Source organism: Lysinibacillus sp. VIII_CA, assembly GCF_049943995.1.
In the GTDB taxonomy this organism is placed as follows: domain Bacteria; phylum Bacillota; class Bacilli; order Bacillales_A; family Planococcaceae; genus Lysinibacillus; species Lysinibacillus pinottii.
Genome location: NZ_JBNFXM010000001.1, coordinates 576,712 through 634,382 on the forward strand (window position 1 = coordinate 576,712; position 57,671 = coordinate 634,382).

56 protein-coding genes, 1 pseudogene and 1 other annotated feature (2 of these 58 only partly in view) are annotated in these 57,671 nt (G+C 37.7%); of the genes and pseudogenes, 19 read left to right on the forward strand and 38 right to left on the reverse strand.

Going from position 1 to position 57,671, the window contains the following annotated elements:
* Window positions 1–958, reverse strand: the 5' portion of a protein-coding gene (locus tag ACP3VS_RS02785) for an ABC transporter ATP-binding protein (RefSeq protein ID WP_031418773.1). It extends 782 nt beyond the left edge of the window; only the first 958 of its 1,740 coding nucleotides appear in the window; the start codon lies at window positions 956–958; its stop codon lies beyond the left edge, outside the window.
* Window positions 959–1,079: 121 nt separating this feature from the next.
* Between ACP3VS_RS02785 and ACP3VS_RS02790 the strand changes: the two genes are divergently transcribed.
* From ACP3VS_RS02790 to ACP3VS_RS02800, 3 genes are read left to right on the forward strand one after another with little or no spacing between them, the layout of a single operon-like run.
* Window positions 1,080–2,510, forward strand: a complete 1,431-nt coding sequence (locus ACP3VS_RS02790; protein WP_012292979.1) for an ABC transporter permease — start codon at window positions 1,080–1,082, stop codon at window positions 2,508–2,510.
* A 13-nt stretch (window positions 2,511–2,523) separates the two neighbouring features.
* A complete protein-coding gene (locus ACP3VS_RS02795; RefSeq protein ID WP_036167264.1) occupies window positions 2,524–4,020 on the forward strand; it encodes an ABC transporter permease in 1,497 nt (498 codons plus the stop codon).
* 12 nt (window positions 4,021–4,032) lie between these two features.
* Window positions 4,033–5,844 carry an ABC transporter substrate-binding protein gene (locus tag ACP3VS_RS02800; RefSeq protein WP_012292977.1) on the forward strand — a complete coding sequence of 604 codons (1,812 nt, stop codon included), beginning with the start codon at window positions 4,033–4,035 and terminating at the stop codon, window positions 5,842–5,844.
* A gap of 135 nt (window positions 5,845–5,979) precedes the next feature.
* Here the strand turns inward: ACP3VS_RS02800 and ACP3VS_RS02805 are convergent, their stop codons facing one another.
* Window positions 5,980–6,561 (reverse strand): phosphatidylglycerophosphatase A family protein, encoded by a 582-nt coding sequence (locus ACP3VS_RS02805; protein ID WP_008174245.1) that lies wholly within the window; start codon window positions 6,559–6,561, stop codon window positions 5,980–5,982.
* Between the two features lie 112 nt (window positions 6,562–6,673).
* Here ACP3VS_RS02805 and ACP3VS_RS02810 point away from each other — a divergent pair, with 112 nt between their 5' ends.
* From ACP3VS_RS02810 to ACP3VS_RS02820, 3 genes are all read left to right on the forward strand, one after another.
* The gene (locus ACP3VS_RS02810) at window positions 6,674–7,393 is read left to right on the forward strand and encodes an alpha/beta hydrolase (protein WP_036160853.1); all 720 of its coding nucleotides are present in this window, start codon (window positions 6,674–6,676) and stop codon (window positions 7,391–7,393) included.
* 81 nt (window positions 7,394–7,474) lie between these two features.
* Window positions 7,475–7,990, forward strand: a complete 516-nt coding sequence (locus ACP3VS_RS02815; RefSeq protein WP_008174247.1) for a YjcG family protein — start codon at window positions 7,475–7,477, stop codon at window positions 7,988–7,990.
* Between the two features lie 3 nt (window positions 7,991–7,993).
* Window positions 7,994–8,422, forward strand: a complete 429-nt coding sequence (locus ACP3VS_RS02820) for a GNAT family N-acetyltransferase (protein WP_012292974.1) — start codon at window positions 7,994–7,996, stop codon at window positions 8,420–8,422.
* A gap of 119 nt (window positions 8,423–8,541) precedes the next feature.
* On the opposite strand, the gene ACP3VS_RS02825 is transcribed toward ACP3VS_RS02820, so the two are convergent.
* The 6 genes from ACP3VS_RS02825 to ACP3VS_RS02850 all read right to left on the reverse strand — a co-directional run bounded on the left by ACP3VS_RS02825 (window position 8,542) and on the right by ACP3VS_RS02850 (window position 11,400).
* On the reverse strand, window positions 8,542–8,790 hold the full coding sequence (locus tag ACP3VS_RS02825; RefSeq protein ID WP_008174251.1) for a stage VI sporulation protein F: 249 nt from the start codon (window positions 8,788–8,790) through the stop codon (window positions 8,542–8,544).
* A gap of 136 nt (window positions 8,791–8,926) precedes the next feature.
* Window positions 8,927–9,109, reverse strand: coding sequence for a YjcZ family sporulation protein (locus tag ACP3VS_RS02830; protein WP_012292972.1), 183 nt, complete (start codon window positions 9,107–9,109; stop codon window positions 8,927–8,929).
* A 65-nt stretch (window positions 9,110–9,174) separates the two neighbouring features.
* A complete protein-coding gene (gene spoVAE / locus ACP3VS_RS02835; protein ID WP_008174255.1) occupies window positions 9,175–9,534 on the reverse strand; it encodes a stage V sporulation protein AE in 360 nt (119 codons plus the stop codon).
* Between the two features lie 16 nt (window positions 9,535–9,550).
* Window positions 9,551–10,546, reverse strand: a complete 996-nt coding sequence (locus ACP3VS_RS02840; RefSeq protein ID WP_012292971.1) for a stage V sporulation protein AD — start codon at window positions 10,544–10,546, stop codon at window positions 9,551–9,553.
* Window positions 10,540–10,995 (reverse strand): stage V sporulation protein AC, encoded by a 456-nt coding sequence (spoVAC, locus tag ACP3VS_RS02845; protein WP_012292970.1) that lies wholly within the window; start codon window positions 10,993–10,995, stop codon window positions 10,540–10,542. The genes ACP3VS_RS02840 and spoVAC overlap by 7 nt, the downstream gene beginning before the upstream one ends.
* Entirely contained in the window at window positions 10,996–11,400 is a 405-nt protein-coding gene (locus ACP3VS_RS02850; protein WP_227256903.1) for a YhcN/YlaJ family sporulation lipoprotein, read from the reverse strand.
* Between the two features lie 125 nt (window positions 11,401–11,525).
* On the opposite strand from ACP3VS_RS02850, the gene ACP3VS_RS02855 reads away from it, so the two are divergent.
* Entirely contained in the window at window positions 11,526–12,050 is a 525-nt protein-coding gene (locus tag ACP3VS_RS02855) for a CotY/CotZ family spore coat protein (RefSeq protein ID WP_008174263.1), read from the forward strand.
* 65 nt (window positions 12,051–12,115) lie between these two features.
* Here the strand turns inward: ACP3VS_RS02855 and ACP3VS_RS02860 are convergent, their stop codons facing one another.
* The 6 genes from ACP3VS_RS02860 to ACP3VS_RS02885 all read right to left on the reverse strand — a co-directional run bounded on the left by ACP3VS_RS02860 (window position 12,116) and on the right by ACP3VS_RS02885 (window position 17,044).
* Window positions 12,116–12,514 carry a hypothetical protein gene (locus tag ACP3VS_RS02860; RefSeq protein WP_230584342.1) on the reverse strand — a complete coding sequence of 133 codons (399 nt, stop codon included), beginning with the start codon at window positions 12,512–12,514 and terminating at the stop codon, window positions 12,116–12,118.
* 53 nt (window positions 12,515–12,567) lie between these two features.
* On the reverse strand, window positions 12,568–13,944 hold the full coding sequence (gene mgtE, locus ACP3VS_RS02865) for a magnesium transporter (protein ID WP_012292967.1): 1,377 nt from the start codon (window positions 13,942–13,944) through the stop codon (window positions 12,568–12,570).
* A 290-nt stretch (window positions 13,945–14,234) separates the two neighbouring features.
* Window positions 14,235–15,170, reverse strand: a complete 936-nt coding sequence (locus ACP3VS_RS02870) for an RluA family pseudouridine synthase (protein ID WP_031418765.1) — start codon at window positions 15,168–15,170, stop codon at window positions 14,235–14,237.
* Window positions 15,145–15,939: an NAD kinase gene (locus ACP3VS_RS02875; RefSeq protein ID WP_031418763.1), complete on the reverse strand. Its 795-nt coding sequence runs from the start codon at window positions 15,937–15,939 to the stop codon at window positions 15,145–15,147. The genes ACP3VS_RS02870 and ACP3VS_RS02875 overlap by 26 nt, the downstream gene beginning before the upstream one ends.
* A 2-nt stretch (window positions 15,940–15,941) precedes the next feature.
* Window positions 15,942–16,607, reverse strand: a complete 666-nt coding sequence (locus ACP3VS_RS02880) for a GTP pyrophosphokinase (RefSeq protein WP_012292963.1) — start codon at window positions 16,605–16,607, stop codon at window positions 15,942–15,944.
* A 53-nt stretch (window positions 16,608–16,660) separates the two neighbouring features.
* Window positions 16,661–17,044 carry a hypothetical protein gene (locus tag ACP3VS_RS02885; RefSeq protein ID WP_012292962.1) on the reverse strand — a complete coding sequence of 128 codons (384 nt, stop codon included), beginning with the start codon at window positions 17,042–17,044 and terminating at the stop codon, window positions 16,661–16,663.
* A 127-nt stretch (window positions 17,045–17,171) separates the two neighbouring features.
* On the opposite strand from ACP3VS_RS02885, the gene ACP3VS_RS02890 reads away from it, so the two are divergent.
* The 4 genes from ACP3VS_RS02890 to ACP3VS_RS02905 all read left to right on the forward strand — a co-directional run bounded on the left by ACP3VS_RS02890 (window position 17,172) and on the right by ACP3VS_RS02905 (window position 19,984).
* On the forward strand, window positions 17,172–17,759 hold the full coding sequence (locus tag ACP3VS_RS02890) for a CYTH domain-containing protein (RefSeq protein ID WP_012292961.1): 588 nt from the start codon (window positions 17,172–17,174) through the stop codon (window positions 17,757–17,759).
* Between the two features lie 28 nt (window positions 17,760–17,787).
* Entirely contained in the window at window positions 17,788–18,555 is a 768-nt protein-coding gene (locus ACP3VS_RS02895; protein WP_031418761.1) for a lytic transglycosylase domain-containing protein, read from the forward strand.
* A 219-nt stretch (window positions 18,556–18,774) separates the two neighbouring features.
* The gene (locus ACP3VS_RS02900; RefSeq protein ID WP_031418760.1) at window positions 18,775–19,182 is read left to right on the forward strand and encodes a globin; all 408 of its coding nucleotides are present in this window, start codon (window positions 18,775–18,777) and stop codon (window positions 19,180–19,182) included.
* Entirely contained in the window at window positions 19,175–19,984 is an 810-nt protein-coding gene (locus tag ACP3VS_RS02905) for a DsbA family protein (protein ID WP_012292958.1), read from the forward strand. Before ACP3VS_RS02900 ends, ACP3VS_RS02905 begins: the two co-directional genes overlap by 8 nt.
* 385 nt (window positions 19,985–20,369) lie before the next feature.
* On the opposite strand, the gene pepF is transcribed toward ACP3VS_RS02905, so the two are convergent.
* The 4 genes from pepF to spxA form a co-directional block, all read right to left on the reverse strand.
* Complete coding sequence (pepF, locus tag ACP3VS_RS02910) at window positions 20,370–22,187, reverse strand: oligoendopeptidase F (RefSeq protein WP_012292957.1); 1,818 nt, start codon at window positions 22,185–22,187, stop codon at window positions 20,370–20,372.
* Window positions 22,188–22,240: 53 nt separating this feature from the next.
* Complete coding sequence (locus ACP3VS_RS02915) at window positions 22,241–23,362, reverse strand: competence protein CoiA (RefSeq protein WP_099805003.1); 1,122 nt, start codon at window positions 23,360–23,362, stop codon at window positions 22,241–22,243.
* A 179-nt stretch (window positions 23,363–23,541) separates the two neighbouring features.
* Complete coding sequence (mecA, locus tag ACP3VS_RS02920; protein WP_008181512.1) at window positions 23,542–24,210, reverse strand: adaptor protein MecA; 669 nt, start codon at window positions 24,208–24,210, stop codon at window positions 23,542–23,544.
* 435 nt (window positions 24,211–24,645) lie between these two features.
* Window positions 24,646–25,041 carry a transcriptional regulator SpxA gene (spxA, locus tag ACP3VS_RS02925; protein ID WP_025116803.1) on the reverse strand — a complete coding sequence of 132 codons (396 nt, stop codon included), beginning with the start codon at window positions 25,039–25,041 and terminating at the stop codon, window positions 24,646–24,648.
* Between the two features lie 487 nt (window positions 25,042–25,528).
* Window positions 25,529–25,754: a binding site (T-box leader), on the forward strand.
* Between the two features lie 61 nt (window positions 25,755–25,815).
* Between spxA and trpS the strand changes: the two genes are divergently transcribed.
* The gene (gene trpS, locus ACP3VS_RS02930; protein WP_012292953.1) at window positions 25,816–26,805 is read left to right on the forward strand and encodes a tryptophan--tRNA ligase; all 990 of its coding nucleotides are present in this window, start codon (window positions 25,816–25,818) and stop codon (window positions 26,803–26,805) included.
* Window positions 26,806–27,142: 337 nt separating this feature from the next.
* Here trpS and fabF read toward each other — a convergent pair whose 3' ends face one another.
* Both fabF and ACP3VS_RS02940 read right to left on the reverse strand, forming a co-directional pair.
* Window positions 27,143–28,384 carry a beta-ketoacyl-ACP synthase II gene (gene fabF, locus ACP3VS_RS02935; protein WP_031418753.1) on the reverse strand — a complete coding sequence of 414 codons (1,242 nt, stop codon included), beginning with the start codon at window positions 28,382–28,384 and terminating at the stop codon, window positions 27,143–27,145.
* A 30-nt stretch (window positions 28,385–28,414) separates the two neighbouring features.
* Window positions 28,415–29,353, reverse strand: coding sequence for a beta-ketoacyl-ACP synthase III (locus ACP3VS_RS02940; RefSeq protein ID WP_012292951.1), 939 nt, complete (start codon window positions 29,351–29,353; stop codon window positions 28,415–28,417).
* A gap of 397 nt (window positions 29,354–29,750) precedes the next feature.
* Here ACP3VS_RS02940 and ACP3VS_RS02945 point away from each other — a divergent pair, with 397 nt between their 5' ends.
* A complete protein-coding gene (locus ACP3VS_RS02945; RefSeq protein ID WP_025116798.1) occupies window positions 29,751–29,945 on the forward strand; it encodes a YjzD family protein in 195 nt (64 codons plus the stop codon).
* 49 nt (window positions 29,946–29,994) lie between these two features.
* Here the strand turns inward: ACP3VS_RS02945 and ACP3VS_RS02950 are convergent, their stop codons facing one another.
* Window positions 29,995–32,121 carry an ATP-dependent Clp protease ATP-binding subunit gene (locus tag ACP3VS_RS02950; RefSeq protein ID WP_426388352.1) on the reverse strand — a complete coding sequence of 709 codons (2,127 nt, stop codon included), beginning with the start codon at window positions 32,119–32,121 and terminating at the stop codon, window positions 29,995–29,997.
* A gap of 261 nt (window positions 32,122–32,382) precedes the next feature.
* Between ACP3VS_RS02950 and ACP3VS_RS02955 the strand changes: the two genes are divergently transcribed.
* A complete protein-coding gene (locus tag ACP3VS_RS02955; protein WP_012292949.1) occupies window positions 32,383–33,078 on the forward strand; it encodes a Crp/Fnr family transcriptional regulator in 696 nt (231 codons plus the stop codon).
* 59 nt (window positions 33,079–33,137) lie between these two features.
* On the opposite strand, the gene ACP3VS_RS02960 is transcribed toward ACP3VS_RS02955, so the two are convergent.
* Together ACP3VS_RS02960 and ACP3VS_RS02965 are read right to left on the reverse strand one after the other, a co-directional pair.
* A complete protein-coding gene (locus tag ACP3VS_RS02960; RefSeq protein WP_025116795.1) occupies window positions 33,138–33,446 on the reverse strand; it encodes a metal-sulfur cluster assembly factor in 309 nt (102 codons plus the stop codon).
* A gap of 53 nt (window positions 33,447–33,499) precedes the next feature.
* Complete coding sequence (locus tag ACP3VS_RS02965) at window positions 33,500–34,264, reverse strand: prolyl oligopeptidase family serine peptidase (RefSeq protein ID WP_031418750.1); 765 nt, start codon at window positions 34,262–34,264, stop codon at window positions 33,500–33,502.
* A gap of 121 nt (window positions 34,265–34,385) precedes the next feature.
* On the opposite strand from ACP3VS_RS02965, the gene ACP3VS_RS02970 reads away from it, so the two are divergent.
* A complete protein-coding gene (locus ACP3VS_RS02970; RefSeq protein WP_031418748.1) occupies window positions 34,386–35,195 on the forward strand; it encodes a Cof-type HAD-IIB family hydrolase in 810 nt (269 codons plus the stop codon).
* 144 nt (window positions 35,196–35,339) lie between these two features.
* Window positions 35,340–36,197, forward strand: a complete 858-nt coding sequence (locus ACP3VS_RS02975) for a DegV family protein (protein ID WP_012292944.1) — start codon at window positions 35,340–35,342, stop codon at window positions 36,195–36,197.
* Between the two features lie 103 nt (window positions 36,198–36,300).
* Here ACP3VS_RS02975 and ACP3VS_RS02980 read toward each other — a convergent pair whose 3' ends face one another.
* The 8 genes from ACP3VS_RS02980 to ACP3VS_RS03015 all read right to left on the reverse strand — a co-directional run bounded on the left by ACP3VS_RS02980 (window position 36,301) and on the right by ACP3VS_RS03015 (window position 49,505).
* Window positions 36,301–37,767 (reverse strand): alpha-amylase family glycosyl hydrolase, encoded by a 1,467-nt coding sequence (locus tag ACP3VS_RS02980; RefSeq protein WP_036214815.1) that lies wholly within the window; start codon window positions 37,765–37,767, stop codon window positions 36,301–36,303.
* A 198-nt stretch (window positions 37,768–37,965) separates the two neighbouring features.
* Window positions 37,966–38,334 (reverse strand): YisL family protein, encoded by a 369-nt coding sequence (locus ACP3VS_RS02985; RefSeq protein WP_012292941.1) that lies wholly within the window; start codon window positions 38,332–38,334, stop codon window positions 37,966–37,968.
* A 186-nt stretch (window positions 38,335–38,520) separates the two neighbouring features.
* The gene (locus ACP3VS_RS02990; RefSeq protein ID WP_012292940.1) at window positions 38,521–39,423 is read right to left on the reverse strand and encodes a fumarylacetoacetate hydrolase family protein; all 903 of its coding nucleotides are present in this window, start codon (window positions 39,421–39,423) and stop codon (window positions 38,521–38,523) included.
* A 127-nt stretch (window positions 39,424–39,550) separates the two neighbouring features.
* Window positions 39,551–40,714, reverse strand: a complete 1,164-nt coding sequence (locus tag ACP3VS_RS02995) for a DUF418 domain-containing protein (protein WP_426388353.1) — start codon at window positions 40,712–40,714, stop codon at window positions 39,551–39,553.
* A gap of 82 nt (window positions 40,715–40,796) precedes the next feature.
* The gene (addA, locus tag ACP3VS_RS03000; RefSeq protein WP_426388354.1) at window positions 40,797–44,513 is read right to left on the reverse strand and encodes a helicase-exonuclease AddAB subunit AddA; all 3,717 of its coding nucleotides are present in this window, start codon (window positions 44,511–44,513) and stop codon (window positions 40,797–40,799) included.
* 1 nt (window position 44,514) lies between these two features.
* Window positions 44,515–48,024, reverse strand: a complete 3,510-nt coding sequence (addB, locus tag ACP3VS_RS03005; RefSeq protein ID WP_426388355.1) for a helicase-exonuclease AddAB subunit AddB — start codon at window positions 48,022–48,024, stop codon at window positions 44,515–44,517.
* Between the two features lie 279 nt (window positions 48,025–48,303).
* A complete protein-coding gene (locus ACP3VS_RS03010; RefSeq protein WP_012292936.1) occupies window positions 48,304–48,942 on the reverse strand; it encodes a TVP38/TMEM64 family protein in 639 nt (212 codons plus the stop codon).
* Window positions 48,943–48,953: 11 nt separating this feature from the next.
* Window positions 48,954–49,505 carry a helix-turn-helix domain-containing protein gene (locus tag ACP3VS_RS03015; protein WP_012292935.1) on the reverse strand — a complete coding sequence of 184 codons (552 nt, stop codon included), beginning with the start codon at window positions 49,503–49,505 and terminating at the stop codon, window positions 48,954–48,956.
* Between the two features lie 125 nt (window positions 49,506–49,630).
* Here ACP3VS_RS03015 and ACP3VS_RS03020 point away from each other — a divergent pair, with 125 nt between their 5' ends.
* The 3 genes and pseudogenes from ACP3VS_RS03020 to ACP3VS_RS03030 all read left to right on the forward strand — a co-directional run.
* A complete protein-coding gene (locus ACP3VS_RS03020; RefSeq protein WP_012292934.1) occupies window positions 49,631–50,365 on the forward strand; it encodes an AzlC family ABC transporter permease in 735 nt (244 codons plus the stop codon).
* On the forward strand, window positions 50,362–50,688 hold the full coding sequence (locus tag ACP3VS_RS03025; RefSeq protein ID WP_012292933.1) for an AzlD domain-containing protein: 327 nt from the start codon (window positions 50,362–50,364) through the stop codon (window positions 50,686–50,688). The genes ACP3VS_RS03020 and ACP3VS_RS03025 overlap by 4 nt, the downstream gene beginning before the upstream one ends.
* A 239-nt stretch (window positions 50,689–50,927) precedes the next feature.
* Window positions 50,928–51,258: pseudogene (locus ACP3VS_RS03030) on the forward strand (transposase); the annotation flags it as partial.
* Between the two features lie 140 nt (window positions 51,259–51,398).
* Here the strand turns inward: ACP3VS_RS03030 and ACP3VS_RS03035 are convergent.
* The 7 genes from ACP3VS_RS03035 to ftsX form a co-directional block, all read right to left on the reverse strand.
* Window positions 51,399–51,620 carry a DUF2198 family protein gene (locus ACP3VS_RS03035; RefSeq protein ID WP_012292931.1) on the reverse strand — a complete coding sequence of 74 codons (222 nt, stop codon included), beginning with the start codon at window positions 51,618–51,620 and terminating at the stop codon, window positions 51,399–51,401.
* Window positions 51,620–52,801, reverse strand: a complete 1,182-nt coding sequence (locus ACP3VS_RS03040; RefSeq protein WP_031418731.1) for a PDZ domain-containing protein — start codon at window positions 52,799–52,801, stop codon at window positions 51,620–51,622. The genes ACP3VS_RS03035 and ACP3VS_RS03040 overlap by 1 nt, the downstream gene beginning before the upstream one ends.
* Window positions 52,802–52,922: 121 nt before the next feature.
* Window positions 52,923–54,365 carry a S41 family peptidase gene (locus ACP3VS_RS03045; RefSeq protein ID WP_012292929.1) on the reverse strand — a complete coding sequence of 481 codons (1,443 nt, stop codon included), beginning with the start codon at window positions 54,363–54,365 and terminating at the stop codon, window positions 52,923–52,925.
* A gap of 245 nt (window positions 54,366–54,610) precedes the next feature.
* Window positions 54,611–55,198, reverse strand: coding sequence for a redoxin domain-containing protein (locus tag ACP3VS_RS03050; protein ID WP_012292928.1), 588 nt, complete (start codon window positions 55,196–55,198; stop codon window positions 54,611–54,613).
* Entirely contained in the window at window positions 55,195–55,827 is a 633-nt protein-coding gene (locus tag ACP3VS_RS03055) for a hypothetical protein (protein WP_031418729.1), read from the reverse strand. Before ACP3VS_RS03055 ends, ACP3VS_RS03050 begins: the two co-directional genes overlap by 4 nt.
* A 326-nt stretch (window positions 55,828–56,153) precedes the next feature.
* On the reverse strand, window positions 56,154–57,464 hold the full coding sequence (locus tag ACP3VS_RS03060) for a murein hydrolase activator EnvC family protein (protein ID WP_031418728.1): 1,311 nt from the start codon (window positions 57,462–57,464) through the stop codon (window positions 56,154–56,156).
* 62 nt (window positions 57,465–57,526) lie between these two features.
* Window positions 57,527–57,671: the end of a permease-like cell division protein FtsX gene (ftsX, locus tag ACP3VS_RS03065; protein ID WP_031418727.1), read on the reverse strand. 740 nt of this gene lie beyond the right edge of the window; the window shows 145 of its 885 coding nt (coding positions 741–885); its start codon lies off the right edge, out of view; it ends in the stop codon at window positions 57,527–57,529.

Below are 57,671 nucleotides of genomic sequence, written 5' to 3' on the forward strand. Positions count from 1 at the left end.
CTAAAGTTTCCCCTGGAAGTATATGAAACGATAAATCATTGACAGCTCTTAATGTTTGGCCTTTGCCTAATGAAAATTCCTTTGACAGATGTGTGACTTCTATCAAAGGTTTATTTGGGTCAATACCTGGTTGGATATTGGAAATTTCTTTTGGCTGCTTTTTTTCATGTAGTTTTGGTAGCGCATTCAATAATTTTTGGGTATATGGATGTTGCGCATTCGCAAAAATCTCTTCCGTCGTCCCTTGTTCAACAATTTCTCCTTCTTTCATGACAATGAGACGATCACACATACCAGCAACGACGCCTAAATCATGTGTAATTAAAATAATAGATGTGCCCATTTTCTTTTGCATATCTCGCATCAATTTCAAAATTTGGGCTTGAATGGTTACATCCAATGCAGTCGTTGGCTCATCCGCAATCAGCAGTGATGGATTACATGCAAGTGCCATAGCTATCATTACACGTTGTCGCATACCACCTGAAAATTCATGTGGATATTGTCGATAACGCTCTTCTGCATCACGAATGCCAACAAGTTTTAATAATTCAATGGTTTTTGTGTAGGCTTCGGTCTTTGACATAGATTGATGCTTGATTAAACTTTCAGCCACTTGATCTCCTATTCTTATAGTAGGGTTTGTAGATGTCATAGGATCCTGAAAAATCATGCTAATATCTTTTCCACGAATTGTTTCCATTTGTTTTTCCGCTAATTCCGTTAACTCCTGACCTTTAAATATAATATTACCCGATTTTAAAAATGAAGGTGGAGATGGTAATAAGCGCATAATGGAACGTGCTGTTACACTTTTTCCGCTCCCAGATTCACCTACAATTCCGAGTGTTTCACCTTTATTTAGATGGAAGTTTACATCTTTTACAGCTTCAAACTCTGTCTCCCCAGTGATAAAGGAAACGCGAAGATTATTGATTTCTAAAAGCTTTTCGCTCATTCGACCCATCCTTTTTGAAATTTGTGATTGACTTACTTTCAACTATAATCCATACTTTACAATACTGATAGGAATTATACAATATAGTGTTGAATATTTTATTAACGCTTGGAGGAAATGCATGGTTACTTCAAAAAATCATTTAAAACCTAAGGAATTTATGTTCTTTTCTATGGTTTATCAAAAACTAATGCACCAAAAGCCTTACAATATACTACTTTTCCTTTTAAGTATTTTGGTTCATCCATTTACATACTTTATCTATCGGAATAAGAAACATTCAAATACTTATGATCAGGCTTTTGAATTGCGTAGTCAATATTACTTAGAAAATGGTTTATTTGCACATTGGCAGCAATCATTTGAACAGCAAGAAATAGCAAAAGCTTCATTTTTTCAAGAGGCTGCGTCATCATCGCAAATACAGCAAACTGCTAATGAATTAGCCAAACAAAGGCTTCAACAGCTAGTGGACCAAGATTTACAAAATGAAGGTATACAACCATTAACTTATGATCAATTTTTTAATCAGCAACTGAAAAACAAATATTTTGTAGCTCTTACCTTTCTACCAGCTGTTTTATTTTATGTCGTGCTAATCTTATGTGCGAACCCGTTTTTGCAATTTATCATTGAAAGAATTTTACAAAGCTTCATTGTCATTGTTGGAGTGGCAACGTTAGTGTTTACAATTTTGTATCTATCACCTTTCGATCCAGCCAGAAACTTGCTCGGTGTTGAAGCGACAGCAGAGCAAATCGCCAACTTTAATCGCATTCATGGTTTGGATCAACCTTATTTATCTCAATTATGGCATTCACTATCTGGCCTATTTACTTTTGACTTAGGCACATCCTTTGCAGGTAAAGAAGATATTACGCACAGCATTACAAATAAATTTCCTGTCACACTTGAAATAGCCGTATTATCACTGTTAATGGCGATTGCTATCGCCATTCCAGTAGGTATTATTTCAGCGGTTCGTCCAAATTCGTATTTGGATTATACCTTTATGTTTATTGCTTTAATTGGTTTATCCATTCCAAGCTTTTGGCAAGGTTTAATCTTTATTTTAACGTTCGCGTTAAAGCTACAATGGTTTCCAGCGACCTATAACCCCCAAAATTGGTTATCCCTTATTATGCCAGTTATTGTCTTGGGGACATCCATTACGGCATCCATAGCCAGGATGACAAGGTCTAGTATGCTTGAGGTGATTCACGAGGATTACATTATTACAGCTAAAGCAAAAGGCTTGAATGAATTTAAAGTAATTTCAAAACATGCCATTCGTAATGCCATGATTCCTATTATTACGGTGATTGGACTTCTTTTTGGAGGTATGTTGGGAGGCGCATCTGTTACAGAAAAGGTGTTCAATATTAGTGGGATTGGTAGCTATATTGTTGATAAACAATTTATTCCTGATATTCCCGCAATCCTTGGAGGCGTTGTTTATATCGCTATAACGATTTCCATTGTCAATTTATTGATTGATATCATGTATGCCTTTTTTGATCCACGCATTCGCTCGAAAATGAAGAAGTCTTAAAGGAGGATCACCTGTGAAAAACATCTTACATGTCAAACTACTCTTGAAGATTACACAGGAATATGTCAATTCTCATTTTACCTTTGTCTTTTCCTTACTGTTTTCTTTATTGTTTCTAGCCTATAGCTATAATTTTTCTACCCATAGCTGGCGACCCATTGTACTACTATTCTTTGTTATTTATGCCATTACTACGATCTATGTGGCTTTTGTAAATTTACGAATAAAAAGGGATTTAGCAAAGTTTGGTGAGATCCAAAGAAGCACTCGTATTTTCGGCTATCCGCTATTATTAACAGTTCTTTCTGGCAATATTTTTTCTACATCATTTGCGTTTATGCTTGTGTCCACAAGAAAGACTGCCGAATATACGTTTGCTGCTTATGCCTTTATTACACAATTATTCATCATTGGTATTGCAGCATTGAACTTATTTAAACCATATGTAACTGATACCTTTTTACTGGCGATGGGTGTTTTCTTCATACTTGCGCTTATTTATATCGTGATGACCATTTTATGCGTTAAGTTTGTCACACCTACAGCGGCCCCAAGATGGATGCTTATTCCAGGTGTTTTATTACTATTGGCTACTTTCACTGGTAATCTATTTGCTACATTACTAGGTTATAGTCTTATTCAAAAGGCTAGAAGGGCAAACCCTTCTTCTATTGAAAAGTGGCAAAAAATATGGGAAAAGATTTTACGTAATACGATGGCTGTATTCGGGTTATTTTTCATTATCTTTATGTTTTCATTGTCTGTCACAAGCACTTGGACCTTTGACTATGACTTTGCTACAGAAAATAACTACGGTGCTCTGCTGCAAACACCTTCATTAGAATATCCTCTAGGCACAGATAATTATGGGCGAGATTTATTCTCCCGTATTGTATTTGGGGCACGTATTTCATTAATCGTCGGATTTTTCTCAACGATTATTCCTGCGTTAGTCGGAGGTGCGTTAGGGGCATTTTCCGGCTATTACGGAAAAACAACTGACAATGTCATCATGCGAAGCCTAGATATTTTATATGCTATTCCGGGCATTTTGTTGGCCATTGCTATTATTGCTGCATTTGGTGCTAACACGATCAATCTCATTATTGCACTTAGTGTGGGGGCAATCCCAACCTATGCACGTACCATGCGAGCAAATGTCATGCAATTAGCAAATTATGAATTTGTTGAATCTGCCAGAGCTTTGGGAGCATCTGATGCGGCTATTATTTTCAAGCACATTGTTCCTAATTCATTAGCACCTATGATTGTCAAAGCAACACTAACAATTGGTGGAGCAGTTATTTCAACAAGTAGTTTAAGTTTTTTAGGGCTTGGTATTGAACCTCACATCCCGGAATGGGGCAATATTTTAAAAGTTGGTAGTACGTACCTGGAAACTCATTCTTATGTTGCGATTTTCCCAGGTCTTTGTATTATGCTTCTTGTCCTCTCCTTTAACTTCTTAGGAGATGGCTTACGAGATGCTTTAGATCCAAAAACAAATTAACTGGAGGTACCTATGAAGAAATTACTTGTATTTTTATTCGTCGCAGTATTAGCTTTAGCTGGCTGTGTACAGACGAAAACTGACGTAGAAGGAAATAAAGATTCAAAAGATAGTGACAAGAGCAAGGGCAAAGTAGCCATTGAAGTATTAGGCATGGCAGCTTCTGAAGAAGATATGAATATTGTTCGAGACCAATTAGTAAAAAACGGTTTTGATGTAAAGCTTAATATTCAACCAGATTACGGTTCATTCTCTGCCCAAAAAGAAGCAGGCAACTATGATCTTGCTCTTTCAAGCTGGACGACAGTAACCGGTAACCCGGACTATGCTGTTCGTGGATTATTTAAAACTGGTGGAGATTACAGTGTTGTTGCAGATTCAAAATTAGATGCCCTAATCGATGAGGCTAGTACATTAACTGGAGAAGAAGCAGCGGCTAAATATAAAGATTTAGAGCAATTATTAGTATTTGATCAAGCTTATATTGCACCTTTATATATTTCCAATAAGTATCAGGGAATCTACTCAGAGCTAGTAAACCCTAAAACAGTTCATTTACCAAAATCTCGTGCGCAAGTATGGGAACAAATCGAATTTAATGATTCAGCTAAAAATGCTACTGAACCATTAATTTTACACCAAACAATTAACTCTCTAACTTCTCTAGATCCGATTAAAGGGAATGATGGTTCCATCAATACATTAAATACAAATATGTATGTTCGTCTTGTTAATTTAACAGACACTGATGACGTTGTTTCAGATGGTTCATTATCTTATAACCATGTTATGGCAGAAGGCAATCAAGACTATTACTTTATTTTACGCGACGATATTCATTTCGCAGCAGTGAAAGATGGCGCAGCTGTTGATACAGGTGATTTAGTGTCTGCTGAAGATGTGGTATTCTCATTAAACCGTGCTAAAGACGCTAATTCAGTACCAGATCACCGTACTTATAGTATCCATGAAAATATTGAAACTGTAGAGATTGTTTCAGATTTAGCTGAATTACAAAATAAAAAAGTATCTGGCTCTGATCAAACAGTTCTCGAAGCATTATCACAAAATCTCCCTGCCTCTGTAGCGCAATTAGCAAAGGACAAAGGGGCTGTTAACAATGCTTCTGGTTCATATCAAGTCGTTAAAATTACAACACCAACACCATTTCCACAAGTGTTAAATTATTTAGCACACCAATCTGGTGGTATTGTATCTGAAAAACAAGTAACAAGTATAAATACGTATGATGTAGCTAACTATAACCCTGACAAAGATATTGCCTATGGTGATCAAGCTACGGTAACTGAAGGTTCTGCAACTTTTAACAACCAGCTTTATGCAAGTGGTCCTTATATTTTAGTAAAGAAAAATGATTATGAAGCACAATTTGTGAAAAACCCTGCATACCGTGCTGGTAGTGAGTATGAACCAAAAATTTCAAAAATCAATGTTCGTTTCATCTCTGATGTTGATAGTGCTTTATCAGCATTACGGAATGGAGAAATTCATGTTCTTCAAACAGTTCCAGAAACAAAGCTAGATATTGTGAATTCAGACGATAAATTAACTTTAAATACAGCCGATAGCAATGCTGTTTCTTATTTACAAATGAATACATCTGGTCGTGCAGTTTCCGATTCAGCTGATTTACGTAAAGCGATTTTGTACTCCATCAACCAAGACGAGTTCATTAGCTATTACCAAGGCAATAAAAAACCTGCCGTATCAACTGTATCTCCTTTAATTGACACTGGGTTAAAACTCGAAGCAAATAGCGAAAAAGTAAAAGAATTTTTAAAAGCCTATAACGATAAAAAGTAATATAAAGTGATGTTATATGAGTCTTCTTTATAGTTAGGATAAAAATGAGAAAAGCCATTGAGAATAAAACTCAATGGCTTTTGTCTACCCTTCTCCATATTGTAAAAGGCTCTTTTTTTATAGTAGAAACTCATTTTATATTTCATTATGTGATTTTGGTTTTGGTCCTAGCTCTTCTGGCTCGATATCTGCAAATGTTTCGCCCTCTTCCTCTAAATCACGCATACGATGAGCAATGCGAGATGCTGCAGAAGCCGCGATACTGCCAACTAAATCATCTAAAAACGTATTAACGTGATGCCCAGGCTCTGTATCTAATTTTTTAATAATCCCAATTTTTTGCTTGTCTAAATGACCAAAAGTAGTTACTGCAATGCTGCCATATGTAAATACAGATCCTAGTGCGATCGTTTCATCCACACCAAATAAGCCTTCATCAGATTCAATAATTTGCTGTAATGGTGATGATAATAATTTTTTCTCAGCTAGCTCATCTAATTCAATCCCTACTAAAAGTGCATGTTGCACTTCTCGTTTACGCAGTACACGCTCAACCGAATGAACACAATGATCCAGTGTTAAACCTTCATTATAGGTTTTTTGCATTTCGTAAACAATTTTTGCGATATCCTCAATCGCTACACCTCTACGAATTAACGCAGCATGTGCTGCCTTGGCTACTTCATCAGAGTGCACACGGATACTTTTATTATGCATAGCTACCCCTCATTTCGATTTTATTGCTAGTATAGTGCTAGCCCAACCTATTATACCTTTACTTTTGTAATATGGTACAATTTTGTTACAAACACAAGAAGGAGTGTCATCATTGGATAAGGGAACAGTACAGGATTTAACATTCTATAGTGAAGCATTACAGGAAGAATTACAGCTCTATATTTATGTTCCTGCAAATTATTCTCCACTATATAAATACAACATTCTAATCGCATCGGATGGTAAAGATTATTTCCAGCTTGGCGGTATTACAAAACTAGCTGATGAACTGATTGATGACTATGAAATCGAAAATTTAATTATTGCATTTGTTCCATACAAAGATATTAACGATCGACGTCATAAATATATTCCTAGCGGTGAGCAGCATGAAGCTTACCTTCGCTTTTTAGCACATGAGCTAGTACCTTATTTAGATAACGAATTTTCCACGTATCAAATGGGTATGAGTCGCGGAGTGATTGGAGATTCGATGGCTGCTACAGCTTCCTTAATGGCCGCATTAAAGTATCCAAGTATTTTCGGTAAGGTTATTCTACAATCACCATACGTGGATGAGGAAGTTTTGAAGGCTGTCGAAAACTTCAAAGATCCAGCAGCCATTTCTATTTACCATATAGTTGGCAAGGGTGAAGATCAAGTAGTCACTATGGATAAATCTGTGAAGGATTTTTTAACACCTAATCGTCAGCTCCATGATCTTATGATTCATAAAGGGTTTTCTATATTTTATGACGAGTTTGATGGCAATCATACATGGAAATATTGGAAACCCGACCTTCGACGTGCATTAATTGAAAATTTTAATTAATGTGAGTGATTAAATTACGAAAAGTGGATTTTCTGATATACTTAAATAGAAAAATTGTTTATTTACGGGAGGTAATGGACTATGAAGTACGGTATTGTGGCATTTCCATCAAAAAAATTGCAAGATTTAGCGAACACGTATCGCAAACGATATGATCCCCATTTCGCGAAGATTACACCGCATATGACGTTAAAAGACAGCTTTGATGCGTCTGAAGAAGAAATTCAAACCATCGTTAAGCAATTAGATGAACTTGCTGCTAAATATGCGCCTTTAAACATTCATGCATCACGCATCAGTTCGTTTTTCCCTACAACCAATGCTATTTATTTCCGCATTGAGCCAACTGAACAATTAGCTGCTTTCCAACATGAAATCCAAGAAAATATTTCTTATGGGGAAACGAAACATGTATTTGTACCTCATATTACAATCGCTCAAAAAATGTCAGATTCCGAGCATGACGACATTTTTGGTCAATTACGTATGACTGGTGTAGATGAAAAGGATACAATTGATCGCATTCATCTTTTATATCAATTAGAAGATGGTTCATGGACAACATACGAAACATTCCGTTTGTCTGGAGCTGAGTGATGATTGTATAACGTTAAGATTGTTGAAACAAAGGAAGAACATGATGATGCGTTTGCTGTACGAAAAAAAGTATTTGTTGAAGAGCAAGGCGTTCCACTCCACTTGGAATGTGATGCTGAAGATGCAGCTGCAACGCATTTTATTATGTATGATGATGATGAGCCTGTAGGAGCAGCTCGTTTACGTAGTATTGAAAAGAATACAGCAAAAATTGAACGGGTTTGTATTTTACAATCTCAACGCGGTAAAAAACTAGGGGCTTTAATAATGAGAGAAATGGAGAAATATGCCATTTCCATCTCTAAAGAAACATTGAAGCTTCACGCGCAAAGCCATGCGATTCCCTTTTATGAAAAGCTTGGCTATGCGGTAACTTCTCCAGAATTTTTGGATGCTGGTATCCCACATCGAGCAATGGAGAAAAAAATTTAATGAAAGGGTGTTACGATATTGTTCAATGTCGTAACACCCTTTTTTAAACTAAAATTCGCTTGCCACCATTTATCTACTCTATCGTAACAAGCTGCTTTGCCAAGTAGATATGCCATGCGCTACTTCATCATTCTAGTGATTTTATCGAAATCTAGTGATGCTCCATCTTGAATAATAGATTGTACTAATTTATCCTCTAACTCTTGTGTAATCGTTCTGTTAGATATTTTAGCAACACGTCGTACGATTTTTCTTACTTGTTTTTCACTTGTAAAATCCGCATGTTGAATGGCATTGGCTAATGCGAAGATTTCATCCATCGAAACACCTGTTTTTTGCTCAATTGAATTAAATAACGAGCGATGCATGTTTTCCCTCCTATCATTAAAACTCAAATTGACCTTGCGACTTGCCCGAAGCATTCACAAATGGTGGAGGCCTTAACTTTATTTAGGTGTGAACCCTCTAAATAAGAGTTAAAGCCTTTACAATATGTTCATCAAATTAGATGTAAGTAGCGCCAACAATAATTAAAAGAATAAATAGAACAACGATTAGAACAAATGTTGAACCATAGCCAGAGTTGTTGCCTCCACAATAACTATAGTTATTGCCTCCGCAATAGCTATTGTTCCACCCACCAACATTATTTCCATACGGTTGTGAGGACCAGCCTTGATATCCCATAAAAGCACCCCTCCCTTCTACAACCTATAATATGTTTTGGTTGTAGAAATGGGAGGGGTATTCGTCTAGTCGATATTTCCTTTAGGCTTAAAAATTAATGCACCGATAAAGGCAAAAACAATAGCAGCACTGATACCTGAGCTTGTTACTTTAAACATTCCTGTTAAGACGCCAACCAGTCCATGCTTTTCTGCCTCAGCCATTGCTCCGTGTGTTAGTGAATTACCAAAAGAGGTAATGGGTACGGTAGCTCCTGCGCCAGCAAAATTAATTAATGGCTCATATAACCCCATGCCATCCAATATAGCACCGAGGACAACGAGTGTACTTAATGTATGAGCCGGTGTTAAATTACCGACATCCATTAATAATTGGCCGATGACGCAAATAATGCCTCCTACAATAAATGCAAATACAAATGTCATTACCATAATTTATGCCTCATTTCATTGTAATTTCGATCGCATGCGCCGTACATGGAATCGTCTCACCCTGTTGAAACGATAGTGGAGACAATAATGCCCCAGTTGCTACTAGTAATACACGCTTATAGCTGCCCGCTCGCATCTGTTGGAGAACGTAACTAAAAAAAACAGCTGCTGAACAGCCTGCACCACTTGCCCCTGATTGAAAGGATTCATCTTGTCCATAAAACTCAGCGCCTGCATCACGCAGCAGGGTTAGCTCCTCATTTTTCACACCATTTTCAACTAGCATACCCTTCAAAAGCTTTAAGCCCAGCTGACCTAAATCGCCCGTTAAAATTAAATCGTAATGATAAATTTTTTGATTGCGTTGTTGTAAATGAGATTGAATCGTTTGAAAGGCAGCTGGTGCCATTGCAGCACCCATATGGAAAGGATCATCCATACCGTAATCAACAGACTTTCCAATTGTGGCGGCTTCGATAGAGGGATAATCTTCACGGTGTTTACCGATTAGCGCATAGCCAGCTGCTGTTACAGTCCATTGAGCAGTTTGTGGCTTTTGTGCACCGTAATTGATAGGATAACGAAATTGACGTTCTATCGCATTATGCTGACTTGATGCACCCGCTAATGAAAAATTAGCAGCACCTAACTCTGTTAACAGACAGGCAATAATGACAGAAGAAATGGAGGTGGCACATGCAGAAAACAATCCAATAAACGGGATTTCCAAATCTCTTGCAGCAAAATTGGTCGGTGTCATTTGATTGACCAAATCCCCACCCATTAAATAATCAATATCTCCACTTTGTACCTTCATTTTCTTCATAGCCGCATCACAGGCTTCTTCAATCATTTTACGATGCCCTTGTTCATTGGTTTTCATTTGCCAACGCTCATCATCATAAACAGCATCAAAATACTGACTAAAAATACTCCGGTTCTCTAAAGGTCCTGCTACAACACCCCCTGCTAATAGGGATGGTTTCGATTGAAAAATGATTACCATGAAACCACTCCTATCACCACGAAGATATATTTAATAAGTGCTACGAAAAATGCTGCGACTACCCCAAATAAAACCACTGATCCTGCTAGTTTAAATAAATTACCGCCAACTCCTAATACTAAGCCTTCTGATCTATGCTCAATAGCTGCGGAAATTACAGCATTACCAAATCCGGTTACTGGTACTGATGAGCCTGCCCCAGCAAATTGGCCAATTCTTTTATATAGACCAAGCCCTGTGAGCAACATGGCAAAGAATACCATTGTTGCTACGGTTGGATTACCAGCTGTGGCTTCTGTAAAATTGAAGAAAATAATATAAAAAAGGGACACAGCTTGGCCAATTGTACAAATAAGACCACCGACAAAAAACGCCTTTGCTACATTCTTTATATATGGAGGCTTTGGTGTTACATTTTGCTCCAATTGCTGATATTGCTCTTTTTCCATTTATGTCTTCTCCTTTGCAAGCTCTTTAAGTTCTTTAATTTTATCGCTCAATTTATTATCTTCAATCTTATCCTTTTTTATTTTATTGGCTTCATAAAAAATTTTATAATCAGCTGAGACAAACACATCTTTATTTGGATATTTCTCATCAAATTTTTTTTGCAACTTTTTCTCTAACTTAGTCTTTTTCCACTTTTCCCATGGTTTAATTTGTACTGCAACAAGCATACTATCGTCATAATGGATAACGGTTGAACGTTCCACATAGTCCTCTTCTTTTATAAGGGCTTCGACTTCACTTCCATTCTGAGATGGACCGTAGACGATAAATTTTTCTTTTTCAGCACAACCATTTAACAGCAATAAAACGACTAAGAGAGGTAACGTCATTCCAAGTAGCCTCAAGTTTTACCCTCCTTTTCTTTAAAGTTTCTCCACACATAAAAAAACTATTCATATATACAATAGCCCGAGTCCAAATTTGAAAAGTACATATTGTAGAAGTAGTAACGAGGAAAGGAGGTGACAATATGGGTTGTGGTAAGCCAACAAATCCTATTGGACCAATCCATTCAGCAGGCTGCGTTTGTGACGTAGTTCGCGCTATTTTAGATATTCAAAATCAAGCGGTGCGAGATGAGTGTTCTCCATGTACAGCTAACTGTTTCTTAGAACCACTAGGCGGGATTGTTAGTCCTGCACGCTCTCAAGCAGATACACGTGTATTTATGTTAATTACAAAAGACGGTACTCCTTTCAAAGCATTCTTTAATTCCCCAACTGCAGATCCTTGTATTTGTACATCCGTATTCTTCCGCGTTGAAGATATGTTTGATGAGTGTTGTGCGACTTTACGTGTTTTAGAGCCTCTATGTACATTCGATTCTAGCGAAAGTACAGTAGATTTATTAAGTCGTGACGGCTGTTGCGTAAATATGAAAAAAATCTGTAAAGTGGATGATTGGAACTCAACAGATAGCTGTATTACTGTAGACTTATCTTGCTTCTGTGCTGTACAATGTATCGCTGATGTTGACTTAGGGATTTGTGACTAATTTCTTTCACCTTTGACACACACACATAAAAAAAAGTGTACAGCATCCTCTGCTGTACACTTTTTTTATAATGTTGGTAATTGTCTGCCACGCCATAGTACTTGTTTTATATCTTCAAAATAAATGATTTCCTGTGTTTTTAATTCGAGTGAGGTAAGCATTAAAGAATCATTTTGTACATCTGAAGCAGAGCCCGTTAATTTTCTACCATCTTTTAAACAAACTAAAAGTGGCTGATAGGCGCGCTGACGAAATGGTTTCTCTAAAAATTGAAGTTGTTTTAGTAAATACGGATCTACCTGCACATCCTTTACAACGTCTTCCTCTTCAACTGTTTCCTCTACATAAGTATGGTCCTTTACGTATACAGATGTACTTTCATCCAAATCAAGTTCATGCAACACCTTAGAAATATTTAAAAAATATGATGGTGATTTTATAAACAAGCGTGGTTCTTGATCCACAATACTCACTTCCCCTTTTTCCATACAATATGCGAAGGAAAGTAATTTGGTTCTTAGCCTATTTGACTTAAGAAAACCGTTGCTAAACCTAAATAAATTAAAATACTGGTAATATCATTTAAAGTTGTAATAAACGGGCCAGAAGCAACAGCTGGGTCTATTTTCAATCGATGCATTAACAATGGAATAAAAGAGCCTGCTAATGTCGCAACTAAAATCGAGCCACAAAGTGCGGCACCTACTAACATCCCAAGTACTAGTTCTTGCTTCCAAAAATAAACGATACCAATGACAATTAAGCCGCAAACAATTCCTGACATTAAGCCTGTGCCCGCTTCTCGTAGTAGTAATTTGAATTTACTATGTTCTTCTACATCTCCTGTAGCAATACCACGAATGGCTACGGCCAAAGCTTGTGTTCCACTATTTCCGGATGTTCCTGAAATCAACGGAATAAAGACAGCCAATAAGGCAACCTTATCTAAAGTATCTTCAAATTGGCCCATTAAATTTGCTGTTAGCATTCCTAAAAACAGTAGTACCACTAACCATGGCAAACGTTTTCTAGCAGCTTGGAATGGTGTGACATCAAATTTATCCATATCGGAAATACCGGCTAACTTAGAGTAATCCTCAGACGCTTCTTCATCCATAACATCAATAATATCATCGACTGTGATAATCCCAAGTAATTCACCTTTGTCATCAATAACAGGTGTCGCTAAGAAATTATAATCCTTCATAATATGTGCGACTTCCTCTTGATCATCTCCTACATGTACCATAACGACACGTTCATTCATAATAGAACGAATAAGTGTATCCTCTTCAGCAATAATTAAATCTCTTAATGAAATAACACCTGTCAAGCGGTGCTCTTCATCTACTACGAATATATAATAAATGGTCTCTGCATCTGGTGCCTCTTTACGTAAAATTGCCATGGCTGAACGCACTGTAGAGTTTTCTGGAATAGCGACATATTCAGTTGTCATAATGGAACCAGCCGTGTATTCATCATAGCTTAATAGCTCATTAATTTCCTCAGCCGTTTCCTCATCCATCATTTCCAGATAACTTTCACGTTGCTCCATATCCAGTTCATTTAAAACATCTGCTGCATCATCTGCATACATATGAGAAAGCATTTCCGCCCCATAAGATGGATCCATTTCAGCTAGATACGCTTTATACTCATCATCTTCAATATCGATTGCCTCAAAAATATCAGCCATTTCTGTCGGAGACAAGAACGAATAGATGATTTTCCTTATGTCAGGTTCCACCTTTTCGTAAAACGTTGCCTGATCATATGGATGAAGTTCTAAAAACTCATCACGGAATGCGTCAATATTATGTGCTTCGAGCATTTCTCGTAAATGTGCTTCGTCAAATTGCACATCATCCTTTTCATTTCTATCCTCTATCATGCTTGTCCCCTCCTTCCGAACTATCCATCTTTGTTACGGACAATACCGTAAATCTACCTTCTATATAATAGAGCGTATTATTCCCTTCTGCAAACCCTTTTTTGTTTATTTTCATGAGGATTTGTATGGCTTCAATATAATGGAATTCCATTCTTAAAAATCGTGATGTTTTCTATTTGACTATACCTTATATTTGTACTTAGAAGATGAAAAACGCGTAAAGAACCCTTTATTTACTATCAAAAATGATAAGGAGATGCCCGTTGTGCGAACATCTCCTTTTCATAATTTTAAGTGGAAGATTCTTTAAGTAAATTTTGCATATCTTCATTAAGCATACTTGTGAACTGCAAATGTTCACTTGTTAAGGGATGTGTCATATTTAAGGACACACAATGTAGTGCCTGACGGTCCATATGAAGTCGACTTCCTCCATAAAGCTCATCGCCAACAAGTGGATGACCTAACGACGACATATGGACACGAATTTGATGTGTACGTCCTGTATGCAATGTAAGCCCTATATGTGTCATCGGTTCAGCCCCTAAGTAAAAACGTTGTATTACAGTTACATCTGTATGAGCATATTGCCCATCTTCACGAACCTCTCGCTCAATAATGCTCGTTTCTTTACGCCCAATTGGTGCTACGATTGATTGGCTATCCTGATGAACATGTCCGTGGACAATTGCCTCATATTTCCTTGAAATCTCACCATTACGCTGAGCCAAGCCTGTTAAATGATGAATGTGTGCATGCTTGGCAATACAGAGTAAACCTGATGTATCTCGGTCAAGTCTCGTTATAATATGAGCAGTGGATGCTAATCCTTGCTGCTCAAAGTAGCCACAAACAAGATTGGCAATACTATTGGTTGGGTGTTCACGTGAGGGGATGGTGCTTTGGTTAGCCGGTTTATTTAACACCAAGATTGTATCATCTTCATATACTATAGCCAAATCTCCATGTTCGCTCGTGAGCCCCTCACTCTTTTCCTCAGGAGGAAATGTCACTTCTACACAATCATCAACTTGAAGGGCATATCTTACATTTCGTTCAATCCCATTGACCGTCAATAACCCTCCATTGAACTTTATAGCAGTTAGTGCTCGCTTAGATATACGCCATTCTTGTAGGGCTTCTCGTAATAATTGACCCTCTTTCTTAGCCACAAAGCGCAATGTAAATCTAGTATCCGTCTTACTCATTTGCAACGAATGATTCATGCACACGTTCCCAAAATGGGAATGGACGGAAACGTGCGAAACGTACCCTTTCATTAGCCACGTTAAATACAATTGCCTTTACATCACCCTGTGTAATTTGTAAATGGTCCACTGTCATATTAAAGTTTTGTTCATTTACTGGACGTAATACACAATGATGGTGAGCGGGTAAAATTAATGGAGAACCAACTGTCCTGAATACACGATTATTAATGGATGCGATTTCTGTAATTTGAAGTGCTGCTAAAGTTGGATGAATGATTGCCCCACCAAGCGCTTTATTGTAGGCTGTACTTCCAGAAGGAGTTGACACACAAAGACCATCTCCTCTGAAACGTTCAAATTGATTGCCATTTAGCTCAACGTCCATGACAAGTGTTACATCTGGCGATTTAACTGTTGCCTCGTTTAAAGCTAGATACGTATTCGATGCTGCATTATGATGCTCCACCTTCACTTCTAACAGTGGATATTCCACCACATTAAAATCCTTTTTAGCAATGGACAAAACTAACTTTTCTAATTCAGATGGCTTCCAGTCTGCATAAAAACCTAGATGTCCTGTATGGATGCCCACAAATGCCACTTGATCTAATAAATGAGAATATCGATGAAAGGCATGTAAAAGTGTCCCATCTCCACCAATAGAGACAACGATTTCTGGTGCTTCCTCATCATAAGTTAAGCCAAAATCCTGTAAGTAGGTTTTAGCTAGCTCCATTAGTTCATTGGATTGTGCATCTCGACGTGATTGAATCGCAAATTTCATTGTTAGTCACGCTCCTTCTCCGATAATAAATTAGGATTCGATGCTTCCTTATATTCGCTGAAATACGCCTGCGCTTCTTGAATTTCACTACGAATAGATGACATTTCCTCATCCAAGCGAAATGCTGCCTCAGCAGCACTTTGCAAGCGATTTTTTATTTCCTCTGGGAACATGCCCTTATATTTATAATTTAAAGAGTGCTCAATAGATGCCCAAAAATTCATAGCGAGTGTTCGTATTTGGATTTCGGCTAACACTACCTTTTTGCCCTGAATCGTTTCAACAGGGTATTCAACAATCATATGGTAAGAGCGATAACCACTTGGTTTATTATGTGTAATATAATCGCGTTCTTCCACTACACGCATATCTTTTCGTTGACGGATAAGCTCAGTTACTGTAGCAATATCATCCACAAATTGACACATAATTCGAAGACCGGCAATATCACCGAGTTCATCACCAAGTTGTTTAGATGGCTCAAAGGCTAACCCTTTTTCCAATGTTTTATCATATATACTTGCTAAGGGCTTCACACGTCCTGTTACAAATTCGATAGGTGAATTGGCATTAACAATACCAAATTGTGAACGCATGCCCTTTAATTTTACTTTTAGTTCATCTACTGCTTGTTTATAAGGACTTAAAAATATTTCCCATTGTCCCATCACAAAAACCTCCCGACATTCGGTATCGAACACCGTCTGTTCGTTTTGTCTTTCTATTCAGCGAGAATTGCCTTGAAGTGTTGTTCCACTGTTTGGACAAATTCTGCCCCGTAATTGTAATTTCCTTCAATATTATACACGAGCATTTCCAATTCATCGTAGAAATTAATAAGCTCGATTGCTTCATCATTTATTCGTAGTATTGGATCTTTCTTTTTTTGTAAAATATGTACAAGATTCTCCCAACTACTCGGTGGAAAACGCAAGTAATGATAGTCTTCACCTGCATCCAGTAAATAAATAAATGCAAAATCATCTGAATCTGCAATAAGTTGTCCAGCAGGTTTTAACTGTAAATTTACTTCATTGTCGTTTAAACTAAAATGAAGTTGATCTTGTTCAAAATTCGATGTTTCTATTGTGTAAATTTTACGCACGTGCGGTTCCCCTTTTCGTTGTACTCTTCCTCTTATTTTAGCACAGAGGGTAAATAGTTGCAGTGTGTAAATGTTAAATCAAGCGAAACAGCGAATGAAAAATAAAAAAATAAATAGGTGAATAAATATGACACAAGAAATTGAAATCGAGTTTAAAAATCTCCTAACTAAACATCAATACGAGCAACTGTTACAAGATTTCCACATTCATAAAAATGCTATTCATCGTCAAACAAATCATTATTTCGACACAGCTACTCAGGCTATTCGCAAGCTACAAAGTGGATTGCGTATTAGACAAATTGGTGAATATTATGAATGTACACTTAAAGAAAAAAATACTGAGCATGCCCACCTTGAAACTACAGATCAATTAACAGCGGCTCAAGCTCAGAAAATGCTGAAGGGCGAAGGCTTTTTCGCTCAAGAGGTCGCCAAAAAACTTGCCATTCATAGCATTCCTTTAGACCAATTACGTGTGTTTGGTTCGCTTACTACAGATCGTGTCGAAATTCCGTATAAAGAGGGGCTTCTTGTTTTTGACCATTCTTACTATTTGCAGTGCGACGATTATGAGGTAGAATATGAAGCAAAAGATGCCATAAAAGGGAAAGCAATCTTCGACGAATTTTTACAACAACATGGTATTCAAAAGCAAGAAACTGATAAGAAAATCGCCCGCTTCATGAAGGCTTTACAGCAGCAAAATTCATAATAGTTTAAAAAGAAAGGTGACTAACCTCTTGGATATTCAATCACTAAGATCTTTAATGGAGATTCAAGCATTACAAACACTTGGTTCGACAGATGGTTCATCTACAAACGCTTTAACAGACAATCAATCTATTTTTTCTGACATGATGAATGAATTATTGGGAGATGCTTCAACTGCTAGCAATGCCACATTATCGAGCCTACTAGGTGGAGGCACAGCAAACGCTGATATCTTCAATCAGTTGGCTAATACATCAGAAGCTACACTTGAATCATTGTTATACAAAGGTTCTAATGCTGTGTACATTCCTGATTCTGTTAAGCAGGCATTAGCAACCTCTTATGGGAATACAAAACTGGACTCCTATGTTTCTGATCATGTAATTGGCTCAACTGCCTATGCAAACTCTTTGGCAGGAGCAGATCAATATGCTGCTATTATCGAAAAAGCATCAGCTACATATGGTGTGCCTGAAAAACTTATTGCAGCCGTCATTAAGCAGGAATCCAATTTTAATCCATCCGTTGTTAGTCATGCAGGCGCGCAAGGCTTGATGCAATTAATGCCTCGCACAGCACAGTATCTAGGGGTTACGAATGCTTTTGATCCAGAACAAAATATTATGGCTGGGGCAAAGTATTTGCGTCAAATGCTAGATAAGTTTGATAATGATCCTACACTAGCATTAGCTGCCTATAATGCAGGCGCTTCTCGTGTCACAAAATATGGAGGCATTCCTCCTTTCAAAGAAACACAGAATTATGTCAAAAAAGTGATGAATTACTTCACAGTGTAATCGCATTATTCCTACTATCTATCTTTTTTCCAACAAATTTCACCCGCTGTGGTGAAATTTGTGCTTTTATAGCGAACAACAATTCGAAAGAGCTCTTTATTTGTGAAAACGAAAAGACGTTGATAGAATGAAGGTAGTCACAAGAAATTCACATTTTACTGATGACGGAGTATATAAATGGTACTTTACGATATAAAGAATTAAAGGAGCATATAACCTATGAGTCGAAAATACACTGTTCCTTATGAGGAGCTGGGGGCTGAAAAACTGGCAGAGCTTATTCATGCGTTCTATAAAAGAGTTGCTCAGCATCCTGATCTTATTCCAATCTTTCCAAAGGATTTGACAGAGACAGCCCGTAAGCAAATTCAATTTCAAACACAGTATTTAGGTGGACCTAATCTCTTTACTGAAGAACATGGACATCCAATGATGCGTGCACGTCATATGAATTTTCCAATTACACCAGACCGCGCACAGGCTTGGCTGGAATGTATGTCAGAAGCTATGGATGAAGTAGGTTTGGAAGGAAAGTTCCGTGAAACTTATTATCAACGTTTAGTATTAACAGCTCATCACATGGTTAATACGCCTAATGACGATGAGGGGGAATTGTTACGTGAATAATATTCAAATGCTACAAGAACCAACGCCAACGATTTCTACTGCCAATAAGCCTATTGAATTGTATATTTTCGTAGATCCACTTTGTCCTGAAGCTTTTAGCATGCAAGCTGTGCTCCGTAAATTACAGCTCGAATACAACCATTACTTCACTTGGCGTTTTGTTTTAAGCACTGAGCTTACTTCTTTAAACTGCTTAAGTAAGCGTGTAAAGGGCTGTATCTCAGGCATAGAGCTAGATATTAATCATCCTGTATTACCTTCTATCGCTATTAAAGCGGCCGAATTACAGGGAAAACGCGCCGGAGCACGATATTTATCGAAATTACAAGAATATGTATTACTAAGCCATCAAGATGTAAACTCCTATGCTACTCTTTTAAAAATCGCAGAGGATATTCAATTAGATATGACTGAATTCACCGTTGACTTCGGTTCAAAGGAAGCAGCACGCGCTTTCCAATGTGATTTATACATTAAACGTGAAATGGAAGTTGACGAAGTCCCTAGTATTGTATTTTTCAATGAATGTATTGAAGATGAGGGACTAAAAGTTAGTGGTAGCTATGCCTATGAAGTTTATGAACATATTTTACAAGAAATGCTCAATGAACAGCTGGTACGTCAGCCTTTACCATCAATAGAGGACTTATTTTCAAAATTCCATACACTTTCTACAAATGAAATAGCATTTATCTATTCATTAACAGAACAAGCAGCTGAACGTGAACTAAAGAAACGTATGCTGCAACAAAAGATTGAACGAATCCAGACAACTCACGCTACTTTATGGCGTCTTAAATAATAAACGTTAAGGACTTAACTAATCATTAGTTGAGTCCTTATTTTATACTATAAAAAAACAAAGAAACGCCTCTATCCTCGACCGATAGAGACGCTTCTTTTTCACAAAGGGGATGGGAGAAATGTTCACGTTCAAACAAAGGGGTGTATGTTTGTTTTGTGATTTATTTCACAAGAATTACTCTATCACGGAATAATATATTTAGCAATGAATCCAATACTAGATTCACAAATTTGTCAAATAGAAAGCGATTTCAAACAGTATTTTTCCTAGATGCACTCTTTTAAAGTATTTAGAAATCAAAAAAAATCATTATTCTTTCCTTTCAAATAAAGCTACCTATAAAAAAAATGAGGCTATAGGAATATTCCTATAGCCTCATTAATTAGTTATTCAACAATAATTTTTCTAATTCATTTAAACGATCTTCAAATACTTTACAAGCATCCTCTATTGGCTTCGCAACGTTCATATCAACACCTGCTGCCTTTAATACTTCAATTGGGAAATCCGAGCAACCTGCTTTTAAGAAGTTATTAATATAACGTTCTACAGCCGGTTTACCCTCCTCTAAAATCTGTTTACTCAATGCTGTAGCTGCTGATTTACCTGTCGCATATTGATAAACATAGTAATTATAGTAGAAGTGCGGAATGCGAGCCCACTCTAAACCAATTTCCTCATCCACAGCCATATCATCACCGAAGTACTTTTTATTAAGTTCATAATACACTTCAGTCAATCGATCAGCTGTCAAAGATTCACCGTTTTTATCCATTTGATGAATTAGATGTTCGAACTCAGCAAACATTGTTTGTCTGAAAACTGTACTTCTGAAACCGTCTAACCAATGATTTAATAAATAGATTTTTTGTTGAGGGTCATCAATGGTTTTGAGTAAATAGTCATTTAATAATTCTTCATTACATGTCGAAGCAACCTCAGCCACAAAAATAGAATAATCCCCGTAAACAAATGGCTGATTATTTCTTGAATAATAACTATGAACACTATGACCAAATTCATGTGCCAACGTAAATAGATTATTCACATTATCTTGCCAATTCATTAGGATATAAGGATTTGTTCCATAGGCACCGGACGAGTATGCACCACTTCGTTTCCCTTTATTCTCTAAAACATCTACCCAACGGTTATCTAGTCCGTTTTGTACGATATTTTGATATTCCTCTCCTAATGGTGCTAAAGCCTTCACTAAAATATCCTTAGCTTCGTCGTAAGTAACCTTCATTTCTACTTCTTTTACAAGGGGTGCAAATAAATCCCACATATGCAATTCATCCACACCTAAAAGCTTCTTACGTAACGAAATATAACGCTGCATTGCAGGTAAATGCTTATGGATGGTTTCTACTAATTGATCGTAAACATTTTCAGGAATGAAATTATTAGACATCGCTGCCTCACGTGCTGAGTCATAATGGCGAATACGAGCGCTCACATTATGTTTCTTCACATTCCCTGTTAGTGTTGAAGAAAACGTGTTTTTAAACTTGCCATATGTTTCGTACATGGCTTTAAACGCCCCTTCACGAACTGAGCGATCTTTGCTCTCTAAAAACTTAATATAGTTACCATGTGTAAGTTGTACTTCTTCCCCTTCTTCATTTTTTACAAAAGGGAACTCCAAATCCGCATTATTTAACATGCTAAATGTATTAGATGCAGTGCCAGTGACCTCAGACATTTGAGCCAGTAATGCTTCCTGTTCCGCTGGTAAGACATGTGGACGTGCCATTGTAATCTCTTTTAAAGATTGCTTATATAATTGTAGGTCTTGACTTTCAGCTAAATAGCTTTCAATTGTTTCCTCATTTAATGCCAAAATTTCTGGCGTTAAAAATGATAGCCCCGCAGAAATACTAGTTGCTAATGTTTGTATACGGCTATTCATATCTTGATAAAAACTATTTGTCGTATCCTGATCGTAACGCATATGAGCATATGTGTAGAGCTTCATTGCACGTTCATAAATATGGTCGTGATACTGTAAAGCCGCTAATAATGCCTGTGCCCCATTATTTAAAGTTCCTGCAAAACTAGATGCTTTTTTAGCAAGTTCTGCAACTTCCTTAAACTCCTCTTCCCAAAGTGCGTCAGATGCAAAAATGTCCTCTAATCGCCATGTTAATTCTTTCGGTACTTCATTTCTTACCAAAATTTGATTACTGTTACTAGCCATGTGCATGCCAGCCCCCTTTATATGTGCTTTTTTCCCTATACTCTCATATTTTCTCAGTATATTGCGGCAATTGCAAATAATTGTGCGTACACTTGCTCACAAATATCCTGTAGTTTCTGATCTTGTTTTATTCCTTTCAATATTCGGCTATATTGTTGAACAGCCTTTACTGCCTGTCCTGTATACTTTAAGTGATATTGAATTAGAAAATCTTGTATATGGTGTTTTTTTAGATCATAAGGCTCTAAACCTAACTGTTGACTAAAAAACCACAGCATAGTTTGCCATTCACTCGCAAATAACGAGATGGCTGTCCCTTCTTTTACGGGAATACCGATATAAGAGGGCATTGCCGAAATAGAAAAATTCATCTCATAACAACTTCGTAAAAATGAATCATGTACGCCCTGCTTACTTTGTAGGAGGCGCCTATTTGCAAATTGCTGGCAAGCACGTTTATATAGCTGCCAATACTGTTGAAATTCTTCTAAGGAAATACAAGTTGGTATATAAAATGGAAAGCGTTGTTGTTTTATTGAGATTTTTTGTACTTTACCTATAAAAGTATGCCCATGGACATGGAGGAGATTCGTCCAATAAACAAATTGTTCAGTTTTGGCATTAAAGGTCATTAAATAAGGAAGGCCTGTTGAAGTGGTCATAAATGACTTTTGTAGTAATGGGGAAATGCTTATTTTTCTAATACCAGTGATTGCTTCGTTCCTTTGAGGAGTTAGAAAGAGCCAAATTGGTTGTATGTTATTTGTTTCATAGCCTATTGTCCGTTTTTGCCATTTATCATGAGTAATGGGGCTACATTGAAATTCCAGTGCGAAGTTGTTATTGTCAAAAGCAACAAGTAAATCTGGACGCTGAGAAAGCTCTGTTAAATAGGGCTCAAGCTCCACTTTAAGCCTAAGCTTTTGTAGCCATTCAAACAATTGAATTTTACCTTGTAAATGAAGTTTTGATTCACCTTCTGCAAAGAACTTTGAACATTGATTTTGCGTATGATGTGCAAAATGTGGGATAGTATAGGAACCAATTTTTAAATGAACTGGTTCTAGACATTGAGGACAAAAAAATGTCATCTGGCGCCTATATTTCTGCAATGCTTCTCTCGTATATTGATATGGGTGAAAAAGCTGCTGAAGGTGGTTATAGGCAATCAACATATAATCAGCTCCTTTTAGCCCAACTATAGTAAACATTATTAGCTATCACAAAATAAAAGCTGCTTTTTCTTGAAATTTATAAAATGCTACTATTGAACATTTCGTATAAAAAAACTGTAGTGAATCTCGATAAATTTACCGAGTCTCACTACAGTCTAAAAAATCAAGTAAACAAATGCTTAAGCAAAGTATTTTCGAACTGTCTCAAAGCAATTAAATTCCATAATTTTTTCGCCGTACTCCTCTAAACGATGAATCGTAAAATTAGATGGCGTTAAAAATTCTTTGATGACTGCATTTCGATCGTGACGGTTTAACTCTTCATCTGCATTACCAAAATCAACCACTAAATAGTACCAATTTTCATATTTAAATAATGAGGAATCCACTAATTCGTCTGTCATTCGCTTTGCAACAGGGATTAACTCATCAATATCTTTAAATTTATATACATAAATGTCTGTATCCATAAATAATTCTGATTCATCCATGTCACCAAATTGAGTTAGTTGGCTAAGAAGATCATCCCCAACTTCATCGAATGGTGCAAACATCTCTTTGTGTTCATCAAAATTCGAATGACCATCTAATGTTTCACCGTCTTTTAAGATATGTGCACGTGTGACAATGATTTCTAAGCCTACTTCAGATGCATTGATATGAATCCAAATCGGACCTTCTACATCAAAATAATCCTCCGTATTTACTTCATCAATCATATCCCAAAAAAGCTGTTCACCCTTTGCTCGATTGTACCAGATTTCTTCACGACTATAGCCGCGATCCTCTATATCATTGTACGTAATAAAGAGCTTAAGTGTATTTTCATTTACACGTTCGATGTCCACTAGACCTCATCTCCCTTCACTGTCATATGTCGAAAAACAGTTTTGTTTCATTAGTATGCTTTTATTCTTTTTTTTTAACCTTCATACTGCATTTGTTTTTCAACCTTTGACCACACCAGTAAAACCACACGAGGAACTGCAAACATTAAAATTTTTTATTCACAGTTGTCTCTAACACTATTGTATGCTGTTCTGTCATAAAATGAAAAGGATATACACCGTTTCACAGAAGATATTTGAATTATTGAAATTGTAGTAAACTATTTAACTTAAATCAAGTTTAACATACTTTAACGGAAATATATGACTTTCCACTATTAATTATTATACTTTATATAGAAGGTTTTACATAAGTAAAACATAAAAAAATAGATGTCACAATATGCATCTCACAGCTGTAACATCTACTACTTATTTTATTCAGAATAGATAAAATTAATTCACCATTCTTTGTGCTTCTTGCAACTGATATGCTCGAACTTTTCGAGGTAAAAAACGGCGAATTTCATCTTCGTTATAGCCAACTTGTAGACGTTTTTCATCTAGAATAATTGGTCGGCGCAATAAACCAGGATATTCCTGAATTAATTCATATAAACGTTGTAAAGGTAAACTTTCCACATCTACATTTAATTTTTGGAATATTTTCGAACGCGTAGAAATAATTTCATCTGTGCCGTCTTCCGTCATACGTAAGATTTTTTTAATTTCACTAATACTTAGTGGTTCAGAAAATATATTACGTTCTGTATAGGGAATTTCGTGCTCCTCAAGCCATGCTTTCGCTTTACGGCAAGAGGTACAACTTGGTGATGTAAATAGAGTTACGATCATTCCTTCTGACACATCCTTTCATTTTGTAATCATATCTATAAACCAGTGTGTTAAATTAGAATTAATGTAATGTAAAATACACAGTACCATTATACAGTACTCTGCTGTTTTTGAATATAGTTCCAATAAAAAAAAGAATGGGTGTCTCGCTAAATTTTCTGTCTTTTTATATACCTTTTAAATGTATATACTTTTTTCACAACATTCCGAACTACTACTACTATTCCCACTTTACATGCATTTTAAACATCTTTTTATGACTCTCAGCTGTTCTCATTTAACTAAAGTAAACGAGAAAATTGTCAATTTGACGTGTACACCACAAGTTAATTTTAATAAAAAAGTTTAATTTTATAACAAAATTACACAACAAAAAAAGCATATAATTTTTTCTCAAAAAAAAACACCGCCAAAAGTCTGACTTTACACAATGAAATCTTTATACTATAATTCAATGCAATAAAATCAATTTGAACTTAAATTGAGAAAAACGCTGACGAAGAGTAGTACATATGCTACGTACACGTTTAGAGAGTCTGTGGCTGGTGAAAACAGATCGTGGGGCATATGGAATGGACTTCCGAGTTAGCTTTGTGAACGTTTTAGGTATGTAAACTACTAGCAAAGCTCGTCCCTTCACGTTACGAAGCTGAGTGGCCGTTAAGGCAAGCTGGGTGGTACCGCGGATTCAAACATCATTCGTCCCTTCATTAGAAAAAGTCTAATGAGGACGCGTGATGTTTTTTATTTGAATTCGAGGAGGAAATTTTCATGACAACAATCTTTTCAGGTGTTCAGCCTACAGGAATTGTAACTTTAGGTAACTATTTAGGAGCCTTCAAGCAATTCCCTGCCCTTCAAGATGAAGGGGATGCTATTTATTGCATCGTCGATCAACATGCTATTACAGTCGCTCAAGATCCAAAAGAATTACGAGAAAGCATTCGTAAACTAGCTGCTACTTATATTGCGACTGGCATCGATCCTAAAAAATCTACATTATTTATTCAATCAGAGGTGCCTGCACATGCTCAGGCAGGATGGATGTTACAATGTGTTGCATCTATCGGAGAGCTTGAACGTATGACACAATTTAAAGATAAATCTCATGGTAAAGAAAGCGTCTCTGCTGCCCTTTTAACATATCCACCATTGATGGCTGCAGACATTCTACTTTACAACACAAATATTGTCCCAGTTGGTGATGATCAGAAACAACATATCGAGTTAACACGTGATCTGGCAGAACGCTTTAATAAACGTTATGGCAACGTTTTAACAATTCCAGAGATTCAATTACCAAAAGCTGGTGCTCGTATAAAATCCCTACAAGAACCAACAAAGAAAATGAGCAAATCTGATCCAAATACAAAGGCGACAATTAGGTTGCTAGATACGGCTAAGGATATTGAGAAAAAAATAAAATCAGCTGTTACTGATTCTGACGGTATCGTAGCATTTGATGTTGAAAATAAACCAGGCGTTTCAAACTTATTAACAATTGAATCGGCTATTTCAGGTATATCTATTGCTGACTTAGTAAAAAAATATGAAGGCATTGGTTATGGCGGCTTCAAGCAAGGCGTAGCTACTGCAGTAATCGACCACCTGACGCCAATTCAAGAAAAGTTCTATCATTTAGTAGAATCCTCTGAATTAGACGTCATCCTTGATGAAGGTGCTGAAAAAGCAAATGCAATTGCCAGTGCCACATTAAAACGTATGGAAGAGGCAATGGGTCTCGGTCGTGCACGTCGCTAATCATTTATAGTCTATCTGACGTTCGATCAAAGCCTATATCAAGAACGACAGCGCATATGATGATACATGCTCCAACCGCCATATAAAATTCTGTTGTTTGAAAAATAAATTTAAATACAACTTTCCAAGAATAGCCTAGCGTACGGTAATTTAAATACAATATGAGATTCCCTACAGAGAGGATCATGAGACCATAGCTTACTAAAAATAAAAAGAGACGGAACAAAGTAACGGCATCCTTTCTATTTCTTCTTACTTATCATTTATTCACAAAACTATAAAAAAAGACGTCAGCCAATTAAATTTGGCTGACGTTTTTTGAGTTTAGTTGTACTATTTATGCTTCATATTTTTTAAATAGAAGACTTGCATTGTGACCACCAAAACCAAGAGAATTACTCATTGCATATTGAATATTTGCTTCTCTCGCTTCATTTGGAACATAATCTAAATCACAATCTGGATCTGGATCTGTTAAATTAATTGTTGGTGGTAATATACCTTCTTTAAGTGCAAGAGCAGTAAAAATAGCTTCTACGCCCCCTGCTGCCCCTAATAAGTGTCCTGTCATAGACTTTGTAGAACTCATAGCTAGGTTATAAGCATGGTCACCGAAAGCAGTTTTAACCGCTTGCGTTTCGAATAAGTCATTATATGGTGTACTCGTGCCGTGTGCATTAATATAATCAACTTGTGATGGCTCTACACCAGCATCTGTCAATGCTTGCATCATTGCACGTGCCGCACCTTCACCCTCTGGAGCTGGAGCAGTAATATGATGAGCATCTCCCGTTGCACCATAGCCTAGAATTTCGGCATAAATTTTAGCGCCACGAGCTTTTGCATGTTCGTATTCTTCTAAAATGACAATACCAGCGCCTTCTCCAATAATAAATCCATCACGGTTTTTATCAAATGGACGGCATGCTTCTTGCGGATTTTGATTTAAAGATAGTGCAGTATTGGCACAGAAACCTGCCACAGCCATCGTTACGATTGGTGATTCCGCACCACCTGAAATCATGACATCTGCATCTCCACGTTCAATGACTTTAAAAGCATCTCCAATTGAATTTGTTCCAGAAGCACATGCTGTTACAGAACAAGAGTTAATACCTTTTGCGCCAAAATGAATCGACACTTGACCTGAAGCCATATCTGGAATCATCATTGGAATGAAGAATGGGCTAACTCGTCTTGCCCCGCGCTCTTGGAATGTTAAAAACTGTTGCTCATAAGTTTCCATTCCACCAATGCCTGAACCAATCCAAACACCAGCACGTGGAGCTAGCTCCTCATCAATTGTTAGCTGTGCATCTTCCATAGCCATGATTGAAGCAGCTAATGCATAATGTGTAAAGCGGTCCATCTTTCGAGCTTCTTTACGATCAATATATTTTTCAATATCAAATTCTTTCACTTCTGCTGCAATTTTCGCTGCAAAAAGATCTTTATTTAAACGTGTTAGCTCACCAATGCCAGATTTACCAGCTTTAATGTTCGCCCATGTTTCTTCGATGCTATTTCCTAGTGGTGTAACTGCGCCAATTCCTGTAATTACTACTCGTCTTTTACTCATTGTCTTACTCCCCTCAAGCATTTTTCCTACTTATTTTCCCCATCTCATGGCAACGGCACCCCATGTTAAGCCGCCTCCAAAACCAACAAGGACTAATAAATCATCCTCTTTAATTTTACCTGCTTCAAGCTCATCTACCAAGGAAATACCAATCGAAGCTGCAGAAGTATTTCCGTATTTATGAATCGTTTTTGACATTTTTTCTGGTGGTAGCTCTAATCGCTCACGAGCTGATTCCATAATCCGTATATTTGCTTGGTGTGGCACTAAAAAATCTACGTCTTCTTTTGTTAATCCTGCTTTATCTATTACATTGACAGCTGATTCACCCATTTGACGCACAGCAAATTTAAACACTTCACGACCATTCATGGCAATTGTGTCTTGTTTTGTTAAATAAAGATTTTTACCGCCCGTGCCATCTGCACCAAGCTCGAATGATAAAATACCTCTGCCATTAGAAACTGGACCTACAACGGCTGCGCTCGCGCCATCACCGAATAATACAGCTGTATTTCGATCGTTCCAATCAATAACCTTTGACAGCTTTTCAACACCTACTACTAAGACATATTTATAAGTGTTTGCCTCTACAAAATGTTTAGCTGTCACTAAACTATATATAAATCCTGCACATGCTGCTGCTTGATCCATCGCCGCAGCATTTACTGCTCCGAGTTGTTCCTGAACCATACATGCTACACTTGGGAAAGTTTGATCTTGTGTGACAGTTGCTACAAGTATTAATCCAATTTCTTCAGGCGTAATACCCGCTTTTTTAATAGCTTCTTTAGCAGCGGCTACTGCTAAATCTGAAGTTTCCTGATCATCTGCCGCAAAATGACGTTCTTCAATGCCTGTTCGCGTACGAATCCACTCATCCGAAGTATCCATTATTTTTTCTAAATCAAAATTTGTCACGACTTTCTCAGGAACGTATTTGCCTATTCCTAAAATACCAGCGTTCATATAGCAACCCCTCAGCTTTCTTACTATCAATTATTAGTAACTGGTCATAATTATAACGCATAGTAAAGGACAGACGCAAGTTCATTTAAAATTAATGTGTTGAGAGCACGGCATTTCTTTATTATCGAAAGGGAGCTTTCAGCTTTTGAAGGTATTCTTATTACTTCTCTCATATGGTATGAAGTCTATAGCGGTTCTATTTTTTTGTAAACAACCTTTAACAAAATAAATGCCCTCACAAAACCAAGATAATTATTAAATGCAAAACCTTGTATTTGTTGTGACAAATTCGCCATGTTTCACATAAAAGATTCATTTTTTTTCGATTTATGTTATGATATGATAATGAATATGAGTAAAAACTTATGATGAAAAAAGTTCGGTTGAGGTGAAATTAATGCAATATATCGTAACGTTCGTATGGTCATTCCTACTAGTTTCTATGTTAAACTATGTAGTCAGCTCTGTACTTGGTGCACCATTTGATTTTAAGACAGGGGCAATCGTTTCAGTTGTATTCTCCATCTTAATTTTTATTATTGGAGCAATTATTCCAAACGATCCTACACCAGAAGCTGCAGACCATCATTAATTCAGCTAGAAAAAACCTGTTCCGCATTATGCGAAACAGGTTTTTTCTGTTATTTTTCCACTATACAATGGCCATCATGCATTTTTACATGCAATGTTTCTCCAGGCAATACCTCACCCCGTAGTAGTTCCTTAGCCACAGCTGTTTCGATATGTCTTTGTACGAAGCGCTTTAGTGGTCTTGCACCAAATTGGGCATCTGCTCCTTGTTGGACAACCCAATCGATAACTTCTTGGTCAATAGCTAATGTAATTTCTTGTTCTGCCACTCGTTTCCTTAACTGCTCCACATACTTCCAAGCAATAGCTGTAAAATGTTTATTTGATAACGCATGGAACAAGATAATGTCATCCATACGGTTTAATAACTCTGGTTTAAAATGCTGTCTGAGAGCAGCCATAACCAAGTCTTCAACAGTTGGATCGTCATCTTTTGCCTCCATTAAATAACTAGAGCCGATATTCGATGTTAGAATCACTACTGTATTTGTAAAATTGACCATACGTCCTTGACTATCTGTAATTCGGCCGTCATCTAAAATTTGCAATAAAATATTAGCCACATCGGGATGTGCTTTTTCAATTTCATCTAGTAAAACAACAGAATAAGGGTTACGACGCACAGCCTCTGTGAGTTGACCTCCTTCTTCATAACCAATATAACCCGGAGGAGCTCCAACTAATCGAGACACGCTATGCTTCTCCATATATTCGCTCATATCAATTCGAATGAAATGATCTTCTGAATCAAATAATTGAGCAGCTAGGGCCTTAGCAAGCTCTGTTTTACCAACACCTGTTGGGCCTAAGAATAAAAAGCTACCAATTGGACGATGCGGATCTTTAATGCCTGCACGAGCACGCCATACAGCCTCTGTTACTAATTGAACAGCTGTATCTTGACCAACTACACGTTCATGTAAGGTTTCCTTTAAACGCAATAGTTTTTCTCGCTCGCCCTCCACTAGTTTTGTCACAGGAATACCCGTCCAGCGAGAAACAATTGCGGCGATTTCGTCAGCTGTCACTTCTTCACGTAAAATACGAGACTCTGCACCGCTTTCTAATTCTTTTTCGAGTTCCTGAATGTCTTTTTCAAGTGTTGGTATTTTACCATGACGTAATTCAGCAGCTTTATTTAAATCATATTTACTTTCTGCCTCCTCTAAATCACGACGGTATTTATCTAATGTCTCCCGTTTTTTCTGAATTTCATGTAGTTTTTCCTTTTCTGCTTCCCATTGCTGCCTCATCCCCTCAGAAGACTCTTTCAACTTTGTCAATTCTTCTCGTAATTGCTCAAGACGTTTTTTACTTGCTTCGTCCTTTTCCTTCCGTAACGCTTGTTCTTCAATCTCTAGTTGCATAATACGACGAGTCACTGCATCTAGTTCCTGTGGCATTGAATCAATTTCAGTACGAATCGTTGCACATGCCTCATCAATTAAATCAATCGCTTTATCTGGTAAAAATCGCTCTGTAATATAACGATTGGAGAGCTCTGCTGCAGCCACAATCGCGCGGTCATGAATACGTACTGCATGATGTAATTCAAAGCGTTCTTTTAAGCCTCGTAAAATAGACACAGTATCCTCAATAGAAGGCTCACGTACAAGAACTTGTTGGAACCGGCGTTCTAAGGCAGGGTCTTTTTCAATATACAGACGATATTCATCTAATGTAGTCGCACCGATACAGTGTAATTCGCCTCGAGCAAGCATGGGCTTTAACATATTTCCTGCATCCATAGCACCATCCGTTTTGCCTGCGCCTACAATTGTATGAATTTCATCAATAAATAAAATGATTTGCCCTTCTGAATCTTTAACTTCTTTTAATACGCCTTTTAAACGCTCTTCGAATTGGCCACGGTAGCTTGCACCTGCTATTAAAGCACTCATATCCAGCTCGTATAGCACGCACTCTTTCAAGCCCTCTGGTACATCCCCCTTCACAATACGTTGAGCCAAACCTTCTGCAATCGCTGTTTTACCAACTCCTGGCTCACCAATTAATACAGGATTATTTTTTGTTTTACGCGTTAATATACGAATGACATTTCGAATTTCCTCATCGCGCCCAATAACGGGGTCCATTTTGCCATTTTTAACTTCTTCTATTAAGTTGCGTCCAAATTGCTCTAATGGCTTTTGATTATCAGTTTGTTGAAATTGCATAATTAGCACTCCTTTACTTTACTATTTCGCATAATCTTTATACCCATTCTGGTTCTTTTTAAAAGTTTGACCTTATTTGACTAACTTTATTTTACATCACTCGACAATTCTTATGCAAAGAAATAGCACTAAATTTTTACACTTATAAATAAACATTTACGTTATAATAATGGTATGTTTCTATGTTTAAGTATCGAAAAATCCACTGTCCTTTTGTAATAATCGCCATTTATTACAAAAAGAAAGCGATGTGTTGGAGATATGGTTTCAAAGGATAATATGTTAGAAAAAATTATGGACCTTTTTCAAAAGCATGGTGTTTTTATCAAAGTAAATAAAGGGAATAAAATTTTTCTAGAAGGTGAACGGTCAAAGGAAATTTACTATATTAAGTCGGGTGTTGTATCGATTAGTCAAGAAACAGAAACTGGGAAGGAATTGACGATTCGAATATGTGGTCCTGATAGTATCATTGGAGAGGGTTCATTATTTTGTAACCTTGTCTATAATTCCATGACTGCAAAAGTTTTAGAATCTGCTACGCTATATGTTTTAAGTCGGCAGTCATTAGAACATTTACTGGAAGAACAGCCTACGATTATGGTGGAATATATGAAGTGGCTACAAACAGAAAATTTAAAGCATCAGAGTCGTTTGCGTGATTTAGTGTTAAACGGAAAAAAGGGTGCCTTGTTTTCAACGCTCATTCGTCTATCTAATACGTATGGTAAGCTTTTAGAGGATGGTTCCATTTTTATTGAGTTTCAACTAACAAATACGGAAATTGCAAATTTGTGTGCGACTAGTCGTGAAATGATTAATCGCATGTTGAATGATTTAAAAAAACATGACATTTTGACTTTTGACAAAGGCTTTATTACTATTCATGATTTACAATTTTTAAAAAATGAGATTGCCTGCGAAAATTGTCCATTACAAGTATGCCGTATCGATTAATTCGTTACATGCTAAATCCCTGCTTATTAAAAATAAGCAGGGATTTTTAATAGACACTATTAGCGTACACCCAATGCCATTTTGGCATAGCGTGACATTTTGTCTTTTGACCAAGGTGGATTCCATACAATATTTACATTTGTACTTTTCACTTCTGGAAGCTCGTTTAATGCTGTATTCACTTGATCCACAATCACTGGGCCAAGTGGACAGCCCATCGATGTTAACGTCATTGTAACCGTTGCTACACCTTCATCATCTAAATCTACATCATATACTAAACCTAAGTTGACGATATCAATTCCAAGCTCAGGGTCAATTACATTTTCTAATGCACCTAACATGCTATCTTTCATATCCTGATCCATTCCCATTTCTCCTTCCATCATAGTGTTAACCTTATCATAGCAGATGCATCATATTATGCCAAATGCTCTGCAAGCCACTCTGTTGCTGCCAACATTCCATCACGTGGTACAACATGTCCAGCCTTTTTATTCACCATGAATGTTAAATTTTCAGGGTTTGCTTGATAGTATTCCCGTAATGTTTCATAAAATTTATATGTTTCATGGAAAGGGACGGTTTTATCTAATTCACCGTGCCAAAAGAATATCGGGCGTCCCGCAAATTTTTCAGGAGTTAGACTAACATCATAGTTAGCTAGGACCTCATTAATTTTTTGAACATCATTCTCTGTCATGGGCCAATTGACACCACTTTTTATGAATTGCTGTAATTGGTATTCACCCAACTTTATAAAACCAGGCGCACCCATACATATTGCAGCCGTTTGAATCCAATCATAAAGCTTAAGGCAGCCTGATGTCACAATACCACCCATGGACGTACCTGCTAGGCCAACTTTATGATTAGCTAATAAATTTTTATTCTTTAATTCATTATATAATTGTTCCACTTCATGAATAGAATTTATAACAATGTCCCAAAATTTCAAGTTCATTTGCATCTCTGTTAGGCCTTCGTTACGATCACCATGAAATTTTGCATCTGGTAATAGGACACGCACCCCTTTATGCACCAATTGATATGCATAGTGTAAGTTATGTTCTTTTGCACTCATAAAGCCGTGTAAAAAGATCACTACCGGTGTTTCTTCATTCATATTGTCTGAATGTATATGTAATAAAGGAATATTTCCCCACATTTCTTTTTCTACAAACATTCTTGTCACTCCCAACTCTTGTCTCATCTTTATGTTAGCAAACTTTTTTCACTGTGACAAAATTTTGACGAATGAAAGACAAAGAGATACTATTCAAACTATAGGAAAGGGGCAACGAGCTATGAAACCGCATTTAATCGTGTTAGATTTAGATGGTACTTTATTAACAGACCAACAACAAATTTCCTCAAAAACAAAAAAATCATTATTGCAGGCTAAGGAACAGGGGCATCAAGTGATGATTGCAACTGGCCGTCCATATCGTGCTAGTGATATTTATTATCATGAGCTTGGGCTTACAACACCAATAGTCAATTTTAATGGAGCTTATGTGCATCACCCTAAAAATGCCTCTTGGCAGCATATGCACACTCCCATTGATTTAAGTGTTGTCCATGATGTCGTTCATTCCATTAATAGTTATGAGTATGAAAATATTATTGCTGAGGTAAAAGATGATATTTATGTACACACAGAGGATGATCGCATCTTAAATATTTTTAATATGGGTAATCCCAAAATTACACTTGGGGATTTATACACACATCTCTTAGATAATCCTACAAGTTTACTGATACAGGCAAATGAAGCCAATTCTGTCATTATTCGTGACCATTTACAGGCTGTACACGCTGAAGTTATTGAACACCGTCGTTGGGGAGCACCGCTTCATATTATAGAAATTGTTCGCCGTGGCTTAAATAAAGCAGTAGGCATTGCACACGTAGCAAAGGATTTAGGTATTCCGCGTGAACGCATTATTGCATTTGGTGATGAAGACAATGATTTAGAGATGATTGAATATGCTGGAATTGGCGTAGCGATGGGGAATGGTATATCAAGCCTTAAAAATATTGCCAATGAAATAACTACGACAAATAATGAGGATGGGATTGCAAAAATACTCATCGAACGCTTGAAATTATCATAGTTAAGTAGTAACTTCAAGTTACTATACCATTTTTACCAGTTTAACTTTATTCAGTGGTACCCCTTCCGGTTGACTTAAGTGAGTACCGACTGAATAAAGCTAAACAGGCTTTAAAAAGTAAGTTGAAATTAGGGGGACAAGAGAATGAAGATTTTTACGGATAGTGGATGTGATTTACCAAAGTCTTACTATGAAGAAAATGATGTCGTGCTACTCCCTTTACGAGTGCAATTGAACAACAAAGAATATGAAGATGTCATTTCCATTGATTCCAAAGAGGTTTATGATGGAATCCGTCAAGGTGCCCAACCAAAAACATCTCAAGTATCGCCAGAGCTTTTCTTGAAGCACTTTGAAGATTTAGCCAAAAAAGAGGAGGAAGGTATCTATATTGCCTTTTCTTCAGAATTATCCGGCACATATAGTACTGCTCAAATGATTCGGAATCAAGTATTAGAACAATATCCTTCATTGAAGTTAGTCATTATTGACTCTAAATGTGCATCACTAGGACATGGACTTGTTGTAGAAGAAGCTGTTCGACTTAGAAATTTAGGAACCTCCTTTGAAGATGTAGCGACTAGAATTAGCGCTTTCGCTCCTCAGATGGAGCATTTATTTACAGTTGAAGATTTGGACTACCTCGCTAAGGGTGGGCGTGTCTCAAAGGCTAGTGCCTTTTTAGGTGGTCTTCTAAGTATTAAACCTATTTTAAATGTAGAAGATGGCAAGCTTGTACCGATAGAAAAATCACGTGGTCGTAAAAAAGCACTTAATCGTATGCTGGATTTAATGCAGGAGCGTGGAGGTAGCTTTACGAATAAAATTGTTGGTATTAGTCATAGTGATGATGTGGCCTTTGCCAATGAAGCAAAGGCATCCATTCAGGAGCGTTTTTCTCCACAGTCGGTTCAAATTACAATGATTGGCTCAGCGATCGGTTCACATGTGGGGCCGGGCACTATCGCAATCTTCTTCACGAATAAGAGCTATCAAGGCTAAGCCATGAATGATTGGCATTGCCGAGCTGTTTGAACTTCACTGAATGAAAACAAAAATAGCATGTTAGGACGACTCCTAGCATGCTATTTTCTTTGTGAAATTATTAAGAAGCGTCTTGTTCTTGACGACGAACTTTTCCTCGTCTAATGATGATGACAACAAAGCCAATAAAGATGACCCAAACTAAGCCAAGAGCAACCATATACGGCACGTTTAATCCCTCATCATTTCGAACCTGATAAATCTCTACCATTTCTCTGTCTAAAATAACTGGATAAACTTGCTTTTCATTTATACGAACTTTTTCCTCATGTAAAATCCCGTTTAGCATTTTCCCTTCACCCAGTTGTTCAGGTGTTAAGTCCACGCGTTGTGTTTTGCTCGTATTATTAACCATAATTACCCATTGTTCTTCATCCGAAGTACGTGTAAAGACAAGTAGACCATTTTCATTTGTAATGACTTTAAAATCACCATTACGTAGAGTGGCAGACTGATTTCGTAAGGTTTGAACATTTTTTATATAATCAATTAATTCTTCATCTGTTTTAAAGTTATAAAGTTGATGTGTATCAGGTTTAGCTTCCCCGTTCATCGCAATTTCTGTACCATATTGGACAACTGGAGTTCCTGGCATCATAAATAAAGCACCCATAGCCATTTTTAAACGTGTAGGCGGGAACATATTTTCATTCGCAGAATCGAATGTAAAACGGTGGGTTTCTAGAGAATCTACCATAATTTGCGTCGGTTTTTCTCCTGAAAATGGCTCTGTTAATTTAGACGAGTCCATATCAACATTCTTAAAGATATTACGATAAATTTCTGCTGTCTCCGTTGAGAAGGTTGCATCAAAATCAGCATCGCTCGCTTCATTTGTTATGACATAAAGAGAGGCTTTAGTATCTTTTAATGCAGCTATCATGTTATTTATAAAATCCGTATCAGCATCTGAAATATGGGTTAATCGAATCCCACCAATATCATATGTAGAAACAAAATCTATGGCTGATTGAATAAGCGCTTCTTGCACGTCTTTATTCGATAAATCCCACTGAATTTGCCCATTATTCGTAGAAGCAATCCAGTCTGCTTTGGCAGCATCCTTTGCCCATTCATGATTAGGACTTACATCACTGAGTGGGAAATCCACCATGATAGACATGTTTTTAGCTTTATAGGCCTCTACAACACTTTGGAATTCTTCTGTAGTCCCAAAATGGCGTTCAATCGTAGAATAGCTTGTTGGCATAGATCCATCATATTTTTCTGTAGAGTAAATAGGTCCAATGGAAACAATTGTATAACCCATTTCACCGATAAATTTTAATTTATCTTGTAGACCTGTAAAATCCCCCCCTGCAAATTTCGAAGGGTCTTGCGTATTTGTATCAAAATCGTTTGTGCCCGAGCCATTAAAGAAACGGTCAACGAGTAAATCATAGATGCTCTCTTCTGCAATCGATGTTGTTGCTTTTGCATCCGCATGCGCAACAGGTGTAGTACTTACAAATGTAGTAGCTAGTAAAAGTGATGCAGCTGTCGCACTTATCCACTTCTTGAATTTCACTGTTATTCCCTCTCTTTCAAACCAATCCATCGTCATTTTACCAAATAACACTGTCACGTCGCTATCATTTCAAAAGATTTTACGAAAATGCGGAACGAATTACGGCAAAAAGGTGTCCGTTCACTTCCATTTCAGTATGCTATCTGCTTTAAAAAAATAAAAGCCGCGAAGCACATACTTCACGACTTTCACCAAATATTATGCTAAGAAATTTTGACCCATTGGTAGCTTGAAGCCTAGGAACAATGTAATCAATAAGAATACTGCAAATAAAATCCAGAACATGCCAGTTGGTTTATTTTTCTTTTGGCGTACTAATACCATTTCCATCATACCAATTACTAGAATACCACCTATGAATTTAAAGCCGTAAAGCATGCCCATGTTGTAATTCATGCCTTCAATGAATAATGCCCCACCTGTAATGATAATTAGTACATAGAATAGACGCAATGTCATATGTAAGCCTTTTGATTGCTTGCCCATTAGCGCAGCGATTAAAAAGATAACAATAGCTACTACCCACGTAGTAATATGCAAATGCGTTTGGCTAGTTAAAAAACCCATGTTTGTCCCACCTCATTCATTTTTCTATCAAACTCTATCCTACCATGCGATGGAAAGGGTTTCAAACATTACAATAGTGTTCACATAATTTACACTATTTGCGACTTAGAAACTCCCTAGAAAGCAACTTACACAGGGAGTAATAAAAAAATCCGCGGAGTAAAGACTCACACGGATTCCCTTTTATTATTCAAAATGGTTGACTAAAGTACCAATGCCTTGAATAGATACTTTTACTGTATCTCCAGCTTTTAAGAATTGTGGCGGGTTCATGCCTTTACCAACTCCTGCTGGTGTACCTGTTAAAATAACATCGCCTGGCTCTAGTGTTACATGCTCAGATAGGATAGATACTAAAGTTTCAACTGAGAACATCATGTCCTTCGTCGAGCCGTTTTGGCGTACTTCATCGTTTACTTTTGTGACTACTGTTAAGTCCTGAGGATTCGGAATTTCATCCTTTGTTACAAGGTATGGTCCAAGCGGACAAGTGCCCTCCAAGCTTTTACCTAAGAAGAACTGTTTATGCTTCTCTTGTAAATCACGAGCTGTTATATCATTGGCAATTGTATAACCAAAAACATAATCATATGCTAAGTTTTTCGGAATGTTTTTACCACGTTTTCCAATAACGATAGCAAGCTCCCCTTCATAATCCATTTTAGATGAAAGGTCCGCATGGATGGAAAGCGTTTGTCCATCTGCTGCAATAGCCGTTGGTGATTTTGTAAATACCATTAATTCCGTTGGTGCTGCCTCTGCACCCATTTCTTTGGCATGTTCATTATAATTTTTACCTATACACATAATATTTTTAGGTGTACGTGGGATTGGTGAAAGCCACTCGATTTCTGTAAATTCACGTTTAAAACTATTAGCACGATCTGATTTTTCAGCTGCTTCTACTAATTTACGAATCTGTTCAACAAAATCAAAGCCTAAAGCAATGCCATCTACAATTGAACTTGAAAAAGAAGGGAGAACTTGAAGTTCATTTTGAATAGCGAGTACATCCCATACCGCTTCTTCTTTTTTTACTTTTGGTCCAAAGCTTACATGTCCACCTAATTTGAATGATAAAATTTTCATGATTGAAAGAGCTCCTTCTTTTTTCTACATGATACAACAATATGATAGAAATTGCCTCACTTTTGCGACAATAATTTTATAAGTTGTTATATCTTCATAAATTATGCATGTGAAGCGGAATATATTATCATATTTTTCCTTTTTCCTTATACGTTAATTTGCGCCATAAAGCCTCTAACGGACCTTGCTTCCATTTTGATAACCAAATTTCGGCTATGATCATTTGTACAACAATTATTCCAAAGGCAATGAATACACCTGTTTCTACACTTATTTTCCCATACCAACCAAAGCCAAATTGATAGAATAAACACGTGCCGATTATGGATTGCAATATATACATCGTTAACGACATTCTTCCAATTTTGCCAAAAGGACTAAGTAGCTTAGGTACAATTGGCAGCAGGCAAAGTAGCACTATGACCGCGATATATCCCACAGAAAGGATAGGGCCACCTATGTATACCTTTAAATAATCTAATAAATATGTCCGTGTAAGCATAATAGGCAAACTTTTGATTGTTATGCCGATAATCAATCCGGCAAGGGCAAGTGCTAGCCACAGCCATTTTAATTCTTTTGCTCGCTCTACTAGACGCCATTTTGATGCAGCTGCGCCTATTAACATATATGGTAAAATAGTAAACAATGCGGCAAACCACATCCCTATACTTGCTTGCATCGATAAGTCTGTTAAGCGTTGCATAAAGGCATCTAGCCAGTTTCCAGTCCCATAAGCCGTAATCGCCTTCTCAACAGATACAATATCTAAATAGTCATCCACCTTCGTATTAAACTCCATAATCCCTAAAACAAATAACATAAAAACTTGCATCAAACCATTCATGATAATTGCACTAATCAATAACCAAATAGGGCTTAAACGTAGTAAAAGCACTAAAAATACCCCACAAAAGGCGTACACCATTAAAATATCGCCCCACCATATAAGTACGGCATGTATTAAACCAAAGGCAAATAATACAGAAAGTCTTCGTAATCCTAGCGTATAGAAATTTTGCTCACGACTTTGTGCTTTTTGCCACTGCATGGCAAGCCCATAACCGAATAGCATCGCAAATAGTGGATAAAAGCTACCTTGTACATAAATATCTAAATTTTTCTGCCAAACGATATCGGATGGTGTTGTAAACCAAGATGCCAAATCAATATGCGGCATTGGCAAATAAAATGCATACATATTTACGAGTAAAATACCTAATAAACTAATACCTCGTAAAATATCTAATGTTGCCAGTCGATTCTGCAACATTGTCGGTTTAAACTCCACAAAATAGCCCCCTCTTAAATAGCAGCTATGGTGTAAGCAGAGCAAGCAAAAATTGCATGACTCCGCTTTCCATAACAAATGCTTATGCCTGTACAGTTTGTTCATTATCGAATAAATACAGCACTTTTTCACTTACTTTAATTTGTAAAATCGATTCAATAGCTTCACTATAAACACGAAGCTGAACAGCATAACGCCCCATTATTTCCTTTGTCAGGGCGGGCTCCTTTGCAAAATGTGGGAGGATGCGGTCTGTCTTGTAATCTAGCAAGACCCAGTTACCATATTCATCCTCAAACAAACAATCGATAATCCCTTGGACGATTTGAGCATCCCCATCTTCATCTACTCTACTAATAGTAAATGGCATTTCTCTACGTATCTGTCTTGCCTGCTTAAAGCGTTGTCCAATTTCGGTATGAAAGAAATGATAAACTTTCTTTATCGGAACCACTTTTCCCTCTGCCTCTGTTAGTAGCTGTTTTGCTACTAAATTTGCTACAAAGCCTTTTACAGCTTCAATAGTATCAAAGCCAAACTGTGGAATATGCTGCATCACTGTATGTACAGCCGTTCCTATTTCCGTGCCTGTTAGCTGTTGATCCTGTAAAAAGGTTGGTCGTGGTGCAATAGAAGTTGAAGTCCGCTTAGCTGGAGTAGCAAAATAATATTCTGGCTCCTCCTGACGCTGTAAGTTTTCTAAACGTTTAATTTCACTGACCGACGTTTTAGAGCGTTTTCTTGTTGATTTTTGATACGTATACTGCGCGTGAAAGCGTGCCTTTATTTCAGATAAAAGTGCCTCATCCTCTTGTGTTGTAAGGTGTTGTTGTATTTCATCATTAAATGCCTGTATATCATACGAATAATGTCTCGTATCAATGGGCTGTATCCACCAATGGGATGGACTGTCCAATTCTTTATATGAAGTGGTAGCTTGGGAGGCAAAGTCACCATGTCTTGCCACAGCTGGTCCAATCCAGTCTAGATAACTATTAGCTCTAGCCCGCAAATATTCTTGAAGCGGAGCATCACTCGGTATATTTTGTGCATCCTGCCAGTTGTCTCGTGTTTTCTCCCAATTCTTCACGGAGCCCACTAAAATCAAACGTTCCTTTGCACGTGTCATGGCAACATATAAGACACGCATTTCCTCTGCACGCATTTCCAGCTCTTTTTTCTCTTTCAGCGCCAAAAACGGTAATGAAGTATAAGTTATCCGATTTTCTGGGTCAATGGCCTTTACAGCTAGGCCAAAATCTTGGTCGAATAAATAAGGATGATGAAAATCCATCTTATTAAATGGGCGTCCCATTCCTGCCACAAAGACTACAGGGTATTCTAATCCCTTGGAGGAGTGAATGGTCACAAGGCGTACTACGTCGTCCTTTTCACCAATTGATTTAGCAGTCCCTAAATCATCTCCGCGTGTACGCATCCGATCTATAAAGCGTAAAAAGCGGAAGAGTCCTCGAAAGGCCGTTTGCTCATACATTAATGCACGATCATGTAAGATACGTAAATTGGCCTGCCGCTGCTTACCATTGGGCATTGCACCAACCATTTCATAATAATGTGTATCTAAATAAATCTTCCAAATTAAATCTGATAGTGATCCACGCCGTGCTAAATCTCGCCAATTTTCAAAAGCTAGCATAAAGCGTTGAAGTTTTTCAAATGTAGTCGTCTGTACTCCCTGTCCTTCACTTCGAATAAATTGTCGTAATGCATCATAGAAAGGTACCTTTGAATCAGCTAAGCGGATTTTAGCTAATTCATTTTCCGTCAAGCCAACAAAAGGTGCACGCAGTACAGAAGCCAAGGGGATGTCCTGATAAGGGTTATCCACTACCTTTAGGACATTTAATATAATCATGACTTCCAGTGCATCAAAATAGCCCTTGGACGACTCTGCATAAAGTGGAATACCCGCTAGTTTAAATTCCTCCACTAAATCCGTCGACCATGTCATAGAGCGCATTAAAATAACAATATCACTATACTTCAATGGCCTTTCTGTCATTGATTTCGTATCATAGACAGTGGTGCCATCTTCCATCATCTGTCGTATACGATCAATAATAAAGCGTGCTTCATATTGTGACTTTTTTAATTCCTCTAACTCAGATGCTTCATCAGTTTTATCCTCTTGCTCGTCTACTGTTTCCTCATCCTGTGGAGGATGCATCACGACAAGCTCAACAGGTACTTCTTTTTCATCATAGGGCGCTGCTGGCTTTAATGACGCATTGTCATCATAGAGAATTTCGCCGACACGCTCACCCATAATTTGAGCAAAAATATAGTTTGTCGCGTTCAATACCTCTTTACGACTACGAAAGTTGGCATTTAAATCGATACGCATGCCCGTTGCATCAGGCGTTTCCAAAAACTCACTATATTTCCTCATAAAGAGCTTAGGTTCGGCTAAGCGGAAACGATAAATACTTTGCTTGACGTCTCCCACCATAAACAGATTTCCATCCTGTTCTTCTCCTGATTTGACAAGTTGTAAGATCGTTTCCTGTAGCATATTTGTATCCTGATATTCATCCACAAGTACTTCCTTAAAACGTTTTTTCAGATCAAGCGCTACGGGGGATGGCTGTAGCTCTCCATCTACCTCAACTGTTAAAATTTGCAGTGCATAATGCTCTAAATCTGAAAAATCAATAATACCTCGCTCTAACTTGGCAAGTCTGAATTGCTCACTAAAAATAGTCGTCAATTCCACTAATGTGCCAATGATTGGCGCCATCAAGCGTATTTCTTCTAGCAAACGTGCGGGGGTGCGAATAAAATAGGTTTCTTTCATTTTATTCATAATTTTTTTCGCTGCTTCCCGCTTTTTCTTTGCAAGCTCCTGTAACTCCACGTCTACTAAAGCGTCCTTTGATACTCGCTTTAATGTAGACCACTTGACAGTCGCAAAATAATCAAAGAGTTCCTGCCATGTACCTTCCTGACTTATTCGAATCCCTTCCTGAATCATAGCAAAATCAATTTCTGCCGTTTCAGCATATGGGGCTGGTCCATCGGGTTGGAGGGTAATTGCTCGCATTTCTGAAATTAGTACGAAGGCTTCCTCCAAACTATGTCGAACAGTCAATTTAACATAGTGGGATAGCTCTAAATCATCAATTGTCACTTCCTCCGCTAATTCATAAGCTTTCGGTAAGCTCCACAGCCATCTTTGAGGCTCTGCGTGTACCCGAGAAGTATCATAAAGCTTACTAATCAGCGTTTCTATAGCCTGATCATCTCGATCTGACGTAAAGCTATCCACAAGTCGATAAATAGCTTGTACCTGTGTCTCTTCTTCAGAATCATAGGCTCCTTCTAGAACATCCGTTACTATATCATCTCTTAATAAGGCTACCTCTGCCTCATTAGCAATACGAAATCCAGGATCGATGTCGAGCAAATAAGCGTACTGTTTAACAATTGCTAAACAAAAAGAATGCAATGTTGATATTTGCGCCTTATTAATAAGACTCAGTTGTCGTCTTAAATGACTGGAAGTTGGATTTTCTACTATAGCCTTTTCTAGAGCTTCTGACATTCGATGGCGCATTTCAGCTGCTGAAGCATTCGTAAAGGTCACCACCAGTAGCTCATCTACATTAATGGGATTGTCAGTAGCAATAACTTTTTCAATCATACGATTAATCAGTACCGCTGTTTTCCCAGACCCCGCTGCAGCCGACACAAGTGTATCCTGACCACTAGCGTAAATGGCTTTCCACTGATCGTCTGTCCATGAGACATCCGCCGGCTTTATAGGAATTGTTTGGACCATGCTACTCTATCTCCTTCCGAATTTTATCAACAATTTCATTTGGTTTCGCTTGCATTAACTGACGATAGTTTTGTTTACCATCAGATGGATCAAATTGACAAACCGCTGCAAACTGACAATAATCACAAGCCGTTTTGGATTTTAATTTATACGGGCTGATGGCCGTGTCACCAGACAAAATCCCATTCCCAGCCTCCTGATGCTTACGACGTACGAAATGCTGAAGTCTTTTCATATCCTTCACAGGCACAATGCGAGATTGCGATTCAGAAGGTGTTCCATCTTTTTTCATATAGACTGGGATAATTTTTGAGTGACCACTACTTTCCTCTAACTGCTCGTCCATTGATAAAATGGATTCAGCATTCTCAGACAGTAGACCCTTCATTTTATACTGCTTTAATCGGTCCTCTTCTATTTCACTATCCGTCATATCCTTATCTAGTTTTAACATGGGGTTATGGACATGGACATACAGTACCCCAGCAGGTTCTGTTTCCCCTGGAAGCCAATAGGTGCTATTTTCCATTGCCACGTCTAAATAGGTAAGAACCTGTAAAGACAATCCATAATAAACCTCATTTAAATCTAAATCTCGAGCTGATGATTTATAATCAACAATCCGTAAATAAGAGCGGTCATCTATCGTGGCACTATCTATTCGATCAATACGCCCTCGCATAAACATTTTCTTACCACTAGTCAAATCAATCTCAAGAGGGGGAAGCTGTTCATGTTGTCCTGGGCCAAACGATGCCTCGATCGCAATTGGTTTAAAGTGAGACACATTTGCATGCTGCGTCAAAGCCATCATCGTGCGTTCCACAATTCGAATAAGCTTACGCTGAATATAGCGATAACGTGCACTAGACAATAAAATTTGATGGGAGAAGACAGGAACAATTTGCTCTACTGCTTGACGTGCCAACTGTTTAATTTGTTGTTTTGTTAAACGAATCCAGGATAGTTGCAGTCGGTGAGTTTCCTCTGTTATCCACTTTAACGCCTCATGGAATAAATCACCCATTGCAAAGGTTTCTAAACGGTACTCCGCACGTTCTTCTAAACGTAGACCATACGTTGTGAAATGAGAAAATGGACATCTAAAATATTTCTCTATTCGAGACACACTAGATGTGAGCTTTTGCCCATATAACTCTTGTGTTATATAGGTTTCCAATGGCTCTGCTTCATTTTTATGAGTAATTGGATAATGTACCCGATCAAAAATAAGTGCCCAATATGGGTCCTGTTGATAAAATTTTTGTAACGCTAACCATTCTGGTGCTAGCTCACGGCTATGCTCTGCCTGACATAGTTGCACCATTAAATGTGCTAACGCTGTTCGCGGATGGCGTAAATACGGTAAAGCACTTTCATCTAATAATTCAATTGGATCCATTACAACACGCTCCGCTTGAACACCACTCAACAACCCAGCTATTTTGTCATTTCCGATGAATTTTTTTATATAAAGAGACGATAACAGTGCCTTTCCTTCTTCATCTGCTGTTGGATACGTCAAATAAAGCTTGTTTGACGGTGTGGAGGCCGCTCGATAAAATAAGAAATTTTCCTGTAATAAACGGTTAGAAGAGGTTGGTGCTAGCTCATAACCAATTTGACTAAACCATTCACGCTCCGTATCTGACAATAAACCTTCATATTCCATCCGAGTTGGATACACACCATCATTCATCCCTAAAACAAAGGCCACTTTAATATTGGATAAACGAGCTAAATCAACCGTCGCTACCATAACCTCATCTAAGGTTGGCGGAATGCGAGAAAATTCTAATGTATCAAAGCCCTCATCAAGAATTTTAGCCGCTTCCTCCACTGACATCTCCTGCTCGCCAAACATATAGACAAATTGATCCAGTACATTGATCCATTCATTCCAAGCTTGCTCATGTTCACTCGCTGCGAGTGCATCTCCTCGCTCAAGCTCACGATCCTTCATAGCTTGAAGCTTCTCATATACCTGTAATGACTCTACTAGCTCAAATAAAGCGGTGGCAATATCCTTACCTGTTGACGCTATACTCAGTTTGTCTTGTAAACTCTTTAACGGTTGACGAATTTCGTCACGAATTGCCTCAATTTCTGCTTGCATCGCACGTTCTTCATCTGTTTGTACACGCGAATGGAACTCAAGCCCACGATACTTTTTATAAAACCAACGAGGCTCTTCAAACCAACGTTCACCATAGATTCCTTGCGCTAAGCAATAATTTTCCAATCGATCAGCTCGTTCACGCCAGATAGTTAGCTCCGCTTGTAAGGGGAAAAACAAATCTGTTTTTACACTTCGAAACACAGGCTCATACTTCCAATTAGACGTCATGATTTCTAATGCCGAACGACTAAGCTCTATCAATGGATGATGGAGCATTGTTTTTTTAGTATTTGTAAATATAGGAATTTCATATTGTTGGAAAATACTTGTAATCAATGGATCGTAAAGCTCTGCTTGTCGATATAAAAGGACTATATCTTGATAACGATAGCCATATTCTCTTGTAAGCTTTGTTATTTCCCGGGCAATCGCGTGAACCTCCGCTCTACGATTGGATGCTTCAAATACCATTACATCTCCAGAAGTTTTTTTGGTGTGGGGCACCATATTAGCAAAATTTGCCTCTACATGTTGTAAATCTTCAGATTGAAATCTTTGAGTATAATAAAAATGTAAAGGTGGCTCAACGTCTATGCCTTCTTCATTTGCAATATCATGTAATCGCTGATTCGTTAACGCCGCTTCATGAAAAAGAGCCTGTTCATCAAAAGCTTCGTCTATATGATCAAACGGAAGAACCACAGTTACCTGTTTAGTGACCTTAAGCAATTCACGGACCAGCTCTAACTCTCGCACCGTAAAGGCCGTGAAACCATCAATGTAAATGGTTGCTTGCTTCATCGCTTCAGCATACTTCAATTGCTCCGTTAAAATCGGATAATACCCCTCACTATCGACATATGTCGTACCAAGGCGTTCCTCTAATGCCTGCAAAACGACATATAAATCATTCGTTTTGGCTTGTAAGGTATTTGGCGCGTCGATTGCCTTTAAGGATTCCTTTACCTCAGCTAAAACAGAGCTATTTACACTATATCGACTAAATTCTTTTAAAAGTGTTTCAATTTCCTCCGTAAAACCACGTTTTCCAGCAGCTTGTCGGAATAAGGAGAACTCACTTTTTTGTTCCTCCAGTAGTTTACGGATTAGCATTCGATAACCATAGCCATTTACTTCTTTACGAGCAATCCCACCTGTCTCCTGTAAAACGAGCCATGCTAAACGCTTAAACGTCATCACTTGTGCACGAATTAAGCCTTGCAAACCATGCCTATTCGTTAGCTCATATTCCGTAGAATAAGACATCTGGTCAGGAACAATTATAAAAATAGGATGACCTAGTGGATCACTCTTTAGCTGTTCAACAATTTCTTGATGAATAAATACCGATTTCCCTGTTCCTGAGCGTCCTGAAACAATTCGCAATGTCATATCCGTTTCCCTCCTCTATAGATTGCCTTCTACCTATCTTGATTGAGCGTTAGTAGCGATTCACTAACATTTATATATAAATTATTTTTTATCGTTTCTATCACTAAATCATATTCCGTTAAAAATGATTACGCCATTAACAACGATGGTTAGCAATCTTAAATTCTATCGAAAAAAACTAGCAAATACTATCTATCAACCTTCGATAGACAATAAAAACCAATGAATTCATTTCACAAAAAAACAGCCTCTTCAGCTATTCAAAGAGGCTTCAACTATTTATCTTACATGGTGATCCTGATTTTTCGTCAAATTTCGCGCTTGTTTTAAATCTCTCTCTACACGGGCATTCAATCGCTTCTCAATCAGCTTACCGATAAACCATAAAACAACAATCGCAACAGCTGCAATTATTAATTTCACGGGGCTTGTTAGTAACGATTTTAAATCATATCCCAATACACTCATACCTAAAATCATGACGAACTTGCCGGCTAGTAATACGACTAAGTAAAACTTTTTATGAATATGAGATAAACCCGCTACAATATTCACGATGACAGAAGGTGTAAAAGGGAAACATAGGAGGACAAAAAGAGGGCTTATACCATTCATATCCACCCACTTAATAAGCTTCTGTACTTTCTTACTGCCAGTTATAAATCGCAACCTTGGATGTTTTCCAAAATGTCGGACAAGCAAAAACACTACATAGGAGCCAGCTGCAGAACCCAACCAAGATAATAAAAACCCAAGCCATAAGCCAAATGCACTTGCATTAGCTACAACGAACACCACTAATGGTAGGAATGGTAAAAACGCTTCTAGAAAAGGTAGCAGTAAACCAATGATGGGGCCGAGTGTTCGATACTGCGCCGCCACAAGTTCAATATTTTCTACTGTAAACCATTCTTTCAATATCGACACCTCTATTTATACTGTAAAATTAAATGAAAAATTGTTAACCCTTCAGATGTATTTCGATATTCATGGGGTTGATGCCCCGAGAATACTAGTGTATCCCCTTCATCCAGTAATTCATGCATATCTCCGGCAGAAATAGCAGCTTGTCCTTTGATGATCATGACAGTTTCCTCTACCCCTTCTGTATGGGCTTCACTCCTACTAACAGCTCCCGGCTCCATTTCAACCTTGTAGAATTCCCAGCCTCGTTCCGGATTATACGGAATAATTGAATAGACACGATAGCGTCCCTCATCCTCATCAACATGTGGCACATCCTTACTGCTATAACGCATGAAATGAGCTGTTGGCGGCTGTAATAATGAAGAAAATGAAATACGCATACCAGCAGCTATTTTCCAGATGGTTGATACCGTAGGATTGGCCTCTCCTTTTTCTATTTGAGCGAGTTGCGCTTTACTAACGCCTGTCGCTTTGGCAACATCATCTAAGCTTAAATGACGTTGTTGTCTAATTTTCTTTAATTGAAAGGCTAAATTTCGACTCATTTGTTCCATTTATAATCACCAATTTTCTATTGTTTATTTTATCAGACATATGTATACTTTAATAAACATCAAGAACTATCAAACTATTCCATCAACAGTATACATGGAAATTTTTAAGAAAGGATGACCTATTTATGACAAGTACAACAGAGCTTCATCATGATCCGGCAACAAGCTCTCCTAACGATAGCTTTATACAAGGCGTGAAGGATTGTGTACCCACTTTACTCGGTTATATTAGTATAGGACTTGCATTCGGTGTTGTAGGTTCCGCTTCAGGACTATCAGTGCTAGAAATCGCCCTTTTAACTATATTGATTTATGCAGGCTCTGCACAATTTATCTTTTGTGCACTACTTTTAACAAGTAGTCCTGCTTCTGCTATCATTGTAACCATTTTTGTCGTCAATTTACGCCATTTATTAATGAGTTTAACATTAGCACCTCATTTTACGCGTTATTCCATGCTTAGAAATGTAGGCTTCGGTACTTTATTAACAGATGAAACCTTTGGAGTGGCTGTGACTAAGCAAATGCAAACCGGTAAATTATACGGTAAATGGATGGATGGGCTTAACTTAACTGCGTATCTTTTTTGGATTTTATCTTGTGTCACGGGTGCCTTCTTAGGGCAATGGGTGGCAAATCCTGAACAATGGGGATTAGATTTCGCCTTAATCGCTATGTTTGTCGCTCTTTTAGTTTTACAATTGAGTAGTGTCGGCAAAAGTAAAATCGTGCATTATATTAAGTTAATCGGCTATATGGCTGTTATTATGTATGGTCTATCTTATATAGTACCTTCACATGTGGCTGTTTTACTAGCAACAGTAATCGTAGCAACCATTGGGGTGGTGACAGATAAATGACAACAACCGCTTATATGGTATGGCTAATTATTGGCTGTGCGCTTGTCACATGGCTACCACGTGTCATTCCTTTTATTTTTGTACGCAGTGTTACACTTCCAGATGTTGTCCTGAAGTGGCTTAGTTTTATTCCTGTTTGTATTTTAAGTGCTCTTGTCATTGAAAATTTAATCGATACCGAAAGCGGCAAAATTGTGACGCTTGATTGGCCTGTCTTTATTACATTTATTCCAACGCTACTTATTGCACTGATTACGAAAAGTTTATCTATTACTGTCGTTGCAGGAGTGATCATCATGGCAGCTGTGCGATTTTTCATGTAAAAAGGTCAGTCCCCCATGAGGACTGACCTTAGACTGTAGACAAACTCAATGAAATAAAGTAAAGCCGTTGATTTCCACTACGGGCGGACGCTTTCCGCGGGCGGGGTCGAGCTGCTTCCCTCGCTTCGCTCAGTCCAGGATCTCGACTTTCCCGCTTTTCCCGCAGGAGTCGCCGCCCTTCGTTCCTATCAACTTCTACATAAAGTACCCCATCTACATAGGTAAATTTTTGAGAAACATCGAAACCTTTGAATGGTGCTAAGTGTCAAGCCTTTCCCAATGTACAGAAAGTAAGAATCACAAAAAACTAGTTCAACGCCATATTGGGGAACTGTATGTGGAGGAAGCTGAACATTTACGCCATTCCTATGACATCAAACAAATTTATAGCGTAAAGAAACGATTGAGCATGTCTTTGCCGATGCAAAGGAAAAGCATGGTATGCGATGGACAACCTAGAGGTCTGAAAAAATTGTCCATGTAGGCGATGCTTACTCTCTTGCTACCATGAATTTAAAGAAACTAGCTACTTGGACGTGGCAGGCGGCTTCAAAGAGTTGTTATACTTGAAGAGTCTGTTTTATTGGATATCAAATTACCATTTTTAAACATAATGAAAGAGAAAAAAATGACAAAAGGAATCGAGTGTGAACTTCTCAATTCCTTTTGTCGACAGTCTGAGGACAGTCCCCCATGAGGACTGACCTTGTTTATTTCTTCATTTTACTTGCTAGCCAAAAGCCCACTGTCAATGAAAATGCATCTATAACGAAAATAATTGGTGGAGATGTATATCCAGCATATACTGAGGCAGCGATAAGCGCAATGGCCAATAATAGAGCAACATAGCGATTAAACGTAATTCTTGTGAACAATAGCACCAATAAAGCAGGTATGAAGAGCGCTAACATCATTTTGCCAAAAACGTCCATTATATATCCCTCGGCTCAGCTAATAGTAATCCAATTCGGTAATGATCATTACTATAAATTACATGCTGCGTTAAACGAATTTCATTGTTTCGATCTAACACTTCAAGACGACAATGAGCTGCATTTAATTGTAATGCCTCGTATAATTCATTTTCTGTAAAAATAGAAACACCATTTACTTTCCGAATACATTCCCCTGCAAGTAAGCCCATTTTCTCAGCTGGCGAATCAGGAAGCACTGCTGCAATAATAGCACCCTTTGTGCTAGGTGCTACCGCATAATGATCTGTTTTATCCTGCTGAGCATAATAAATGGAGATGATGATACGGATAATCGCTCCCAACCCAAGCGTCATATAACCGATCATTGGTTCAAGATATGCAGCCAGTCCCCCTATTAAAATAAGCTGTCCAAGTATCACTACAGAACGTCCAATTTTAGGTAATACTAGGGCCGGTAATTCCCTTCTTATCAGCTTGGAAAAGCCAATTACAAGTGGGAAAAGGACGAGTGCAAAGCTAGTATCCCCAATCGTAAACTGTGGCCAGTACGGGAATACAGCAGAAATCGCATCACCAGGCATAACAAAGAAAATGGGCAATACCCAAACATTTCTTGAACGATAGACAATCGCCTGCATACCTCGTTTTGTTTTTTCCATACCAGGTGTTGTGACCTTTATTGCCGCACGTCGAATTAAAAGCCCTTCAGCAATGACGCAAAGACCTACAATAATAGAAATGGTAACGATAGCCCCATTCTCTAAATCGACACCTGCCAGGGAAATGCCCCCCCAAGTAAATGACCAATTGTAGTAAAACATAGCCCATATTGCTAGCGTTGCTACACCCATGGTTAAAATAGGTGACAAAGCATTCAGGAAATACAATACGAGCCCTACGATAGAGACAGCTATTACAAGGATTAAAAAAACTTTTGGAACGGTAAGGCCTGCCGCCACACTAATCAGGGAAATAAGCAAAGCATAAAGCCATCCATCTTTCCATTGTCCGATTAACTCTGTCCAGCCCCAAATAATCCGTCTATTAAAATATTTACGCTCCTGCTTTACGCGACGATAACCTAATAAAATAGCAAATATTATGGCTATATACAGTAATGGGTTGAGTAAAAAGCGGCCAATCGCTGTTACAATTTCTAATAAAATCTCACTAACCATACGAACACCCGCCGTTTCTATCTTGAATACTATGAATTTATTGTATCAAACGACTACACTCTTGCGTAGTACAAACTCATAGAAAGCTTTGTATTATGGTATTTTTGTTCTACTAATTAGTTTATTGTTCGATTGTGTGTAGTAAAAAACTAGTTGCCATTTGGAATTGTTGATCATTCTGACGATCTGTTTTATAATTTTTCAATGTTTCATTCAAGCTATTAAAGAAGGTCGTATCCATATAAAATTCATCTTCTGCTAGCTTTAATTTTTTCTGTTTTCGATAAAGGTTAACCGCTTCAGCCGTTGTATCATCCATATAGCCATCTAACCGATCTATTTGATAGCCAAGTTTCTGCAAGGCATTTTGTGAATAAGAAATTTCCTCGCTCATATCGCCCACTTTAAACTTCCCTGTCAGTGGATGTAGTTGAAAAGCGAACAATTCATTTTGCTCAATTACTAAACTAGCCTCGATGCCTTGCCCATGAATCCATTCTCGCTTCGGTGTTAGCCATTTATTTGTAGATAATTTAAGCTCTCCTCCATTAGAAAGCTCCCATGATTCCTGCACCGTTCCTTTCCCAAAGCTCTTCACTCCAACAAGAGAAGCACGTCCCCAGCTTTTTAAGGCTCCGCTTAATACTTCACTTGCAGAAGCACTACCTTGGTTTTGTAAAACAACAATCGGAATCTTGTTCATCTTTTCTAAATATTTTTCATCGATACCTTTTGTTTGTGTTTTTAATGGTTCCATAGCACCTTCAGCATTTTGCATATATGCAAATACCTTGCCACTATCTAATACTGTGCTTAGTAGCGCTGCGACGCTATGTAAATAACCCCCTGGATTATCACGAACATCAATAACAATTCCTTCAACGTCTTTCCGAAGTAACTTACTTGTTTCAGCAACCCACTCATTTGCCGTCTTCTCACCAAACAGAGAGATAGAAACATAGCCAATTGTCGTGTCCTCTACTTTTACAACTTCACTTGAGACCGTCTTGTTAGAGATAGCTGCCCGTTCCATCGTCATTTTAATATGCTTATCCTCACTTGGACGGTACACAACAATAGTTACCTTCGTCCCCTTCTCCCCTTGAATTAAATGCATTAATTCACTCATCGTTTTACCATCTACACGAACACCATCAACTTGTACAATTTCATCAAGTGAACGCATACCAGCCTTCTCTGCTGGTGATGAACGAACAGGGGAAACTACGATAAATTTCCCTTTATTTTCTGAGAGTTCAATACCAATACCTACTCTTTCCTCAGCTAGCATTTGTCGATGTTGCTCAGCCTCTTCCTTGGAATAATAAGTGCTGTAAGGGTCCTTAATGGCATCTGCCATACCTCGAAGGGCTCCTTCCACCAATGCATCCTTTTTTGTATTGTACACTGATTTTTCTTCAATGAGGGTTATGGCCTCACCAATTGTGTCAACCTCCGTAACAGGCTCCTTTTTATCACCCATATTAAACCAATCAAAGTAAATACCACTGCCTACCACTAAACTACTAAGTAGGACACCGACACCGGCCGTTAATTTGCGCAAATCTTCCCTCCTCCGTCTCTTTTACTGTATGACACTATTTTTTCAAACATACAAGATTGCTTTTCAAAATTATGAAATGAAGAGATACTTTCTCTCAATTTGTGAATAATTGGCATTATCCTACTGGAATTTGGCCTCACCATGCGCGAGCTTCTATTCACTTAAAGATTTTTCATCACTGAGTCAGTGAAAAATAAAAAAAACTGCTCGTTTCAACTATAGAAATCGAACAGATTTTTTATGAACTAATCTAATGCATCTACATATTCTTTTAACATATCCACGTCCATTGGTCCTTTGATGGCACGCTGAATATAACCGTTAGAATCAATAAAATAAGTGGTCGGTATGGTAATAATTTGATAGTCCGAGCCGGCTGAATTTTCAGGGTCCAACAAAATTGGGAATGTTAGCTCAAAGCTATCTCTAAAAGTCATCACCGTATCCACTTTCGCATCAGCTGTCACATCACGCTCAGCGGATGTTAAATTGACAGCTATGATTTCAACATTTTTTTCTTTCCCATATTCATCATAGAAACTTTGCATATGAGGCATTTCTGCCTTACATGGTGGACACCATGTCGCCCAGAAATTTAACACAACCTTCTTTCCACGAAGATCACTTAATTTGACATTTTTCCCGTCTAAGCTTGTTAACGAAAAATCAGGCGGCGTATCTCCATTGCCTAAACCAATTTTTCGCTCCTCAATATCCTTGCCAAGAGCAGATTTCTCAATTGCTCGGTCTTCATCAATTTGCTGTTTTACATATGTACCAATCATCGCAACTACTAAAAGCACGACAATCAGCAGTCCAATATTTTTTTTCATCCTTTACCTCCCTCTTTGATTCCTTCTTGTTCTAAAACAATACCAAGACAAAGCAATACTAGACTAATACCTACAGCCGTTTGCCATATACCAAGTGGCTGGAAGAAAGCAACAATGCTTAGGCCAGTAGTATAAAGTATTAAGCCACGCTTAATCCCCTGCATTTTCCATAGTATGAAGATGGTCAAAACACTTAGTACCAGTAATGTAGTAATCTCACTCGTTGTAGAGTTGTCGTTGAGCAGTACAACAAGCCATTGATAGATGGATTGGGTTAAGATGATTGCCCAGCTATACGCCATCACATGATGGCCTTGTAATGGGAGCTTTTGTCGCTTCCGCCATATTTGCAAAGATGCAACAATGGCGCCAAGAAAGACGCCAACCGTACCTCCGTTGAAATATAGTAAGGAGATGGGTTGCGCCACAACCGTTTTAAAGTCAGTGACAAGCAAGCTAAATTTCCAAACAAGTATAAACGTAAAGGCTGCATCACTATATGCCTCAGACCACTTTTTTGAAAATTGTAAACGTAGAATAAGCCAAACTATGAAAAATGTAATAAGCAGAGCAATTGCAGTTGCTGGTAAAGTTAGTGCTCGGATGGAGTACCAATCTGTATTGATCACTCTATAATCCACCTCCGAAAGATACATACAGCATAGCATAGAACGTTTTCAAAATAAGCCTGTTTCACATTGTGTTCAGAAAATCTTAAGAAATATACCCCACTATGTATATATTCATCATAACATTAAATAGAATTTGATAATAGGAAAAGGAAGGTGCCTCCCTTTTTCAACACTACCTTCAATAATTACTGTCTATCAAATAATTATGTTTAGCTAGTAATTCTATTATTTTTTGCTGGACACTAAACATAATTAAGAACTTCATAATGATGAAGGACAAAAAAAAGCTACACACTAGATTGCTCTAATGTATAGCTTATAGTTTACAACGGAATATATTTTAACGGGTTTACACTACCAACTGCCTGTCCTCTCCAAGGACCAATGTGCACTTCGAAGTGTAAGTGTGGACCAGTAGAACGACCAGTACTACCCATTGCAGCAATTTGCTGTCCCTGTGTTACTTCTTGTCCTACACTCACATTAAATGAATTTAAATGTGCATATACAGTTGTATAGATTTGCCCATCTACCGAATGTGTAAGAATGACCACATTTCCATATGAGCTTAATGGTGCAGCGTAAGCAACTACACCATCTGCTGCTGCCCAAATTGGTGTCCCTGTTGAATTGGCAAGATCTACACCATAATGGAATTCTGGGCCTGCTCCAAGGTTACGCCATCCATAAGGTGATGTTAAACGACCATTCGTTGGTTTTATCCATGTGCCGTTTGATTGAGGGGCATTGACTGTACCACCAGATGAGCCACCACCGCCATTGTTGGCAGCAGCTGCAGCCGCTGCAGCCGCGGCTGCTTTACGCTTTGCTTCTTGTTGACGAGCAATTTCTGCTAAACGCTTTTGCTCAGAAATAATTTGATCCTGTAATTCTTGGCTTACTTCCAAAGCCTCTGAATACTCTTTTTCAAGTAATACTTTTTCTGATTTTAGCTTTTCTTGCTCTTTTTCTAATTGGTCAACTAATTTATTTTTCTCAGTTTTTTGGCTATTTAATGAAGCTTTTAGTCGTTCAAGCTCCGCTCGTTGGCCTTCTAATTTTTTTCGTTTTTCTTCTACACTTTGCTTTTGTTCTTCTAATTTTTGCTTATCATCTTTTTGATCTTGAATAATTTGACGATCCGCTTCCATTAAGGCATTGACCGCAGAGAATCGATCAATAAAGTCAACAAAACTATTAGAACCTAATAATACGTCTAAATAGCTAACAGAGCCTCCTGCTTGAATTGCTCGAGCTCGCTCTTGTAACAAAACATCGCGCTCTTCAATTTTATGCAAAAGTTCTTTAATAGACTCTTCTAGTTTTTTTATTTCTTCATTTGTTGCTTGAATTTCGGTTTGTACATTTTTTATATCACTATTTGTTTTGTCGATTTCAGCGTTTAATGCTTGAATTTGATCTATGATTTTTTGTTGTTTTTCTTGATTGGCTGTAATTGCATTTGATTTGTTTGAAATGGATGAATTTAATTCATTTTTCTTTGTTTCAATTTGCTTTTTTTCTTCTTTTAAATCCGATAAACTTGTTGCAAACGCTGATGGAGTTTGGATAAAAAGAATGAGAGCAGATGCTACTGCAAGTGTTTTCAATGTGTTTTTCGCCTTACTTTTCACCGATTGAACTCCCCTTCGACTATTCATTTTCCCACTCACAAATATCCGCTGTGAGTGCTAAACTAAATTTTTAAAAATTTACGCACTGACATGAAGCTTCCCCAAATACCGATCAATACACCAATGAGTAACAAAAGACCGCTCACTTGATACACAAGTGGAGAAAAATCTAATACTTGAATGAGCTCACCTTGTAAACGAGGTGCA

Coding starts and splice junctions, on each gene's coding strand:
- ACP3VS_RS02790 (WP_012292979.1), top strand. CDS start 1,080: ATGGTTACTTCAAAAAATCATTTAAAACCTAAGGAATTTATGTTCTTT.
- ACP3VS_RS02800 (WP_012292977.1), top strand. CDS start 4,033: ATGAAGAAATTACTTGTATTTTTATTCGTCGCAGTATTAGCTTTAGCT.
- ACP3VS_RS02805 (WP_008174245.1), bottom strand. CDS start 6,561: ATGCATAATAAAAGTATCCGTGTGCACTCTGATGAAGTAGCCAAGGCA.
- ACP3VS_RS02815 (WP_008174247.1), top strand. CDS start 7,475: ATGAAGTACGGTATTGTGGCATTTCCATCAAAAAAATTGCAAGATTTA.
- ACP3VS_RS02825 (WP_008174251.1), bottom strand. CDS start 8,790: ATGCATCGCTCGTTATTTAATTCAATTGAGCAAAAAACAGGTGTTTCG.
- ACP3VS_RS02830 (WP_012292972.1), bottom strand. CDS start 9,109: ATGGGATATCAAGGCTGGTCCTCACAACCGTATGGAAATAATGTTGGT.
- spoVAE (WP_008174255.1), bottom strand. CDS start 9,534: ATGACATTTGTATTTGCATTTATTGTAGGAGGCATTATTTGCGTCATC.
- ACP3VS_RS02840 (WP_012292971.1), bottom strand. CDS start 10,546: ATGGTAATCATTTTTCAATCGAAACCATCCCTATTAGCAGGGGGTGTT.
- spoVAC (WP_012292970.1), bottom strand. CDS start 10,995: ATGGAAAAAGAGCAATATCAGCAATTGGAGCAAAATGTAACACCAAAG.
- ACP3VS_RS02855 (WP_008174263.1), top strand. CDS start 11,526: ATGGGTTGTGGTAAGCCAACAAATCCTATTGGACCAATCCATTCAGCA.
- mgtE (WP_012292967.1), bottom strand. CDS start 13,944: ATGATAGAGGATAGAAATGAAAAGGATGATGTGCAATTTGACGAAGCA.
- ACP3VS_RS02870 (WP_031418765.1), bottom strand. CDS start 15,170: ATGAATCATTCGTTGCAAATGAGTAAGACGGATACTAGATTTACATTG.
- ACP3VS_RS02875 (WP_031418763.1), bottom strand. CDS start 15,939: ATGAAATTTGCGATTCAATCACGTCGAGATGCACAATCCAATGAACTA.
- ACP3VS_RS02880 (WP_012292963.1), bottom strand. CDS start 16,607: ATGGGACAATGGGAAATATTTTTAAGTCCTTATAAACAAGCAGTAGAT.
- ACP3VS_RS02890 (WP_012292961.1), top strand. CDS start 17,172: ATGACACAAGAAATTGAAATCGAGTTTAAAAATCTCCTAACTAAACAT.
- ACP3VS_RS02900 (WP_031418760.1), top strand. CDS start 18,775: ATGAGTCGAAAATACACTGTTCCTTATGAGGAGCTGGGGGCTGAAAAA.
- pepF (WP_012292957.1), bottom strand. CDS start 22,187: ATGGCTAGTAACAGTAATCAAATTTTGGTAAGAAATGAAGTACCGAAA.
- ACP3VS_RS02915 (WP_099805003.1), bottom strand. CDS start 23,362: ATGTTGATTGCCTATAACCACCTTCAGCAGCTTTTTCACCCATATCAA.
- trpS (WP_012292953.1), top strand. CDS start 25,816: ATGACAACAATCTTTTCAGGTGTTCAGCCTACAGGAATTGTAACTTTA.
- fabF (WP_031418753.1), bottom strand. CDS start 28,384: ATGAGTAAAAGACGAGTAGTAATTACAGGAATTGGCGCAGTTACACCA.
- ACP3VS_RS02940 (WP_012292951.1), bottom strand. CDS start 29,353: ATGAACGCTGGTATTTTAGGAATAGGCAAATACGTTCCTGAGAAAGTC.
- ACP3VS_RS02945 (WP_025116798.1), top strand. CDS start 29,751: ATGCAATATATCGTAACGTTCGTATGGTCATTCCTACTAGTTTCTATG.
- ACP3VS_RS02950 (WP_426388352.1), bottom strand. CDS start 32,121: ATGCAATTTCAACAAACTGATAATCAAAAGCCATTAGAGCAATTTGGA.
- ACP3VS_RS02955 (WP_012292949.1), top strand. CDS start 32,383: ATGGTTTCAAAGGATAATATGTTAGAAAAAATTATGGACCTTTTTCAA.
- ACP3VS_RS02960 (WP_025116795.1), bottom strand. CDS start 33,446: ATGGATCAGGATATGAAAGATAGCATGTTAGGTGCATTAGAAAATGTA.
- ACP3VS_RS02965 (WP_031418750.1), bottom strand. CDS start 34,264: ATGTTTGTAGAAAAAGAAATGTGGGGAAATATTCCTTTATTACATATA.
- ACP3VS_RS02970 (WP_031418748.1), top strand. CDS start 34,386: ATGAAACCGCATTTAATCGTGTTAGATTTAGATGGTACTTTATTAACA.
- ACP3VS_RS02975 (WP_012292944.1), top strand. CDS start 35,340: ATGAAGATTTTTACGGATAGTGGATGTGATTTACCAAAGTCTTACTAT.
- ACP3VS_RS02985 (WP_012292941.1), bottom strand. CDS start 38,334: ATGGGTTTTTTAACTAGCCAAACGCATTTGCATATTACTACGTGGGTA.
- ACP3VS_RS02990 (WP_012292940.1), bottom strand. CDS start 39,423: ATGAAAATTTTATCATTCAAATTAGGTGGACATGTAAGCTTTGGACCA.
- addA (WP_426388354.1), bottom strand. CDS start 44,513: ATGGTCCAAACAATTCCTATAAAGCCGGCGGATGTCTCATGGACAGAC.
- addB (WP_426388355.1), bottom strand. CDS start 48,024: ATGACATTGCGAATTGTTTCAGGACGCTCAGGAACAGGGAAATCGGTA.
- ACP3VS_RS03015 (WP_012292935.1), bottom strand. CDS start 49,505: ATGGAACAAATGAGTCGAAATTTAGCCTTTCAATTAAAGAAAATTAGA.
- ACP3VS_RS03020 (WP_012292934.1), top strand. CDS start 49,631: ATGACAAGTACAACAGAGCTTCATCATGATCCGGCAACAAGCTCTCCT.
- ACP3VS_RS03025 (WP_012292933.1), top strand. CDS start 50,362: ATGACAACAACCGCTTATATGGTATGGCTAATTATTGGCTGTGCGCTT.
- ACP3VS_RS03035 (WP_012292931.1), bottom strand. CDS start 51,620: ATGGACGTTTTTGGCAAAATGATGTTAGCGCTCTTCATACCTGCTTTA.
- ACP3VS_RS03040 (WP_031418731.1), bottom strand. CDS start 52,801: ATGGTTAGTGAGATTTTATTAGAAATTGTAACAGCGATTGGCCGCTTT.
- ACP3VS_RS03050 (WP_012292928.1), bottom strand. CDS start 55,198: ATGAAAAAAAATATTGGACTGCTGATTGTCGTGCTTTTAGTAGTTGCG.